The organism is Microlunatus speluncae, from assembly GCF_009299835.1.
GTDB classification, from domain to species: Bacteria; Actinomycetota; Actinomycetes; order Propionibacteriales; family Propionibacteriaceae; genus Microlunatus; species Microlunatus speluncae.
On record NZ_VKCZ01000019.1, the window covers coordinates 168,935 to 226,486 of the forward strand.

The following is a 57,552-nucleotide window of genomic DNA, read 5'->3' on the forward strand; positions in this document are numbered from 1 at the left end:
GGCGGCCGACCTCGCCGAGGCCGAGGTCGATCGAGGTGAGGGGCGGGCGGGCACCTTCGGCGATGTATTCCCAGTTGTCGGTGCCGATCAGGGCGACGTCGTCGGGGATCCGGCGGCCGGCGTCACGGAGGGCGTCGGCGGCGCCGCGTGCGAGAAGATCACTGCCGCAGTAGATCGCGTCAAGATCAGGATTGGAGCGGAGCAGGATCTGGGTGGCCTGCCGGCCCCAGGCCTCGGTCCAGCCGCCGTACCAGGGCTTGTCCAGCAGGGGGTGCCCGGCGGCATCCAGCACCTCGGCCAGCCCGGCGGCCCGGCGCCGCGCGGCGTCGAACCACTCCGGACCGGTGATGTGACCGACCGCTGTCCGGCCGAGCCGGATCAGATGATCACCGGCCAGCCGGCCGGCCGCCTCGTCGTCCACCACCACCGAACAGTCGGCCGGGTCGGCCGACGGGGTGAGCGCGTAGACCACCGGCACGTCGCGGTCCACGTGCAGCGGCGGTCGTTCGTTGGAGGTCCGGCCGGTCACAATGAAGCCGTCGACCCGGCGGCCGAGCAGCACCTCGACGTAGTGCCGCTCCCGGATCGGATCGTCCCGACTGTCGCAGAGGAAGACCGACATCTGACCGGCGCCGAGCGCGTCCTCGGCGCCGAGCATGACCGGGACGCTGAACCGCTCGAAGCTGTCGGTGGTGATCAAGCCGACCGTGTAACTGCGCCGCTCGAAGACACTGCGAGCCAGGGCGTTGGGCCGGAAGTCGATCTCCTCGGCGGCGGCCACGATCCGGGCCCGGGTGGTCGGGCTGATCTGCCCGGTGCCGTTGAGGGCCTTGGACACGGTGCCCGGCGAGACGCCGGCGCGGGCGGCGACATCGCGGACGGTGGCCCGAGTCGGCCCCGGTCGCTCCTTGTTCACCGTACCTCCTGTTTCAGAACGTTTCCGGAAACCTACCACGACGGATTGCCCGGTTGGTGAGGAGGTGAACTGAAAGCCTTGACCGCAAGGCCTTCGGGTTCCTAGGCTGTAGTGCAACATGTTTCCGTCATTTCCTGATCAGGGAATGGCTCGAATCTCAGGACGGTGAAGGGTCGTGTCGATGACGGTCGAGGTGCCGAGGTTCCGCGGTAACGGGGTGATCGAGTTCGCGCCCCATGATTACCGGGATCCGGGGCCGGGCGAGGTGCTGATCCGGATCGGGGCCAACGCGATCTGCGGCACCGACCGGAACGAGTACTTCAACGGCAGTCCGATCGTCCCCGGGCATGAGGCGGCCGGCGTGGTCGAAGCCACCGGCTCCGGGGTGGACGTGGGCACCGGCACTCCCGGCGTGATCTACCTGATGGACTTCTGCGGCGACTGCCGCAGCTGCCGGGTCGGGGCCACCAACCAGTGCTTCGCCAAGCGCGCCGACGTCGGGCAGAGCACCGACGGCGGTTACGGCCGGTATGCCCTGGTGCACGAGTCCAACTTCTTCCCGGTCGGCCCGGCCCTGCCGCTGGCAACCGCGACCATGCTGCTCGACGTGATGGGCACCAGCGGGCACGCGCTGGGCCGGGCGGAACGGATCCGGGACGACATCGAGAGCCTCTACGTCGCCGGCGCCGGTCCGATCGGGCTCGGCCTGGTGGCGATGGCGGTGATCAGGTACGGCAGCGGATTCCCCATCTACGTCAGCGATCTGAGCCCGTGGCGGGCCGAGTTCGCGGCGTCCTTCGGTGCCACCGTGGTCGACTCCGGCGACGAGGCGGCGCTCCGTGATCTTGCTCCGGACCTGGCATTCGACTCGACCGGCAAGACGGCCGCCCGCCGCACCGCGCTGGCCGCCGTGAGCAAACGCGGCGCGCTGATCTGCGTCGGTCACGGCGAGGGCCTCGAGCTCGACGTCTCCCGCGACCTGATCGCGCCCGAGCGGGCGGTGATCGGCAGCGAATACTTCCGCTACGACGAGCTGGCCGGCAACCTGCGTCTGCTCGAGGACAACCAGGAGCTGATCGAGCGGGTGATCACCCACCGGTTCGACGTGTCCCGGATCGGCGAGGCGTTCGAACTGTTCTGGTCCGGGCAGACCGGCAAGGTCGTGATCACCCAGGAGCTGGACGGATGACCGCGGCGCTGAAGGTGGCGGTGGTCGGCGCCGGCGGTTGGGGCACCCAACACGCCCGGATCTTCGCCGGCCGCGCCGACACCGACCTGGTCGGCGTGCTCGGGCGCAACCCCGAGCGCACCGCCGCCCGGGCCGCGGCGTTCGGCACCCGGCCGTACACGGACCTGGCGATCATGCTCGAGCGGGAGCGGCCGGACCTGGTGTCGGTCTGCCTGCCCAACGAAGATCACTACGAGGTGACCCTGCGACTGATCGAGGCCGGAATCGCCCTGCTGGTGGAGAAACCGCTCGTGTTCGAGCTGAACCAGGCCGATTCCTTGATCGACAGCGCCGAACGGGCCGGGATCTTCTTCGCGATCAATTTCAACCACCGCTACGCCGAGCCGGTGGTCCGGGCCAAGGCAGCGATCGACGCCGGGGAGCTGGGCGAGCTCAACTTCCTCACCTGGCGCTTCGGCGGCGAGCCGAACCTCGGCGCGTCGGCCCACGGCAATCTGATCGAGACCCAGTGTCACGGCTTCGACCTGCTGGAGCACCTGGCCGGGCCGATCACCTCGTTGACCGCCCAGTTCGGGCCGCTGGTCGACGGCTCGCACCGCGATCTCGCGCTCACGCTGGGCTTTGCGAGCGGGGCGGTCGGCACCATGCTCGGCAGCTACGGCTCGTCGTACGCCTATCCGGGATCGCAGCTGGTCGAGCTCAACGGCACCCTCGGCCGGGCCACGATCGAGGACACGGTCCGGCGGTTGACGATCTCCAAGTCCGGCGACGACGTGGCCCGGGTCTGGCAGGCCGGCTACTTCGACGACGAGGCGCGCTCGTTCCACGGCACGTTCGACCGGCATGTCGAGGCGGTGATCACCGCGCTGCGGGCCGGGGCGCCGCCGCCGGTCCACGCCACGGCCGGTCGGCGGGCGCTGCAGCTGGCACAGGCGGCGATCACGTCGAACGAGACCGGACGACGGATCGAAACTCCGATGGACTGAGCCGGCGTTCTTGTTTCGTTCCCTGAGCCTGTCGAAGGGCACCGGTCAGTGGCTTGCCCAACGACCAAGCTCAGGGAACGAAGAACAAGATCATCGGCTAAGGAAACGAACGAACCAAGCTCAAAGGAGAGTGTCATGGCCACACCCTGGCGACCGAGTCGCCGCAGTCTGCTCCGGGCCGGCGCGGTGACCGCCGCCGGCCTCGCGACCGGCGGTCTCGCCGGCTGCGGCGGCAGTTCGCTGGACTCCCGCGGTGGAGGCGGCAACGACGACAGCGGCGGATCCGGCGGCGGGCCGGCGAACATGCAGTTCATGTTCTGGGGCTCGACCGAGGAGCGCAAGGCGATCTCGGAGATGCTGGCGACGTTCAAGCAGGAGAAGCCGGACGTCACGATCAAGCCGCTGTTCACGCCGGCCGACTACGACACCAAGCTGAACGCGCTGGTGGCCAGCAACCGGGCGCCCGACCTGTGCTACATGAACGCCGGGATGGGCTATCGGCTGGCCGAACAGGGCAAGCTGGTCGACCTGTTCCCGTACTTCGACAAGTATCCGGACCTCGCCAATCGCTTGCCGGGAACGTATTTCTGGTGGGACGAGAACAAGACCTACGGCACTCAGAGTGCCAACGAGTCGATGCAGCTGTTCTACAGCAAGGCCGCGTTCGACGAGGCCGGGGTCGGCTATCCGCCGGCGGTCGCCGATCAGGCCTGGTCCTGGGACGACTTCGTCCAGAACGCCTACCGGCTGACTCTTGATCAAGAAGGCCGGCGGCCGGACGAGAGCGGCTTCGACCCGAAGAAGATCAGGCAGTACGGCGTCTCCACCGGCTGGTGGCACGGCAGCTGGTATCCGCTGCTGCTCAGCCGCGGGGTGGACCTGACCGACGAGGCCGGCACCCGGACCATGATCGACTCGGCCGAGGCGGTCGGCGTGTTCCAGGATCTCGCCGACCTGATGTACGTGCACCGGGTGGCCCCGACGCCGACCCAGCTGGGCAACAACGCGCCGAGCACGACGGTGCAGCTGAAGACCCGGCGGGTGGCGATGGCGGTCGACGGCCAGTGGACGCTGCTCGACCTGGCCCGCGGCGACCTGCAGTTCGGCATCGGCGTGCTGCCCAGCCACGGCACCCCGATGACCACGACGATGGGCGGCGCGACGGCGATCTTCGCCTCGACCAAGCACCAAGAGGAGGCGGTCGAGTTCTACCTCTTCCACGACAATCCGGAGAAGGTGAACCTGTTCGCCAACGGCCTCTGGATGCCGCTGGAGACCAAGTACTACCAGGATCAGGCCGCGATCGACCTGTGGACCAAGAACGACGTGCACCCGCCGGAATACCGGACCGCGGTGATCGACTACACGCTGAACAACTCCAAGGTCACCTGTTACCAACGACTGAAGGACATCGACGCGATCGACAAGGTGCTCACCCCGGCGCTGCAGGTGGTGCAACAGGGGAAGCAGCCGGCCGCCGAGGTGCTGAAGCCGCTGGCGCAGAAGCTCAACGGCGGCCTGCTCAAGGGTCGCTATCCGTCAGGGCCGGCGTGACCGCCACGGCCCTCTGCCACGGCACCCGCCGCGGTCGCTCCGGCCTGATCCGGACCGAGCGGCGCTGGGGGATCGTGCTGGCGCTACCGGCGGTGCTGGGCTTCGTGATCTTCACCATCGGCCCGATGATCGCGTCGTTCTTCTTCAGCCTGACCGAGTGGGTGATCGGCGCGCCGCCGGCGTTCGTCGGGATCGGCAACTATCAAAGCTGGCCCGGGACGACCTGTTCTGGCAGTCGCTCGGCGTCACCAGCTACTACACCCTGGCCGCGGTCCCGTTGGTGATCATCGTCGGCTTCGTGGTGGCGCTGCTGGTCAACCACGGCTTCCGCGGCCGGTCGTTCTGGCGGACGGTCTACTACCTGCCGACCCTGGTGCCGGCCGTGGCCAGCGCGGTGCTCTGGATCTGGATCTTCAACCCCGAGTTCGGCCTGTTCAACACCGTGCTGTCGGGCGCCGGACTGCCCACGTCGAACTGGATCTACAGCGAGGAGTCGGCCGTCCCGTCGCTGGTGATCATGAACACCTGGGGCTTCGGCAATGCGATGGTGATCTTCCTGGCCGGGCTGCAGGGGGTGCCGCGGCAGCTGTACGAGGCGGTGTCGATCGACGGCGGGGGAGCGTGGGCGCGGTTCCGGCACGTCACGCTCCCCTTCATGACGCCGACGATCTTCTACAACCTGGTCACCGGCATCATCGGCACCTTCCAGGTCTTCAACCAGGCCTACGTGATGACTCAGGGCGGGCCGAACAACGCCACTCTGTTCTACATCTATTACCTGTATCGGACCGCCTTCACCGAGAGCAACATGGGTTACGCCAGCGCGCTGGCCTGGGTGCTGTTCCTGATCGTGCTGGTGATCACGGTGCTGCTGTTTCGCAACGCCCGCCGCTGGGTCTACTACGAGAGCGCCGGAGGTCGATGATGAGCGGGCTCCTGGAACGCACGCCGATCACCCGGGCCCGGGTCGCGCCGATGCCGCGTCGCCGGCGGAGCACGACGGCGAGCAAGATCGGCACCGCTCTGCTCTGGCTGGTGCTGATCATCGGCGCCGCGGCGATGCTGGTGCCGTTCGTCTGGCTGGTCCGCAGCGCACTGATGAACGACAGCCAGATCTTCGTCTCGCCGCCGGAGTGGATCCCGAATCCCTTCGCCTGGTCCAATTTCACCGAGGCGCTGACCGCCCAGCCGTTCCTGCGCTACTTCCTCAACACCATGATCATCGAGGTCTTCGTGGTGGTCGGCACGGTGCTCACCTGTTCGGTGGCCGCGTTCAGTTTCGCCCGGCTGCGCTGGCGCGGCCGCAACGTCGTCTTCGGGCTGCTGCTGACCGGCGTGATGCTGCCGTACGCGGTGACGTTGATCCCGACCTTCGTCATGTGGGGCACGCTCGGCATGCTGGACACGTTTGTGCCGTTGATCGTGCCGTCCTGGTTCGGCGGTGGGATCTTCAACATCTTCCTGATGCGGCAGTTCTTCCTGACCATCCCGTTCGAGCTGGACGAGGCCGCCTACATCGACGGGGCCAGCCCGTGGCGGGTGTTCTGGACGATCATCATGCCGAACTCGAAGCCGGTGATCGTGGTCGTCGTGATCTTCACCTTCATCGGTGTCTGGAACGACTTCCTCGGCCCGCTGCTCTACCTGAGCGACGAGTCGTCGTTCACCCTGGCGCTCGGCCTGGCCACCTTCCAGAGCACGTACACCGCACAATGGGGCTACCTGATGGCCGCCTCACTGGTGGTGATCCTGCCGATCATCGTGTTGTTCTTCGTGCTCCAGCGCTATTTCGTCGAGGGTGTGACGCTGACCGGCGTCAAGGGCTGACCGATCGGTCGTCGCGGCTGCGGTACGTGAGCAGCCCGTCGACCCCGCGCAGAAAGGTCTCGCAGATCGGCTTCGGGTCGGTCAGGCAGCCGGCCGCCATCGCGCCGTCGCGCAGCATCACGAAGTGCCGGGCGGCTGGCTCCGGATCGGGTTTGCCGGTCGCGATCATGAGCTCGGTGATCAGTTCCAGGAACCACTGGCGGTGCCGGAGGACCGCCTGGTGGACCGGATGGGCCGGGTCCGGAAACTCGGCGGCGGCGTTGAGGAACGCACAGCCACGGAACCCGGGGCTCCGGATGTCGTCGGCGATGGCCCGGCCGACGGTCCGGATGGTGTCCTCGGGGGAGAGGTCCTGGGCCCGCGCGTCGCGTGCTCGGGCTCGCAACGCCTCGTCGGCCTGGGTCAGGTAGGCGACGACCAGATCGTCCTTGCCGGGGAAGTGCCGATAGAGCGTGGCCCGGGTGACCCCCGCGGTGGCGACGACGCGATCGACGCCGACGGAGTGGAGCCCCTCGGCGTAGAACAGTTCGCTCGCCGTACGAAGTAGTCGCGCTCGCGCTTCCGACATTCCTGACTCCTCCCCGGGTTCGGGTCACGAGGCTAGCAGACAGAACGTTCGGTCTTGACAGGTCGGGCATCGAGGGATCAATCTAGTGACGAGACCGATCGTTCTTTCTCTTTCGATCTCAATCCATCGCCCGATCATCGAAAAGAGGCACCGATGTCCACTTCCGTCGCCAACGCCCCGGCCGCCGCCGAATCGGCCCGCGGCACCAAGGCTCTGCGCACCCTGTATTACGTCCGGTTCGGGTTCGCCGTCGTCTGGGCCGGCCTGCTCCTGCTCACCGCCTCGGCGCTCGGCCCGGTCAGCATCGCCCTGCTGGTGCTCTATCCCTTGTTCGACGTTGCCGCGGCGGTGATCGACTTCCGCTCCTCGGGTGCCACCCGCCCGCGAGCGCCGCTGTACGTCAACATGGCACTGAGCCTGATCACCGCCGTCGGTCTCGCCGTCGCCGCGACGTCCGGCATCCCCGCCGTGCTGCGGGTGTGGGGCCTCTGGGCGATCACCGCCGGGATCGTGCAGTTGATCATCGCGATCCAGCGCTACCGGCTCGGCGGCCAGTGGGCGATGATCCTCAGCGGCGGGATCTCCGTCCTGGCCGGCACCACCTTCATCCTGCAGGCCGGCGGCGCCAACGCCTCACTCACCACCCTCGCCGGTTACGCGACCCTCGGCGGCGTGTTCTTCCTGATCTCCGCGATCCGACTGCACCGCCGCGCGAGCTGAGCCGCTGGGGGCGCTAGCGTCCTGCATCATGCCGGACCACCACTCGACGACGCCGCAGCGCCCGCCGGAGGCGAGACCACTGGGCCCGGACGCCGAGGGTCAATGGGTCCGCCGCTGGCGGTCGGCGGAGTGGGACCGGGCCGTCGACGCCTGGGTCGGCGAGCGATTGGCCGCGCGGGGCCGCCGGATCACCGGTGGTCCGGTCACCTTCCGGGCTCGCTTCTGGTCCGTGACCCGCTGCTATCCGTCGGCCGAGGGCCTGGTCTGGTTCAAGGAGAACAATCCCGGTCACCGGTTCGAGCCCGGTCTGGTCGCCGCGATGGCACGACTGGCGCCGGATGACGTGATCAATCCGCTCGCCGTTGATCGCGACCGCGGCCGGCTGCTTGCCGATGATCAAGGAACGACCCCCTCGGCCATCCCGACGTCGCCAATCAGCCGACCCGGTGCACGGTCGTCCGCGCGCTGGCTCGGCTCCAGTGCACCCTGTTCGGTCGGCTGACGATCGCGGAGCACCCTGGGCTGATCATGCTCGCGCCGACCGCCGCCGGTGAGCGGGTGCGCGAGATCGTGGGGGCGTGGGCTGCCATGCCGGCCGGGCATCCGCTCCGGCCCGAGCCGGACCTGCTGGCCCGGGTCGAGCGAGCTGCCGTCGCGCTTGATCACCGTACGGCCTCGCTCAGTGACACCGTCCCGCTCGACCTGGAGCTCAACGATGTGTATGGGGCCAACATCTTCGCCGACCGCTCGACCGGCATGCTCCGGCCGCGGTTCTTCGACTTCGGCAACGCGCTCTGGGCTCATCCCTTCGTCTCGCTGCACGGCTTCCTCGAGTCGGTGGAGGAATGGACCCGTGCCCCGTTGTCGCGACCAGAGCGGGATGACCTGTACGACGTGTACCTGACCGTCTGGAGTGATCACCTCGACGCCGATCCTCGGGTACTCCGAGCCGATCTGATCATCACCGAGACCTTGGTCTGGGTGCACCGACTCGTCTCCTGGACCCGCCTGATCCCGTACGCCGACCCGATCGAGCTCCGCACCCGTGCGGAGGTCCCGCGGCTCTATCTGACCCGTATCGCCGCCCTGGCCAGGTAGTCATCCGGCCGCCCCTTCGACAGGCTCAGGGAGCGTTGGCGCCGTGGCTCGCAAGGGGATGGGGAGGTTTGGGGTTTCGTTCCCTGAGACCCGGATCCACCGATGATCTTGGATTCGTGGTGTCGCGATGCCCGGTCGAGGGGACCGATGTCTCGAATCGACCCGACGTCGTCGAAATCCTGCTGAGGTCGGCCGGATCCGGTGACGTCGGGTCGATTCCGGTCACCCGCCCGAACCAGCACGGCCCCATCCGACACCATCGCCGCGCACCCACCTCGGCCCGGCCGCGAACCTCGCCGAGCACGCCAATCCGCCCGTCCCGGACGCGTTCATTCCGGCCGCAGGCCGAAAGAGCGAGGGGGCTCCAACCGGCCTGCCCCTTCGACAGGCTCAGGACATGCTTCGACAGGCTCAGCCTGGATCGGGCTGAGCGGCCGGGCCGGCGGGTTCGACCGTCGGTGCGAGGGTGTTCGTTCCCTGGGTCTGTTGAAGGGCAGGCCAGCTGGCTGCTCCCTTCGGTTTCGGCCTGGCGGCCGGAAAGACGCGCCAAGGACGGGCGGGTCATGGCGGCCCGTTGAGACTTGCGGCCGGGCGCCGGTGATACGCGGAAAGTCGTTGGGTGGGCATCGACTGTGACGTTTCCCGGCCGTTTCGTGCCGGTTGAGCCGGGAAACCTCACAGTCGATGATCCCAACCGCAGCACAACCGGTGCCCGGCCGGAACTTCCCAGGAACGCCCTAACCCGCCCGTCCTTGGCGCGTCTTTTTCCCTAGGCGTGCACCGAGCGGACTTGCCCGGCCGACCCCGAGCGACCGAGGTCTGCCGTCCGGCCCGCTCGAAGAGCTTTCGCGACACCCCGACCAAGATCATCGGTGGATCCAGGCTGAGCCTGTCGAAGGGCCCTGGTGATCATCAAGGCGGCCCTACGACAGGTTCAGAGCGCGCGGTCGAGTTCGGCCAGGACGACGTCCTCGATCGAGGGGTCGAACCGACCGGGCATGCCGAAGTAGTACGGGGACTCGGCGGGCTCGTAGCCGCCCTGGGCGACCTGCTCGGCGGTGATCAGATAGCCGGTCATCCCGTTGGTGTAGCCGAGGGTGATTGCCGCGCCGCCGGAGCGCTCCTTGGTGTAGCGGCCGAAGCGGGTCACCAGCTCGGCCGAGAGCCCGATGAATCGGGTCGACTCGGTCAGGGTGAGCCGGGTCAGCCGGACGGTCACCGGCCCGGCGTGGCGATCGGGGTCGGCCAGCATGAGCCGGGCCCACTCGCCGCGCGCGTCGTCCCGATCGGCCAGCCCTCGCAACTCCTCGATCGGGATCCGATCCGGCACCGGCACTTCGAACGGGTGCTCGCTGACCGTCACCGCCGGGGCCTCGGCCCGCCAATCCCCGTGGGACAACAGGCCACCGACCGCCGCGGCCAGCCGGCCGCCGAACTCCTCGATCGCCGGCTGGTCCGCGCCGAGGAACTCCACTCCGCGGTAGTGATCGGGATTGACGTCACCGCAACAGCCCTGCAGATAGAGCGCGACCCCGGCGCCGTCGTCCTCCAGCGCCGACATGGCCGCGCCCGAGAAGTCGGAAGTGATCGCGTTGTCGTGATGCAGCACTGGATGACAGGCGTGCTGCACCAGCAGGGCGGCGCAGTCACCGGCCTCGGTGCGGAATCTGATCACCGTCGCCTCATGATCGATTTCTGTCAGCGGGTGGGCGCCGCCGGTGCGCGCGTGCCGCCGGTCGACGCCGAGCGGAACCATGATCGACGATCGCTCGATCGTCACCCGGTCCTGCCCGGCCAGCGCGCGCTTGGCCGAGGCCAGCGTGGTGTCGATCAACAGATCGAGGAACCGATCGTCCGGTTCGCCCAGCGCGGGGAGGAACCGCCGGCCGGCCTGCGGACCGGAGTGGGTGTGGGTCGCGTGCAGGATCAGGTGATCACGACCGATCCCGAACTCGGCCTCGAACTGGTCCTTGATCAGATCGGCGACATCGTCGCCCCAGAAGAGCAGGTCGGCCGAGACCAGGACCACCGGTTGATCATGGTCGGTGCCCAGCGCCAGCGTGCGCAGCCGAAGCGGCGCCAGCACCCGGTCGGTCGGCCCGTCCGCGGCCCGGGCCGCGAATCCGGCCAGCCGGATCGGCAGCGGCAGCGGCAGGTCGGTCCGGTCGGCGCCGATGGTCAGCGGTGCAGTCACGAATGCGTACTTCCTCGGGAACGTGCGCTGGGCAGCGTGCTTTCACTGGGTGAGGGGCAACCTCCCACCGGCCAAGACGGTCCGGTGATCACGTGGACCCGCAACCCGTCCCGGCTAGTGTCGGGACACCGGGAGTTAGCCTATGGCTCGGTCCAGCAGCCCGAGGAATGGGGATGATCATGTCGGATTCCGCACTGCGGCTGGCCGTCGTCGGCGGCCGCCGCGGTCGTCATTTCGGCCGCGCGCTGAGCCGGCTCGAGGACCGGATCCGGCTGGCCGCGGTCTGCGACCTGTCCGGCGCGGTGCTGGACTCCTGGCAGGGCGAGTTCCCCGCGGCGAGGACGTACCGACGCTTCGAGGAGTTGCTCGCCGACGACGGGGTGGACGCCGTCTTCCTGGCCACCCCGTTGCCGTTGCACGCCCGGCAGGCGATCGCCGCGCTGGAGGCGGGCAAGCACGTGCTCAGCGAGGTGACCGCGGCCAACACGCTGGCGGACGGTCAGGCTCTGATCGAGGCGGTCGAGCGGACCGGCCGGACGTACATGCTGGCCGAGAACTACTGCTTCATGCGGCCGAACCTGATGGTGGAGAAGCTGGCGGCGCGGGGCGAGTTCGGCGCCGTCACCTATCTCGAGGGCGGCTATCTGCACGATTGTCGGCACCTGATGCACGAGGCCGACGGCTCGCTGACCTGGCGCGGCCAGCTGCGGGTCGACGCGAACTCGGTCTACTACCCGACCCATTCGCTCGGGCCGGTCGCGCGCTGGCTGCGGGCGGCCAACGGCGACGACGACCGGCTGACCTCGGTCGCGGCCTTCACCACCCGGACGGCAGCCGTTTCCGATCACTTCGCCGAGCGATTCGGCGGCGATCATCCCGGGGCCGCCCCGGATCACTGGCTGCAGGGCGATTCCGGCACGGCGATGATCACCACCACATCCGGGGCGCTGATCTCGCTCCGGGTCGACGCCTCTTCGCCGCGGCCGCACAACATGACCCACTACGCCGTGCAGGGCACCCGCGGCGCCTATCAGTCGGCGCGGCGGGACGGCGAGGATCCGCTGATCTGGCTGGCCCGGGATGCCGCTCCGGCCGCGAACGGCGCCGAGCCCGAGCGGGACTGGTCGTCGCTGTGGGACTACGCCGGCGAGTTCGAGTCGGACCAGTGGCGGGACCGGGTCGAGATCGCCGCCGAGTCCGGGCACGGCGGCGGCGACTTCTTCGTGCTGGAAGAGTTTGCGACCGCCATCGCCGAGGGGCGGGCGCCGACCATCGACGTCCACGACGCGGTGCTCTGGAGTGCGGTGGTGCCGCTCAGCGTCGAGTCGATCCGGCGCGGTGGCGCGCCGGTCGAGTTCCCGGAGTGGCTGCGGCCGACCTCGGCGCCGGAGCCAAGCCTCACGAAGCAATGAGCTCCAGGTCGGGGCCGCGGTGCAGGGCGCGGTAGACCCGGTCACGGAGCTGGTTGGCCTCGGCGTCGGTCAGGGTCCGGTCCAGCGCCTGCCAGGTCAGCCGGAGCAGCAGGTTGTGCTGGTCCGGCCGGATCCGCAGCCGGGTCGCGGCGCCGGCGGGGAGCTGGCCGGCCGGAGTGTCGGCCAGCACGGACAGCTCGGCCAGCAGGTCGGCCTCCGCGTCGAGCGCGGTCCGGGCCAGGTCGCCGAGGAGTTCCGCGTCGGCCGCTTCGTCTGCGACGATCGAGATGTCGCGCCGGATCGCCGGCATCACCGACACCGGCCGCCACGGCTCGAGATCGAGCAATTGCCGTACCGCCTCCGGGTGGGTTGACCGCAACAGCCGGATGTCGCCGATGCCCTTGCGGATCATCAGCGCCCGGTCCAGGCCGAGCCCGAGGGCCAGCCCGGACCACTCCCGTGGATCAAGATCACAATGGCGCAGCACGGTGTGGCCGACCAGCCCGCACTCGGCGAGCTCGAGCCACTCGCCGTCGATGCTGACCTCGACCTGGAGACCGTGCGAGGTGTACGGATGCACGGCCGGGATCACCCGCCAGCGGGCGCCCGGCAGCACCGTCGTAACCACCGTCCGGGCCAACTGGTGCAGGTCGTCCACGCCGAGCCGGCGGCCGTGGGCGAGGCGCCACAGGTCCAGCTGGTGCGGGGTGCCGACGTGGGTCCGGTCGATGCTGTCCCGGCGATAGACCAGCCCGGGCAGCGCCACGAGTTGATCATGATCGACGGGGGCGTCGCGGAGACCGTCGAGGATCCCCGGGATCCCCGCCGTGGTGTGACTTCGGAGCATCACCGACGGGCTGACGTGGCGGGAATAGCGGGCGTCCCGGGTGATGTCGTCCGGCGCGTAGCCGAGCCGGTCGTAGTTGTCGGCGGTCGCGACCAGGGCCGATGCGCGGTGCTCGGTCACCGGCACCCCGGCGTCACGCCCGACGGCGGCGACGAGCTGGCTCAAGATCAACTGGAGCGCGTGCCGGCCCTGGTCCGGGTCGGTCAGGTCGCGGATGGCGAGGGCGGCGGTGAGTTCGGTGGCCGGGAGATAGCGAGTGGAAGCAAGGTGAGACATGAGGAGTGGTCCTGTTCGGTCGAATCGGAAGGGGAGAAGTACCCCTCGACCACTCCGGACCGAATCAGTGCAGCGTCGTCAACGCGCCCCGGCCGGAACGTGGCCGAGGGCGCGGAAATCGCCGATCACCGATCATGCCCACCAGGCTAGCAAATCTCCCGCTTGTTCGTTCCCTGAGAGCTCAGGGAACGAACAAGCTTCAGTCGGCTCGGGTACCGGCGAAGTCGCGGACCAGGGTGTCGGCCGATCGGCGCAGCTCGGCGGCCACGGCCGGGATCTGGTCGGCCGCAAACCGGCTGGCCGGGGCGGAGAGGCTGATCGAGGCGGGCAGCCCGATGCCGACCAGCGGGACCGCGACGCAGCGGCCCTCCTCCTCGTTCTCCTGATCATCGATGGCGTACCCGAGCTCGCGGATCCGGTCCAGCTCGTTGAGGTACGCGCGGACCGAAGTGATCGTCGTCTTGGTCCGCCGCGGCATGCCCTCGGCGGCGAGGATGGCCCGGACCCGTTCCGGATCGAGGGTCGAGGCGATCGCCTTGCCCAGGGCGGTGCAGTGGATCGGGTCCCGATCACCCGGCCGGGCCGCGAGCCGGACGCTCTTCGGGCTCTCCACGATCTCGATGTAGGAGACCCGGTTGCGGTCCAGGATGCCGAGGTTGATCGTTTCCGAGAACTGATCGCGGAGCCGGTTCAGCTGCGGCCGGGCCCGATCGGCGAGCACGCTGAGCTGCTGCGACTGCAGCGGCAGGAACGCCGCGCCGATCCGGAACAGGCCGGTCGGCTCGTCCCGGCGGACGTACCGGCGCTCCTCCAGGGTGGCCAGGTAGCGGAACGCGGAGCTCTTCGGGAAGGCCGCCCGCTCCGCGACCTGGGTCAACGTGAAGCCCTCGGGATTCTCCTGGATCAGGTCGAGGATGTCGCAAACCCGCTGCACGGCGCGGATCGAGTACGCGTTCGTCGAAGCCTGATCCATTCGTTGGCACTCCCGTTCCATGGGCGAGCCAACAAACTACCCCGAGTTGTCAGACTCTCACCACGCCCTGACGTGGTGAGAGTCTGACAACTCGGGGGTCGTGGGTCAGGTGGACCAGGGGAGGGGGGTGTTGTTGGATTCGGCGCTTTGTTGGGCGAGGAGGGCTACGCGGGTGGCAAGGAGGCTGGCTTCGGTGCTGACGTCGGGCTCGGTGCCGGCGATGATCGCGTCGAAGAAGAACTGCATCGGGCGGCGCGGCTGGTCCAGCGGCTCGGTCCAGGTCGGGCGGTCGTGGGTGGCGACGGTCAGCGTCTCGTAGCCCCAGTCGATCTCGGCGGTGCCCTCGGAGCCGGTCAGCCGCATCCGGTAGTGGCCGTGCAGCTCGGCCGCCTCGGGGGAGAGCCAGTTGGCTTCGATCGTGGCGATCACCGAGCCGGCCCGGAGCAGCAGCGCGACATGATCATCGAAGTCCGGGTGATCGGCGCTGCGGACGTTGCCGGTGGCGGCCGAGATCGTACCGCTGGTGGCGCCGGTGAAGAACAGAGCAAGATCGACATCGTGGACGGGCAGGTCGCCGGCGGCGCCGCCGTAGAGGTCGGAGTCGAAGAACCACGCCGGCCGGTTGGCCTGGGTGAGCTTGTGCGGGCCGGTGCTCGCGATCAACGCCAGCTCGCCCAGCACGCCCGCGTCCACCAGTCGCTTGGCGGCGACGGTCGCCGCGGAGAATCGCTTGGTGAACATCAGCCCGAGGTGCCGGTCGCTGCCACGTGCCGCGGCCGCGATCTGATCAAGCTGATCGAAGGTCGTGCACAGCGGCTTGTCGGCGAAGACGTGCGCGCCGGCAGCGAACGCGGCCAGGATTGCGTCGCTGCGCTGGGCGTAGATGCCGGAGACGACCGCGACATCGACCCGGTGCCGGTCCAGCAGCTCGGCGTGATCGGCATAGGCCGGGGCCGAAACCCCGCCGAGGAAGCGATCCCGCATGGCCGCGTCGGGCTCGCTGGCGGCGACCAGGGTGACGTCGTCGCGGCCGGCGATCTCCGCCAGGGCCTCGCCGATGTGCGGGTGGGCGGCGCCGAGGACGGCGATGTTGATCATGTACGGATTCCTCCGGGTCAGGAGAGATGGTCGGGATCGACGGTCCGGCCCGACTCCGCGGCGGCATAGATCGCGCACAGCAGCCGTACGGTAGCGACGGCGTCGTCGAGGTCCGGTTGATCATGGGGATCGGAGTCGAGCGCGGCGAGCAGTTGCCGCCATTGGGTGACGTGACCGGCGATGCCGATGTTGGCCGGGTCGGCGGCACCACTGGCGACCGCCGCCGCCGCCGGCGGCGGATCGGCCGGCACGTCCCAGCGGATCACCTCGCCCTGGCCCAACTCGATCCCACCGGCGGCGAACTGCAGGGTCACCGTCGACGGCGTGCCCGGCGGGGTGGCGGTCGACGTGCTGATCATGCCCAGCGCGCCGGACCGGAAGCGCAGCGTCGCCACGGCGGTGTCCTCGGCGTCGATGGCGTGGCCCAGGGTGGCGTACTGGGCGGTGACCGCGGCGACCGGGCCGGCGAGCCAGCGCAGCAGGTCGATGTTGTGCACGCCCTGGTTCATCACCGAGCCGCCGCCGGCGGACATCGAGGCGCGCCAGTCGACGGCTCGGTAGTAGGCGTCGTCGCGCCACCAGTGCACCTGGGTCGCGGCCAGCCGCAGGTCACCCAGCCGACCGCTGTCGATCAGTTGCTTGGTGTGCGCGTACTCGGTCTCGTAGTGCCGCTGGGCGACCATCCGGACGATCCGGCCGCGCTCCCGGGCCAGCGTGCGGATCGCTTCCGCCTCGGTCACCGAGAGCGTGAGCGGCTTCTCCACCAGCACGTGCTTGCCGGCCTCGAGCGCGGCCAGGGTGAGCGCCCCGTGGTGGTGGGTCGGCGCGGCGATCGCGACCACGTCCACCTCGGGATGCGTGATCACGGCAGCGGGCTCGAGCTGCTCGGCGTCCGGCCAACCGGCCTCGCTGGCGGCGTCAGGTCGGCCGCCGCTGAAGGCCCGCAGGGTGACTCCGGCGGACTCGTCGAGCGCGGCGAGAGCCCGGGCGTGGGTGACACCGATGCTGCCCAGCCCGACGATGCCGACACCCAGGCGCGCGGAGATCATCAAGGTCGCCTTCCTGTCCGAGGTGAGCCCAACCTACGGGTTGGCGAAATCAAGTGCAACCGATTGCAGATTTTCGTTGTCGCGTCGTCGCCCGGCTGCTAGGGTTCCCAGAATCAGCGTCTCGCCGCCCGCACTCCAGAGGAATCCCTCGATGACACGGAGTCCGCAGACTCAGCCCGTCGCCGCTCAGTCCCCGGTGAGTTGGGCCACCCGCCTCGATCAGATCATGCCGTTCGGCTCGAGTACGTCCTCGAAGCGGGCCCGGCTCACCCCGGAGGAACCCGCGGTGATCGTCCGCGGGGACGGTTGCCGGGTCTGGGACGATCAAGATCGGGAACTGATCGACTTCCGCAACTCGCTCGGCCCGATCACTCTGGGCTATCGCTATCCGGCGGTCGACGACGCGATCCGGGCCCAGCTCAACCAGGGCATCGTGTTCGGTCATCCGCATCCGCTCGAGGCCGAGGTGGCGGAGCGGTTCTGTGATCTTGTGCCGGGGATGGAGCAGGCGCGGTTCCTGAAGACCGGCGGCGAGGCGATCGCCGCCGCGATCCGGATCGCGCGGACCCACACCGGCCGGGACCGGATCATCCAGATCGGCTACAACGGCTGGCTGAACAGCCTCGGTGGCGGCGGCGTGGTGCTGCCCGGCCAGGCCGGCGAAGTTCCGGGGGTCCCGGCGGCGCTGAGCGCGCTGCACCACGCGGCCGGCTGGAACGACGTCGACGCGGTGGGCCGGATACTGGCCGAGCATCCGGGCCAGGTCGCCGCGGTCGTGATCGCCGCCGACTACGCCCGGATGGAGCAGGGCCGGGAGTTCTATCCGCAGTTGCGCCGACTGGTCGACGAACACGGCACCTTGTTGATCTTCGATGAGATCGTCACCGGCTTCCGGATCGCCATCGGCGGCGTGACCGAATACTTCGGCGTCCGGCCCGATCTGGCCGTCTTCGGCAAGGGCATCGCCAACGGCATGCCGCTCTCGGTCTATGCCGGCCGGCGCGAGGTGATGGCGGCCTGCGGCCCCGGCCGCGCGGTGGTGTCGTCGACCTTCGGCGGCGAGACCTTGTCCCTGGCCGCGGCCCGGGCGGCGATGGAGGTCTACGCAGGAGGCGACGTGGTCGGCCACCTGTGGCGCCAGGGCGAGCGGCTCTGGTCGGCGGTCGGCGGACTGTTTGCCGAGCACGGGCTGCCGATTGCGATTCGCGGGTTCGCTCCCTGCCCGACCTTCGTGGCCGAGCCGGGCGCGCCGGCCGACACCATTGATCACTTCTTCCGCGGCGCCTTCCGGCAGGGGGTCTCGCTCTACAACGTCTCCTACGTCAACTACAGCCACACCGACGCCGACCTGGACGAGACCTTGAGCCGACTCGGCCGCGCCTGCCGTGATGCTGCCGCCGACGGACCCGGGCCGGAGGCCACCGGATCATGATCATCGACGCCCACACCCACCTGACCGCCGGGGACTCGACGCTGACCGCGACCGCGGTCGCCGAGTGCGAACGGCTCGGGGTGGACCGGATCGTCTGCTCCGCGATCGCCGGCTACCGGCACTATCCGACCTTCGAGCAGGTGCAGCGTTCCAACGACGACCTGCACGGCGTGATCCGGGCGCACCCGGACCTGGTCAAGGGCTACTGCTACGTCAATCCGCGGCACGGCAAGCCCGCGCTGGATGATCTTCGCCGCCGGTTCGAGGACCAGAGCATGATCGGGATCAAGCTCTGGGTGGCGACCCGGGCCGACGATCCGCTGGTCGACCCGGTGGTCGAGCAGGCGATCGCCTACCGGGCGCCGATCCTGGTGCACGCGTGGCGGAAGACGATCGGGCAGCTGTCGTACGAGTCGACCGCGCAGGACGTGGCGCGGCTGGGCGAACGTTATCCGGAGGCGACGATCATCATGGCCCACCTCGGCGGCCAGACCGAGAGCGCGGTCAACGCCATCGCGCCGTATCCCAATGTCCGCACCGATACCTCCGGCTCGCTGATCGGTGGTGCCGAGGTCGCCATCGCGGTCGACCGACTCGGCGCCGAGCGGGTGATCTTCGGCTCCGATCTGCACGGCGGTGACCTGGCCGTCAACATCGGCAAGATCATCGCCGCCGAGTTGCCGGCGGCCGAGCAGGAGCTGGTGCTCGGCGGCAACATGGACGCTCTACTGGCGGCGGTGATCAAGTGAGCGCCACCCGACACGACCCGCTGGCGATCTTCGCGGCCCAGCGGGCAATCGACCTGACCGCGTTCGTCGGCACCTGGCCGTGGCGGCTGCAGGCCGCCGCCGACGCGGCCCGGCTGGGCGAGCTGGCCGACCGGCTCGGTCTGCGGGGCCTCTGCGTCAGCCATCTGGCATCGATCTTCGGCTACGACACCCGCAGCGGGAACGACGCGCTGTGGCGGGAGGTCGAGGGCGACGAACGGCTCTGGCCGTTCGTGATCATCAACCCGACCGAGCCCGGCTGGATGGACGAGCTGGCCCGGGCCGAGCGCAACGCGGCCCGCGGCGTCCGGCTGGTGCCGGCCTATCAAGGCTTTCGGCTGGACTCGCCGGCGGTCGCGGACCTGTTCGAGGCCACCGACGCGGCCGGCCTGCCGGTCCAGGTCTGTCTCAACCTCGACGACGAACGGGTGCGGCATCGCCGCTACGCCGTCGATTCGATCAGCGACGCCGAGATCGCCGAGCTGTTACGCACCCGGGCCGGCCGGCCGATCGGACTGAGCGGCGTCAAGTTCAGCGACTGGCCTGCGATCGCCGCCCATCTCGATCATGGTCATGATCTGTCCCGGGTGATCGTCGACCTGTGGTTCACCAACGGCCCGGTCGGCGCGATCGGTGAGCTGTGCGGCGACGGTCTCGACTCCCTGTTCGGCTACGGCAGCTGTCAGCCGGTGCAGGAGGCGCTGGCCACCGCCTATCAGCTCGGGGCGGCCGGGGTGGCCGAAGATCAACTCCGCCGGCTCTGCGCGGGGAACGCCGAACGCTGGCTTTCATGACGGCCACTTCGTTCCCTGAGCCTGTCGAAGGGCAGGCCAGATCAATGCGAGCTCCCTTCGAAGCTGGATCGGGCGTAGCCCCCTTCGACAGGCTCAGGACGGCGCTTCGACAGGCTCAGGGAACGAACACCCTCTCTCCGACTCGATCCTTGGGAAGTCGGTGATCGGATGATCATGACTCAGGCGGGGTTCCAGGCCGGCCGCGGTGTCGTGGTGTCCGAGGCCGAGCTGGGATCGCCGGGGCCGAACGAGGTGTTGATTGCTCCCGAGTTCAGCTATCTCAGCGCCGGCACCGAGCTGGTGTCGCTCCGCGGGATCCGGGCGGCGGCCGAGAACGGGCGGCCGCCGCTGCGGCCGGGTTACAGCCAGGCTGGGACCGTGCTCGCCGTCGGCGATCGGGTCGTCGGAATGGCGGCAGGCGACCGGGTGGTAGCGGTCGGCGCCGGGGCCTACCACGCATCCCGGACCGTGGTGGCGCGCAATCTGGTGGTTCCGGTGCCGGACGGCATCGACACCGCCGAGGCGGCGACGATGGCGATGTGCTGCTTCGCCCTGGAGGCGGTGCACAAGTCGGCCGTCCGGATCGGGCAGTCGGTGATCGTCTTCGGGGCCGGGATGATGGGTCAGGTCGCGGCCCGGCTGTATCGGATCGCCGGCGCCCGGGTGGCGATCATGGACGGCGAACCGTACCGGCGGTCACTGGTGCCGGACGGCATCGCGACCTTCGGCCTCGATGATCACGGCTGGGCCGGACTGGCCGACTGGGCCGGCCGGTACGGCGTCGAACATGCCTGCGTCTGCTTCGGCGGCGACGCCACCGAGACGGTCGAGCGGCTCAAGCCGATCATGGCGACGGCTCCGGACGGCGTGCCGCACGGCCGGCTGGTGTTTCCCGGCGGCGCTCGGCTGTCGCTCTTCATGGCCTCCAACCTGGGCAACCTGGAGTTCCTCAGTTCGGCCAAGGCCGGGCCGGGCTACCGCGATCCCGACTACGAGAACGGCGCCGACTATCCGGCCGTCTACGTCGGCTCCACGGTCCGCCGCAACGTCGAGACCCTGCTCGAGCTGATGGCACTGCCGCCGGCGGACCCGCGGCGGCTCGACCTGTCCGGGCTGATCACCCACCGGTTCCCGATCACCGAGGCGGCGGAGGCCTACCGGCTGGCCGAGGAGGCACCGGATCGGGTCATGGCGGTGCTGTTCAGCTATCCGCGTTAGTTCAGGAGGCGGCATGTCCAGGTTCGACGGTCGAGTGGTGATCATCACCGGTGCGGGCTCCGGCATCGGCAAGACGTTGGCCGAGGCGTTCACCGCCGAGGGCGCCGCGGTGACCGTCCTGGACACCAACGCCGCGGCGGTCGAGGAGACGGTCGGCGGCCTGCCCGGCGCGACCGGCCGGACCGTCGACGTCACCGACCGCGAGGCCGTCCGGGCGGCCGTGACCACAACCGAGGCTCGCCACGGCCGGGTCGACGTCCTGATCAACAACGCCGCGGTCTGCCAGGACACGCCGTTCCTCGAGCTGACCGAGCAGCAGTGGGACGCCGAGGTCGACGTCAGCCTCAAGGGCGCCTTCCTCTGCAGCCAGGCGGTGCTCCCGGGCATGATCGACCGCGGCGGCGGCAGCATCGTCAACATCGGCTCGGTCAACGGTGCCCAGTTCCTCGGCAACGAGGCCTACAGCGCGGCCAAGGCCGGCCTGCTCAGCCTGACCCGGAGCATCGCCGTCCAGTACGGATCGTCCGGGATCCGTTGCAACACGGTCGTTCCCGGCACGATCCACACGCCGATCTGGGACGCCCGGCTGGCCGTCGAACCGGATCGCCTGCACAAGCTGGCCGCGTGGTATCCGCTGGGCCGGGTCGGCCGGCCGGAGGACATCGCCCACGCGGTGCTCTTCCTGGCCTCGGATCAGGCGGGCTGGATCACCGGGGTGGCCCTGCCGGTCGACGGCGGCCTGCTGGCCGGCAACCTGGCGATGACCCGTGAGGTCGTCTCGGAATGATCAGCACCCAGGACAGCTGGGATCATGATCAGCTCCGCGCCGAGGTCGAGCGCCGCGGCGCCACCGCGTTGGCGGCCACCGAGCTGCCGGTCGACTACTACCGGATCGGCTACCGCCTGACCTGGCCGTTGCCGGTGGCCGCGCGGCCGGATCGGTTCCCGGCCCCGATCCCGGGAATTCCGCAGTACCCGTGGCTGGTCTGGCTCGGCTGGCAGCTGGAAGAGCGTTGGGCCGACCTGATCAACGCCGGCCACCATGATCGGCTGCTGGCCGAGTTGATCTTGCTGGACGGCTGGTCGAGCTTCGTGGCCGACGACGGTCGGGCCGGTCTGGTCACAGCCTGCCTCGCCCGCTGGCTCAGCCGAGGCCGCGGCCTTGCCGCCGGAGCCGATGATCACGCGGTAGCCGCGCGGCTGACCAAGATCGCGGACCGGCTGATCACCGACTCGCTGCTGCCGCGCTACCGGGCCGAACGGGACGACCCGCCCGCGGACGAACTCCGTGCTCTGCAGAACATCCGGCTGATCCCGCTGTTCAGCGCCGGTCGGCTGGCCGCCGAGCTCGATCATCCCGGCCTGGCTGAGATCCGCGAGCAGGCCGACGGCGCGGTTCGGCTGTGGCTGGACGCCCGGCGGACCGGTTACACCGAGGGCGTCGGTTACGACGGCTACCTGATCGACCACCTGCTGGAGTGGCTCGCCGCCGCCCCCGACCCGGCCGCGTCAGCGGAGATCCACCGGGCGGCGCGGAGCTGGGTCGCGACCACGGTCCCCGGCCGGCCGGGGATCCAGGCACCGATCGGCGACATCGAGCCCGAGATGACCCAGTGGCTGACGGTGATCGCGCGGATCGCCGGCGCCACCCAAGATCACGACCTGGCCGCCTGGTGTCGTACCGTGCCGTTGACCGAGCTGCCGGCGGCGGCGCTGACCGCGATCGGGTCCTGGCCCGAGTCCTGCTGGGCAACGCCTCCCGAGCCCGGCCCGGGAACCTCGCCCGGACTCATGATCGGCTGCGTGCGGCAGCAGTCCGTCCTGGCGCTGCGGTCCCGGCTCGGTGATCAGCCGGGCGATGATCAACTCCTGGTCGCGGTCTCGACGCCCAGAGTCGAGGTCGGTCATCTGCACCACGACGCCGGCCATGTCGTGATCGGTTGGCGCGGCACCTGCTGGCTCACCGATCCCGGCTATCAGCAGTATCGGGCCGGCGAGGAGCGGACGTTCACCCTGGACGAGCGGGCGCACAACGTGCCGGTGATCGATTCGGTGGCTCAGCATCGCCGTCGGGCCGACGTGCGGCGATCGACGGACACGGCGGCGGTGATCGAGCTGTCGGCCTGCTATCCGGACGAGCCGGCCGTCCGGCGTACGGTCCGGATCGACGCGTTGATGATCATGGTGCGGGACGAGATCGAGCCGGCCGCCGGCGTTGACGTACGCACGCATTGGCTGGTGCCGCGGCAGGTGGCCTGGCAGTTCGTCGACGGCTGGGCCCGGCTCTCCGACGGGGCCGGATCCGTTGTTTGGTTCGGCTGCGGCACCGTGGCGATCAGCCCTGATCAGCTGATCAGGCAGGCCGGCAGCCGGGGTCAACTGACCCTGACCGTGCCGACGACCACCGGTCGGACCGACTGGTTCATCGCGCTCGATCCGGCAGCCGGCTGGCAGCCGCCGGAGCGGAGCGCGTTCGCGAATTCGATCATGAAGGAGGAACAGTGATGGGCAAGACCGTGAATCGACGTGGATTCCTGGCCGCCGGAGCCTCCCTGGCCGCGGTCGCGACCGGTGTCTCCGTGACGGGGTGCGCCCCCTCGGCCGGCACTCCCGGTAGCGGTGGCAACAGTGCCGAGGCGGTGCCGCCGCCGAACCGGATTCCCTTCGCCGGCGTGAAACCGGACCTGCCCGAAGTGGAGGGCGGGATCCCGGCCGGCTACTTCGCCTATCCGGCCGAGCCGGTCAAGCGGGACGGCTTCCCGCTGTCGCTGTCGGCGCCGGTGACCACGCTGCTGCAGTCGGACCAGGTGATCCTGCCCCGGGACCGCAACTCCTGGTGGCAGGCGATCGAGAAACAGTCCGGCGTCACCGTGGAGATCAACACGGTGACCTCGACGGACTACACCGCCAAGTTCCAGACCACGATCGCCGGCGGTCAGGTGCCCGACCTGTGCCAGCTGACCAACGTGCCGGGCATGCCGGGCATGCTGCAGAAGTATTTCGCCGACCTTTCCGATCATCTCTCCGGCGACAAGATCAAGGACTATCCGGGGCTGGCGTCCATCCCGACGCTGGCCTGGCAGGTGCCGATGCAGGGCGGCCGGATCTGGGGCATCCCGCAACCCCGCCCGCACGGCGGCCAGGTCGCCAGTTATCGGTCCGACCTGCTCGAGTCGTTCGGGATCACCGAACCGCCGGAACTGTCCAGCGGCGAGGACTTCCTGGCCCTGTGCCGGCAGCTGACCGATCCGAAGCGTTCGAAGTACGCCATGGGCGCGCATCCGGCCGACTGGATGCTGCAGTCGATGCTGGAGATGATGGGCGGGCCCAACAACTGGTCGGAGGAGGGCGGCGCCTTCCTGCACGAGTACGAGTCGCCGATCATGAAGGACGCGCTGTCGGAGACCGGCAAGATGTATCAGGAGGGGCTGATCCATCCGGACGGCGTCGCCAACCCGTCGCAGAACTGGCCCTGGTGGATGGGCGGCACGACCTCGATCTATCTGCAGGACTTCTCCCAGTGGATGCGTTACGGCCGGCTCTATCCGGAGTGGCGGATCAACGTCTTGACGCTGCCGAAGTGGGGCGGTGGGGGAGCGGCGCAGAAGCATCTCGGCAACCCGGCGTACGGGGCGTGGTGCGGCGTCCGGGCGGGGTCCGAGGACCGGGTCAAGGAGTTGCTCCGGTTCGTCGACTACATCGCCTCGCCGTTCGGCACCGCGGAATACCTGACGGTCAACTTCGGCGCCGAGGGCACCGATCACACGCTGAAGGGCACCGATCCGATGCTGACCGAGACCGCGGCCACCAACTCGCCGCAGGGCCTGCACTACTGCGGTTCGCAGCAGTACGGCTCGTTCTACATGCCCGGCGACGCGGACTCGGTCAAGGCCATGCACGCGTACGCCAGCCAGGTGCTGCGCGATGGCGTACTGAATGCCGCCCTCGGCCTGTATTCGGAGCAGAGCGTGACCAAGGGAGCCGCCGCCACCGCCCGGATGCGCGACGCCCAGACGGAGATCATCGTCGGCCGCAAACCCGTGTCCTCCTGGGACGACGCGGTCAAGCAGTGGAAGAGCGAGACCGGCGACGCCCAACGCCAGGAATACGAAGCCGCCCACCAGACCCGCTGAGCTCCGCTCGACGCGACTGTTGTGGGTCGACGCGATCGTTGTGGTGGTCGCGGGGGCCGATAGCGGTCGCGGCGGTGGGTGGGGATCTTCAGGCGGCAGCAAAGGGGCGGGGTTGGGCGGCGGTGGTGTCTGGTCGGGCCGGTTCGGTCGTGTCGTGGTCGGCAGTCTGCCGGCGGCTGCCTTAGCCGCGACTGCTTTCGGCGGCCGCGACCGTTGCCTGACCGCGTTCCGCTCGACGCGACTGTTGTCGGTGGACGCGATCGTTGTGGTGGTCGCGGGGGCCGATAGCGGTCGCGGGGGCGATTCCCGTGGGGCGAGTTGGCCTGGCCAGGCCACTTAGCCGACCGGGAGGTCGCGGTGGCGGAGGGCACGGAGGCCGACCATGATCAAGATCAGGGTGGCCAGGATCATGATCAGCAACGGAAGCGGGTGGACCGGTCCGCCGGGGAGTTGGGGCACGTAGTGGAACAGGGACAGGCCCTCGATCCAGTGTCCGGGGGCGAGTTCGCCGGTGATCCAGCCGAAGAACATGCTCACCGCGGCGAGGGCGAAGGTGAGCACGGCCAGGCGCGGCCGCCAGCCGAACAGGGCGAAGGCGATGGCGGTGTAGAGCCAGGTGACGGGGAGGTAGACCAGCGCGCCGGGCAGCACCCGGGCCAGGTCGGCGCCGAGGTCGCCGGTCATCAGGCCGAGTCCGAGGCCGTGGAAGATCCCGGTCGCGAGCAGGCCGAGCGTCGCGTTCAGCAGCGCGAAGCCGAGATGCCCGGCGGCCCAGCGCACCCGGTCGACCGGCGCGGCGAGCAGCAGCTCGGCCCGGCCGTCGCGCTCCTCGACCCGGAGCCGCAGCACCGCGTTGACGGCGCTGCAGGCCGCCACCACCCCGGCCAGCATCATCATCCCGACGACGTACTGGTCGACGACGCCGCCGGGTCCGCCGATCCGGGCGACGGCCGCGCGACCGGCGTCGGTCCGGTCGAGCAGCTCGGCGATGCTCAGCGCAATCGCTCCGGTCAGCAGGCCGAGCAGGGCGAAGCCCGCGGTCCAGCTGATCAGCCCGCCGCGGTGCAGCCGCCAGGCCAGCGCCAGCGGTGATCGCAGGGTCTCGGCCGCCTCGGCCGGGCCCGGTCGCGGCGCGATCACGCCGCTGCCGAGATCCCGGCGGCCCGACACCAGGATCGCGGCGGCAGCGATGATCGCGATGATCACGGCGACGATGGGCAGCACCCACCACCGCTCGCCGCCGTACGGCCGGAGCTGGCTCGCCCAGGAAATGGGAGAGAGCCAGGACAGCCAGCCCAACCCGCCGCCGGTCTGCGCGCTGACGTCGCCGAAGCCGCGGATCACGAATGCCGCGGCGATGATCAGCGTGCCGATCACCCGGGCGGCACCGGCCTCGGTCGTCAACTGGGCGACCAGCGCGCCGATGGCCGCGAAGGTGAGGCCGACCAGGAACAGGCCGATGCCGAACGCAATCGATCCAGCCGCCGGCAGCCCGCTTGCGAGCAGCGCAAGAGTCGAGGCGGCGCCGATCAGCAGGCTGACCGCGGCGTATTCGATCATGGCTCCGGCCAGGGCGGCATGACGGCCCACGCCGGTGGCGGCCACCAGTTCGCGTCGGCCGGCGGCCTCCTCCGACCGGGTGTGGCGCAAGATCAACAGCAGCACCAGGATGGCCACGATGACCGGGATGAAGCCCGACCGCCAGGTCACCAGTTCGCCGAGGCTGGAGCCGTGCAGCGCCCGTAGGTGACGGTGAACGCGGCATTGTGCACGCTGGTCTCGGCGTACGCGATGCGCGCCTCCTCGGTCGGCGCGGTCGCGGTGAACGCGGCGACGAAGACCAGCTGGACCAGGGCCGGGAAGCTGATCACGACCGGCAGGAACCACCGGTCGCGGCGCAGGAACAGCCGCAGCATCGCTCCGGCGCCGGCGAACAACCCGCGGCTGATCATCGCGCGGACCCTCCCGCCGGCACCGGATCGGCCGCCTTCGCCGCGGACTGGTAGTGCCGCAGGAACAGCTGTTCCAGGGTGGGCGGCTGGCTGACCAGCCCGCGCACGCCGGCTCGGACCAGCCGGGCCAGGGCGGCGTCCAGATCCTGCGGGTCGACGTCGAAGCGGACCCGGTGGTCGTCCAGTTGAAGATCATGAATGCCGGTCAGCTCGGTCAGGCCGGTGACGCGTTCGGCGGTGTCGGCCTGGATCGTGGTCCGGGTCAGATGCCGTAATTGCTCCAGTGTGCCGGACTCGACGGTCCGGCCGTCCCGGATGATCGTCACCCGGTCGCAGAGCGCCTCGACCTCGGACAAGATGTGGCTGGACAGCAGCACGGTCGTGCCGGCGCGCTGATGCTCCTCGCTGACGACATCGCGGAAGACCGCCTCCATCAGCGGGTCCAGCCCGGATGTCGGCTCGTCCAAGATCAACAACTCGGCGTCTGCGGACAGGGCCGCGATCAGGGCGACCTTCTGTCGGTTGCCCTTGGAGTAGGTCCGGCTGCGCTTGCGCGGATCGAGCTCGAACCGGTCGATCAGCTCGTCCCGGCGATGCTTGTCCTGACCGCCACGGAGCCGGGCGAGCAGGTCGATGACCTCGCCGCCGGTCAGATTCGGCCACAGCGTCACGTCACCGGGGACGTAGCTCAAGCGCCGGTGCAGCTCGGTCGCGTCGGCCCAGGGATCGCCGCCGAGCAGCGCCACCGCGCCGCTATCGGCCCGCATCATGCCGAGCAGGATCCGGATGGTGGTGGTCTTGCCGGCCCCGTTCGGGCCGAGGAAACCATGGATCTCGCCGGCCCGGACGGTGAGCTCGAAGCGGTCCAGGGCCCGGTTGGCGCCGAAGTTCTTGATCAACCCGGACACCGCGATGGCGTCGGTCATCGACTTCTCCTTGAGGTGGTGGTCTTGCCTGGGCCGGCCGCACGGCCGGCCTGTTGTTCGTCGAGCGCGGCCTGGATCCGGGTCGCCTCGGCGGTGCTGAGCATCGGGCGGGAGTAGAGGTCGACCAGCGACAGCAGCAGCAGCTCCTCGCCCTCGGGGGTGGACAGGTCGGCCCCGATGCCGCGGGACACGTGGGGCCGCAGCACTCCGACCGCCAGGCTCATCGCGGTCAGGATCGCCGCCCTGGCCCGGGCCGGGGAGCGCGGCGGGTTCGGGTCGGCGCGGTCGAGGTCCTCCAGCCACCGGGTGGACAGCTCGACCATGTCGTCGAAGATCGGGCTGGTCGCGCCGTCGGTCAGCGTCCGGACCAGATAGGCCTGGTACGGCCGCATTTCCGTGGCGGGGTTGACGATCCCGACGTTGGGGAACGCGTGGGCCTGATCGTCCAACCGTCGGATGATCTTGGTCAGCTGCTCGTCGCAAGCCTCGCGAAGGGCCTGCTTCGACCCGAAGTGATGCCGGACCAAACCTGAGGAGACCCCGGCGGCGGCGGCGATGCCGCGAATGGTCGCCCGTTCGAAGCCGAGCTCACCGAACTGGGCGATGGCGGCATCCCTGATCCGCGCTCGCGCAGTCAGATCATCCGGATCGGGATTCGTTGACATCGACGACCTCCTCACGTACTGCACGCATGAAGAGAATACTACACAGCTGTGTAGTAACGGATCCGTGACGTCGATCACGAGACCCGGTGGTCGCTGCCCTGACCCGGGTTATCGTCGAGAACACTCCGGGCGCGGGAGGAGGCGGTGATGAACTGGAATCTTTATCGGGATGGCCGATCGGAGGCGGTTCCCGACGAGTCGGATCGGTCGGCGATGGAGCTGGCCGGCCGGCTGCCGCGACGTCGCCCCGCTTCGATGGTGTTGATCGGGTGGACGATCGGCGTCGGAGCCGTCGGTGCGGCGGGCCTCTTGTTCCTGCCGTTGGCAGGAGAACCCGACCACGGGGCCCGACTCCTGGTCGACCTCGTGGTCGCGGCGGTCTGGATCGCGATTCGGACCCTGGCCCGGATCCGCTCTGGCCCGGGCGTTGGGGAGTACTCGATCGATGCGCTGGGAACGGTACGTGCGCTCGGGCCGCTGACCAGAGCGGAGCGAGCGGCCGGCCGATCGGCGTCACGGCGGCGACCGTCGCGGCGGACGATCGTGGCGATCAGCGTCGCGGTGGTCGCCGCCGTCGCGGCGCTGGCGGTCCTGGGTCCCGGAGCGGGCCGCTGGGCTCTGGACCGTGACCCGGGGCTGATCGACACAGCCTTTCTGCTTCCGTTCTGGGCGGTGCTGGCGATCTTCGCGATGATCATCCTCGACGGGACTCAGCTGTTCGTCCGGGACAACGTGGGGGCCCGCCGGGCTGCCCTGGCCGGCCTGCTGGACGACGCCGTCGCCGCCGAGTTGGTCGCCGACTACCTGCGGCGCGGCGGTGACCCGGAACGCTTGCGTACCGGCCTGCCGATCACCGAATTGGCCTCGGCCGAGTTCGCGGCGGCGCACCGGCCGTACGGCCGCCGACGGGCGGACTCCCCTCCGCGCTGACCAGCGGCGATCCGCAGAGCGGGTCGGTCGTTGACTTGATCACCGGTCCGGGATGGGATGGTCGGCAAGACGTCTTGATCACGAATGCCGCGGTGGTCCGCTGTGTCCGAAGGTCCCATGGATCGACCGTGGGGAAGGGATCGAGATGCCTGTACGAGTTTTCGACTATCGCACCGACTCCGGCAACGTGATCGTCACCCCCAACCTGCGCCGGCTGGCCGAGCGGACGAACGCGGCGGTCGCGATCGCCGAGCAGCGGATCGGCGAACTCGCCGCGACGCGGGACAACCCGGCCCGGACCAAGCAGTTGGTCGACGACGTCTGGGCCGGCCTGCGCGAGGTCATCTGGCAGACCACCGCGACCGCCCGGGACTGGAACGAGCTGGCCCCGCGCAGCCAATCGACGCCCGACGGGAGCCGGCGATGAGCGGGCCCATCGGGTACGCCGTGATCGGCGCGGGCCTGGTCGGCCCGAAGCACGCCGAGTTCGTCGAGCTGATCGACGGCGCGGAGGTCAGGGCGATCTGTGATCTTCGGGAGGACCGGGGCCGGGCGCTGGCCGAGCGGCACGGCGCAACCTGGCTGGCCGACTACCGCGAGCTGGCCGAGCGGGACGACATCCAGGCGGTCAGCATCTGCCTGCCGACCTCGCTGCACCTGGAGGTCGCCGAAACCCTGGCGGCAGCGGGCAAGCACCTGCTGGTGGAGAAGCCGCTGGAGACCGATCCCGCTCGGGCCCGGCGGCTGATCGAGACCTGCCGGAGTAACGGCGTGAAACTGGCGACGATCTTCAACCGCCGGTTCGTACACGGGACGAAGACGCTGCAGCGGGCCGTCGCCGCCGGCCGGCTCGGCCGGATCCTGGTCGCCGACATGATCTTCAAGTCGTGGCGGCCGGCGGAGTACTACAGCGACTCCGGCTGGCGCGGCACCTGGGCTCAGGAGGGTGGCGGCGCCTTGATCAACCAGGGCATCCACGGGGTCGATCTGATGACCTGGATCGCCGGCCCGATCGTCCGGGTGCAGGCGGTGTCGCGGCATCTGCGTCATGATCACATCGAGGCCGACGACACCACGATCGCCGTCTGCGAGTACGCCTCCGGCGCCGTCGGCGTGATCCAGGGGACCACCTCGATCTACCCGCGCCAACTGGACCGGATCGAGGTGCACGGCGAGCACGGCAGCGTGTTCCTCGAGGACTACAAGATCAGCAAGTGGCAGCTGGAGGGGAGCGAGCCGGACCCGCCGGATCAGCAGCTCGAGCACCTGCCCGGCGGCCGGGACGGCACCTCGGTCGGCCACTACCTTCAACTGGCGGACCTGATCGCCGCAATCCGCGAGGATCGCGACCCGGTGATCACCGGCGAGGCCGCCCTGCCCTCCCTCGCCGTCGTCCAGGCCATCTACACCTCAGCCCGCGACCGCCGCCCCGTCGACGTCCCCGCACCCCACTGAAGCCGACTTGTCAGAACTGAGTTGTGCCAGGGCACAACTCAGTTCTGACAACTCGGCGGAAGGTGCGTGTCTACGCGAGCCAGGAGTCCAGGTGCTCGGCGACGAAGGTGTCGTCGCGGAGCTGGGGGTACGCGTCCCAGATCCGGTCGATCTCCGCCAGCTGACCGGGGCTCAGCAGCTCGCCCGGGTCGAGGCACCACAGGCCCTGCAGCAGGCCCTGCCGGCGGAGGATCTCGTGAATGCCGGGCAGGCAGCCGTGGAACTGGTTCGCGGCGTCGAAGATCGCCGCGTTGGCGTCGGTCAACGGACCGTCCGCGGCCATCAACCGGTTCAGTGCTTCGGCGTCGCCGGCTTTGGCCCGGCGGCTGTCCTCCAGCATCCGTACCGCCTCGAGGGTCCACAGCGACCATTGGCCGAGCAGACCGCCGACGAACTCCAGCCGGCGCCCACCGGGCAGCGGGAAGTTCATCAGCAGGTCGCCGACGATGTGGTCGTCATTGCCCGTGTACAAGGCGATGTCGAGGGCACGGTCGGATTCGGCGATACCGGTCAGCACGTCCAGCGTCGCGTACCGGTCGAACGGCGCGATCTTGATCCCGACCAGGTTCTCGATCTCCGCCATCCCGGTCCAGAACCGGCGCGGCAACGGCCGCCCACCGACGCTCGGCTGCAGGTAGAAGCCGATCAACGGCAGCACCTCCGACACCGCGCGGGCCCGGTCCAGCAGCTGATCCAGATCAAGATCACGTGCGCCGTACGGAGCCAGCAGCACCGCGTCGTAGCCGAGCTCGGCGGCCAGTTGGCTCTCGGCCACCGCCTGCGCCGTCGGGCCACAGGCGCCGGCGACCAGCACCGTGCTCTCGTCGCCGGACTCGCGAACGACATCGGCGGCGATCGACAGCACCGGCTTGAGCAGATGGTTGTGCTCGAAGTGGATGCCGAACTGGGTGCTGTGCACGCCGACCGCCACGCCGCCGGCACCGGCCGCGAGGTAGTAGCGGGAGAGGGCGCGCTGCCGCCGCTCGTCCAGCTGCAGGGTCTCGGTCAGGGCCAGCGGCTGGGCCGGGATGACCGTACCGGCGGCGAACCGTTGCAGGGCCGCCGAAGGATTGAGCGCTGCGGTCATCAGAAGTTCCCGTCCCGGGTCTCGAAGTGGGTCGGCTTGCCCAGCAGGGCGCCGTCGGCGGCCACCCAGTCAGCGGACCAGTCGATCAGTTGATCAAGCGGCACGCTGGGGTAGCCGAACAGGCGGTGGCACAGGCTGGCATCGGACAGCAGCGCGGTGTCGGCCTCGGCGCCGGTGAAGGACACCTCGAGACCCATCCGCTGGGCCAGCTTGGTCGCCGTCCGCCGGATCGACAGCGTCTCCGGACCGGTCAGGTTGAGGATGAACGGGGGAGTGTCGGCATGGTGCAGCGAGCGCAGGATCACCTCGTTGCAGTAGCCCTGCCAGACCACGTTGGCGAAGCCGGTGGTCAGGTCGACCGGCTGGCCGTTCTTGATCTTGGTGGCCAGATCGATCAGCACGCCGTACTGCATCTCCACGGCGTAGTTGAGTCGGACCAGGGCCAGCTTGGTCTGGTTGGTCTTGGAGAAGTGGGTCAGGATCCGCTCGCGGCCGAGGCACGACATCGCGTAGTCCCCGACCGGCCCGACCGGGTCGTCCTCGGTGCTGCCGCCCGAGGTGACGGGTGAGAGCGGATAGACATTGCCGGTGGACAGGGCGACGATCTTGGCCGCCGAGTACCGTTCGGCCACCCGGCCGGGCAGGTAGGTGTTGGTCGCCCAGGTGCCGGATTCGTTGCCCTGGGTGCCGAACTTGGAGCCGACGAGGAAGATCACGTTCTCCGCGTCGGGCAGGTCGGCCAGTGCCTGATCATCGGTGATGTCGGCCTTGATCACGTTCGCACCGGCCTGCTTCAGCCGGTCGGCGAGCTCGCCCCGGCTGAACCGGGAGACCGCATGCACGGTCGAGCCGGTGCCCGCCGCCGCGATGCCGCGGCAGGCAAGCTCGATCAGGCTCGGTCCGAGTTTTCCGGCTGCGCCGAGGACGACGATGTCACCCCGCAGACGGCTGAGATCGGCGACGAGGTCGTCGCCGGGTTCGCTCAGCGCGTGGTCGAGATCGGCAAGAGTCTTCACTCGAGCTCCCTTTCAGTTCGCGGATTTCAACGCATCGCCGGCGCTGACGACCTTGGTGATGGCGTCGGCGACGGCGTTGGTCTGCTCGGGGGTGCCGAGCAGGACCGTTTGCGGGAACCAGATCGTGTCGGTGCAGACCAGGTCGGAGACCGGGCAGTCGGCCTTCGGGTACGGCTGCCCGAGCCGGTCCGCCAGCGCGGTCGACTCGGCGATCAGGGCCTCGTTGCGATGCAGCGGCACGTACCCGCTGGAGGCGCCGATCACACCCTCGGCGCCGAGCGCCTTGGCGGCGGCGTCGCGCAGCCCGGCGGCACCGAGCTCCGGCACCCGGACCATGAACAGGTGCCGGCCATGGGCCGTCATCTCCGCCGGCTCGCGGTCGACCACGACCCCCTCGACGCCGGCCAGCCGCTCGGTCAGCAGCTTGGCGTTGTCGTCGCGCACCTGCTGCTGCTCGGGCAGCCGGGTCAGCTGGCCGCGGAGCAACGCGCCCTGGAACTCGGTCAGCCGCAGGTTGTAGCCGACCGAGGCGTGCTCGTACCAGCCGCCGCCGCGGACCCGGCCGACGTTGACCAGGGAGTAGACGGCGGAGGCCAGTCGATCATCGTCGGTGACGACGATGCCGCCCTCACCGGCCGTGATGTTCTTGCTGGACTGGAAACTGAAGGTGCCGAGGTGGCCGATGGCACCGACCGGCCGGCCGCGCCAGGCGGCGCCCGCGGCCTGCGCCGCGTCCTCGATCAAGGTCAGGCCGTGGGTCTCGGCGAGCTTGTTGAGCGCGTCCAGGTTGGCGACGGAGCCGGCCAGGTGGACGGCGATGATCGCCTTGGTCCGGTCGGTGATCGCGCGCTCGACGGAGGCCGGATCGATCAGATGGGTGTCCGGCTCGACGTCGGCGAACGTCGGCACCGCACCGACGAACAGAGCTGCCGAGGCGGTCGCGATGAAGGTGTACGGCGGGCAGATCACCTCGTCGCCGACGCCGACCCCGGCGGCGCGCAGCGCGGCGGCCAGGGCGAGGGTGCCGTTGCTCAGGGCGATGCCGTGCCGGGCACCGTGCGCGGCGGCGAATTCCGTCTCGAACTGAGAGACGACCTCACCGTGCGTGCTGCCCCACTTGCCCGACTCGAGCACGTCGAGCAGGGCCCGGGCATCGGCCGCGGAGTGCTGCGGCCAGGACGGGAAGGGCGGCAGGCCATCCAGGGCCGGACGGCCACCCTCGATGGCGAGGGCTGTCGTGGTCTTCACTCGTGTCACCTCTCTGCGACGTCACCGCGTCTCGACTCTCGATCCGAACCGCCACCCAGAGTTTCGGCGCGCAGTATTTTGCATTAGATTAGCGCCTAAATTACCAAGCGTCGAGGTAGGGGACCAGCGATGACCACTACAGAACCGTCCAGCCCGATCCGTACGGCTCCGCTGCCCTCGGTCGGGGATCCGTCCGGCCGGCGGTTCGGGCCCGAGGAGATCGAGGCCGTCACCCGGGTGATCACCAGCGGCCAACTGAACAGTACGGTCGGCGGTGAGACCCGCGCCTGGGAGCAGGAGTTCGGTGCCTACTACGGCGTGCCGGACGTGGTCGCGTGTTCCTCCGGCACGGCCGCCCTGCACCTCGCCGTCGCGGCCGTCGATCCCGGACCCGGTGACGAGATCATCACCACCGGCCTGTCCGACGCCGGCACCGTGCTGCCGATCGTGATGCAGAACGCGATCCCGGTCTTCGCCGACGTCGATCCGCAGACCGGGATCCTCGATCCCGCGTCGGTCGAGGCGGCGATCACCAGCCGGACCAAGGCGATCATCGTGGTGCACCTGTTCGGGGTCGCGGCCCCGGTGGAGGAGTTGCGCGAGATCGCCGACCGGCACGACGTGATCTTGATCGAGGACTGTGCCCAGGCCTATGCCACCCGGACCGCATCCGGCGCGCTGGCCGGCACCATCGGTCACCTCGGCTGCTTCAGCCTGCAGCAGTCCAAGCACATCACCGCCGGCGACGGCGGCATGGTGATCAGCAAGAACCATCCCGAGCTGGCCCGGCGGGCCCGGCTGTTCGCCGACAAGGCGTGGCCGCGGGACACCAACGAGCGAACCCATCTGTTCCTCAGCCTGAACTACCGGATGACCGAACTGCAGGCCGCGGTCGCCCGGGCTCAGTTGCCCAAGCTGGACGGGATCGTCGGCGACCGACGCGCCCGGGCGGCTCAGCTGGCCGCGGCGATCGCCGACCTGCCGGGTCTCCGGCCGGCGCCGGATGCGGGCACCAGCTACTGGCAGTTCCCGATCTTCGTCGATCCCGAGCAGGCCGGTGGCGACGGGCATCCGTACGCCAAGGTGCTCGGCGCGGAAGGGATCGGGGCGTCGGCCGGTTACATCCAGCGGCCGCTCTACCTCACCCCGGTGCTGGCCGAGGCGAAGACGTACGGCGACTCGGGCTTCCCGCTGAGCGAGGCCCGTTCGCGCTACGTCCGGGGTCTGTGCCCGGTCACCGAGTCCTTGATCGACGGCCGGCTGTTGGTGATCAGCTGGAACGAGAACTACACCGAGGCCGACGTCGACGACATCGCCGCCGCGCTGCGCAAGGCCAGCGAGCAGACGCTCGGCTGAGTTGATCATGAGCAGCTCTGCCGAGTATCGGGTCGGCATCGCCACCGCCGACATCACGCCGCCGGTCGGTGGCCCGTTGGCCGGCTTCGCCGCGCGCGGTCCCCACACCAGCACCGGAGTCGATCATCCGCTCCGGGCGGTGACGACCGTGATCGGCGACGGCCGGACCGACCTGCTGTTGGTCAGTGTGGAGTGGCTCGGCTGCTACGACCAGACGTCCCGGCTGCGCCGGGTGCTGGGCGAGCGGACCGGCATCCCGGAGCGGCAGATCCTGCTCAGCGCTTCGCACACCCACTGCGGCCCGGCGATCCGGCACGCCGACTACGCCGAGCACGGCTGGATCGACGAGGACTACCTCGAGGCGGCCATCGGCAAGATCGCCCGGGCGGCCGGGATCGCCGCCCGGCATCGGTTCCCGGCCGTGCTGCGGCAGGGGACGGGGGGCTGCTCCGTCGCGATGAGCCGGCGGCTGCCGGATCCCGATCATCCCGGCCGGGTCTTCGACTCGATGCTGCCCAACCCGGACGGAGTCACCGACCATCAGGTCGGGGTGATCACCGTGGAGTCGGCCGACGACGGGGTGGTCCGCGGCATCATGATCAACTACGCCTGTCACCCGACCTCCCGGGGTGGGCTGAAGGTGAGCGGCGATTTCGTCGGCTTCGCCTACGACCACCTGGACGAGGCGTTCCCGTACGCGCAGCCGAGCTTCCTCCAGGGCTGCGGCGGTGATCAGAAGCCGCGGCCGGTCGAGCCCGGCGCGGCCGCGTTCGGCACCCGGACCCTGGATCAGGTGCGCGACCTCGGGTCTGACCTGGGGCGTGCGGTCCAGGCCGCGATCTCGGCCGGGTTGGCACCGGTGACCGGGCCGATCACGATCGGGTCGGCGATCGAGGTGCTGCGCACCGAGCCGGTCTCCCGGGAGACCCTGGAGGCGGAGCGGGACCGGCCGTCGGCCTCGTACCGGAAGCGGTGGGCGGAGGTGCTGCTGGATCGGCTGGACCGCGGCGTGCCCGACCTCGACCGGGTCGAGTTCGAGCTGCAGACGATCACCTTCGGCACCTCGCTGGCCCTGGTCGCGATGGCGGGGGAGATGACCGTCGAGCACGGCCTGCGGCTGAAACGTGATCATGGAACCCGGTTCGACCAGGTGCTGCCACTGGGCTACGCCAACGGCATGGTCGGCTACGTGCCGGTGGCCCGGCAGTTCGCCGAGTACGGCTACGAGGTGCTGGACTCCAACCAGCGCTTCTTCCGCACCGGCCGCTACCTCCCGGAGACCGAGGACCAACTGCACGCCCGGATCGCCACAATGCTCCCCCCAACCCCGCCGACCCGTCAGTAACGCACCGGTTTTCGCGGCGTGTCGGTGCACAAGTGACGTCTCGACGAGCCGGCGGGAGGAAGTCGGGTCCGTCGGCCCCGGCCTTCCACGATCTCCGGGCGTGAGCCGGTCGCCAGGATCGATCAGCGGAATTCGCTGCGGATCGGGCCGGCGTCTGCTTCACTCCCGTCCGTGGGCATCAGCAGTCGCACAGTGTGTGGACCGACCGACTCGCTGGTCCGGGTCTGGGCCGCCGAGTGTGACCGCGCGACCGACTTCAGCTCGCTGGCGACGTTTACGACCGGGATCGGGTTCGCGCGGATCGGCGGCTTCACGGCGGTGCATCTGCGCGGCCCGGCGACGAAGGCGACTCCGGCCGTCTGCTCGGCCGACTCGGAGTTCTTCGGCGTCGACTTCCGGCTCGGGACCTATCTGCCGATGTTTCCGCCGGCCGGGCTGGCCGACTTCCAGGACGCGGTGCTGCCGATCCTGCCGAGCGGCCGGATCCTGCTGGACGGCCGGGCCTGGGAGATGCCGACCCCGGACAACCTCGACGTCTTCGTCGACCGCCTGTTCCGGTCCGGGTTGTTGATCTTCGATCCGTTGATCGAGGAGTTGCGGCACGGCAGCAAGCTGCCGGAGCGGACCGCGCAGAGCCGGTTCCTCCGGGCGGCGGGTCTGTCCCGGCGCAAGCTGCGGCTGGTCGAACGGGCCCGCGACGCGGCCCGGCTGCTGCGGGCCGGGGTGCCGGTCGGCGACGTCGTGTTCCGGGCCGGCTATCACGATCAGCCACACCTGATCCGGTCGCTGCGAACGGTGATCGGCCACACCCCCGGCGAGATCGCGCGGGGCAAGGTCTTCCTCGACCTGTGATCGGCGGTTCGGTACAAGACCGACGCCGGGTCCGGTCGTTACAGTCCTCGCGGCTCGTCCCCCGAGCAGGAGGGGACGGCCCCGAGAACAGGTGGAGAGAGACGCATGCGCAAGATCATCAATTCGACCTACATCACCCTCGACGGTGTGATCCAGGAGCCGCAGCACTGGCCGTCGCTCGGCAGTTTCAGCGACGACGGCGGCCAGGCCCAGTGGGAGGTGCTGGAGCACTGCGACGCTGTGCTGATGGGCCGCCACACCTACGACATCTTCGTCCCGGTGTGGACCACGTTGTCCGGCGATCCGCTGAGCGACCGGATGAATTCGGCTACGAAGTACGTCGTCTCCACGACGCTCACCGATCCGGAGTGGAACAACACCACCGTGATCAACAGCGACCCGATCGAGGCGATCCGTGAGCTCAAGCAGCAGCCCGGCGCCGACATCGCCCAATACGGCTTCGGCCCGATCGCGCACGGCCTGATGGCCGAGGGCCTGCTCGACGAGTTGCGCCTCTGGGTGCACCCGTTCTTCCTCGGCAAGGGCAGCGCGGACGACCTGATCTATCGCCCGGGCTCGACCGGCCGGTTCGAATTGGCCGACACGTTGACGCTGAAGAGCGGCATCGTCATCCTCACCTACCGCCTCGGGCCGAACTGACCTGAACTGACCGAAAGATCGTGGTCAGTTCGGCCCCGTCACAGCGCCGAACTGACCACGATCCTGCTGATCCTGCCCGGGATCCAGCCGGACCGGCTCGGCCGAGAAACGGGCCTCGCGCGGATCCCGTTCGTCGCCGAACCGCCGGGTGAGGATGTCGTACAGCTCGGGTCGGCGGCCCTTCAGCCAGCGCCGCCCGCTGGACAGCGGCAACAGGTCGAGATCGAGGTCGGCGGCGACCATCGCGTCCGCTGCGGCCCAGGTCTCGGTCAGGATCCGGCCGTACGGGTCCAAGATCATCGCGTTGCCGGTGCGCACCTCGTCGTCGTCCCGGCCGACGCCGTTGCTGAAGATCAGGAACAGGCCGTTGTCGTGGGCCCGCGACGGCAACCAGCGCAGCAGCCACTCCCGACCGTTCGGCCCACGGAACTCGGCCTCGATCCGGGCCGGGTCGCGATCCCTGGCCTCCCACAGGGCGAGCGGGATCGGCGTGGTGCCGTGCGGGCTGCGGGACCGGGTGCCACCGGTCTGATGCGGCGCGATCAACACCGATGCGCCGAGCAGGGTGGTCGCCCGGACGTTCTCGATCAGGTTGTTGTCCCAACAGATCAGAATGCCGGCCCGGACCCCCCACGGCGTATCGAACACCGTGTAACCGTCGCCGCTGGAGATCCCCTCGTGTTCGAACGCGTGCAGCTTGCGGTGCCGGTGCACCAGCCCGTCCGGCAGACACACGGCGTAGGAGTTGAAGAGTTGATCACCGTCGGCCTCCAGGAAGCCGATGCCGATGCCGATCCCGCGGGCGACGGCAAGATCACGAACAGCCGTGACGGACGGGCCGTCGAGCGGCTCGGCCAGCTCGCGCAGCCGCCCGACGGTCTGCCGCCGCAGGTGCCAGTAGCCGAGCAGTCCCATTTCCGGGAAGGCGATCAACTGCACGCCGTCCGTGACGGCCCGATCGGTGAAGGCCGTCATCCGGGCCAGGTTGGCCGCCTTGTCGTCGGGGCGGGGTTCGAATTGCACCGAGGCGGCGCGGAGTCCAGTCACTCACCCAGCAGACCCCGCGCCCATGGCTACTGTCCAATGAATCTCAGTGCGGATTGCATAACCTTCAGGAATGGATGTCAGGCTGCTCCGGTCGTTCCTCGCGGTCGTCGAGGACGGCACGGTCGGTGGTGCCGCCGGTCGGCTCTCGCTCAGCCAACCGGCGCTGACCAAACAGCTGCAGGCGCTGGAACGACAGCTCGGCGGCACCTTGTTTCGTCGGGGCCGGCACGGTGCCGTGTTGACCGACTTCGGATCGGCGCTGCTACCCGACGCGCGGGACCTGGTGGCACGAACCGATGCCCTGAGCCGGCGCGCCGGCCGGGCCGCACGGGGTGAACTGGGCCGGATCAGAGTCGGCTTCGGGCTCTCCAGCATCGAGTACGCCCCGCACGCCGTCGCCGCCTTCCGGCGCCGCCACCCGGACGTGCAGGTCAGCCTGGAGGACCTGCCGTCGCGCGTCCAGCTGGACCGGATCCGGTCCGGTGATCTGCACGTCGGCTTCGTCCGCCTGCCCGAGCGGCCGGAGCTGCCGTACCGGTTCCTCGGGGTCGACCGGCTGGCCGTCGCGGTCGGCCCGGACGCCGATCCGCCGGACCGGGCCGGATGGCCCGCTTGGCTGGCCGGGCAACCGGTGGTCCGGCTGGTGCCGACCCGCGGCCCGGGGTTGGCGGCGCAGATCGAACGGCTCCGCGCGGCCTGGGCGATCGGGCTGAACGTGATCCAGGAGACGGCGGACCTGCAGACCGTGCTCGCCCTCGTCGCCGCCGGCGTCGGCACGGCCCTGGTCCCGGCCAGCGGCCGCGGCATCGCTCCGGCCGGCGTCCGGCTGATCACGCTCGACGACCCGATGGCTGCTTGGCGGGTGGGCGCCGTCTGGCGCGCCGAGGAACCGGTCGCGCACCGCTTCGTCGAGCTGCTGGAAGCCGATCACCCGGAGCACACAGGCCCGATGAGTTGATCATGGTGCGGTGCCGCTAGGGACGCTGGGATGTTCGTTCCCTGAGCTTGTCGAAGGGCGAGGCCCGATCACCTGGCCCTTCGACAGGCTCAGGGAACGAACAAGCAGCCTCTCCCGTACGCCCGCACCGGCGTCGAGACGTCACTTGTGCTCCGACACGCCGCAAAAACCGGTGCATTACTGACGGGTCGGCGGATTTTAGGGGCAGGTGGGGAGGGGGTTGAGTAGGAGGAGGTGGGTCTGGTTGGCCACGGTCCAGTGTTGGGTCGGGTTCTGGGTGGTGGCGCGGTAGACGATTTCGGCTTCGGCGCCGCGGAGTTCGCCGCAGCGGAGGCCGCGGAAGGAGCGGCGGCCGGTCAGGAAGGTGTCGAGAGCGGGGCCGGGCCAGGGGCGGGTTTCGGGATCCTCGTCGCGCACCTTCTGTTCGTAGACGAAGATCCGGTCCGGGACGTACGGCGAGCGCGGGGCGTCGCCGACCAGGGCATAGCCGGCCTCGATCAGCGACCGCAGCCGGGCTCGACGATCGCGATGGGACTGGCCGAGCTTCTGGTCGATCGCCGGGCTGAACGCGTAGGCCCGGTGCCTGACCGGGGCGCCGGTGCCGTGAACCTGGACGAACGTCGAGCCGGCGTCGAAGACCTTCGGGCTGCCCAGGTCGAGCTGTTCGGCCAGGCCGGCCGCCCCGGCTCGCTCGGCCAGGCCGGCCACGAGCTCGGGATCGACCCTGGCCAGCTGGTAGCTGCGCCGCAGATCAGATCCGGAGATCCGGTCCAGCAGCAGGACCCGACCGTCGCCGTAGATCACCAGCGACGGCGACGTCACCGCGTAGAGCGCCGGCGGTGCCAGGCCGCCCGGGTCGCCGGTCACCTCGAGCACGACCTGGCCGGGCGGTAGCGGCGTCGCCCGTGCGGGCTCCTCGGGCAGGCCGGTGCCGCGCGGATCGAACGGACCGAACGGTGGCACGGTGCAGCCGGACACCAGCAGGACGGCGATCATGATCATGATCCAGCCGGCCCGTAGCCGATCGCTGACCTCGACCATGCCTGACTCCCTTCCGCGGACCATCATCGTGGTCCCGCGACGGGTCATCCGGCAGGAGGTGCTTGTTCCGTTCCCTGAGCCTGTCGAAGGGCAAGTACGGTCGGTCCCTGATCCCGGCAAGGCACGACGGCCGAATCGGGCCTTGCCCTTCGACAGGCTCAGGGAGCGAAAGGATTCGGACAGGCTCAGGGCACGCCCTGCTGGCTCAGGAACGTATCGCTGGGGCTCAGCGGGTGAGGCGGTAGCTGCTGGTGCCGGCCGGAAGGTCGACGGTCAGCTCGTAGAAGGGCCGGCCGTGCCGGGTCACCGCGGCGACGCTCGCACCATCGGCCGAGGCCGGGGCCTGATCGACACCGGGCAGTTGCAGCACCAGGCCGGCGTTGGAGATCGGCTGCTCCGAGGTCACCTCGACCAGCCAGCCGTCCTCGTCGGTGGTGATCGACAGCTCGACGCCGCGCCGGCCGCGTTCCCAGTCGTTGAGCTGGCGGGCGGTCCACCATTCCATGCCGCGCTCGCGGGCCAGCCGGGCCACCTCCGGGCAGGATTGCCGGGTCGGCGGCCGGAGTCGCAGGTGCGGGCCGTGGAACAGGAAGTGGGCCACGCCGTGCACCTCTTCGGCGCCGTCCAAGATCACGTCCCGGCAGGCCAGGTGGCCGGCCCAGGCCAGGTCCTGGGTGTGCAACGGCAGATTGATCACGTCCATCGGCCGGTTGTGCACCGAGAGATCACCGATCGGGAAGGACAGGTGCGCGGTGCCGAACGGGAAGCCGACGGTGCCCTGCTTGCTCGGGCCGCGGGACTCGTCGATCTTGATCCCGACCCGCTCGCACCAGCCGTAGAACTCGGTCCAACCCTCCCAGCGGGTGTAGTGGTTCTTGTTCGACACGATGTCGTCGGTGCCGGACACCGCCTGCGCCCAGGCGTACTGCGCCCGGAACTGCGGCCATCCCCACGTGGACAGGTCGGCGTCGCCCATGGCGTTGTAGTGCAGCGCATGCTCGTGCCCGGCCGCGCCGATCGCGGCGTAGAGCTCGGGGGAGTAGCCACCGGGGAAGACCTGGCACCAGGTCACCGACACCCCGGCCTCGGCGAACGCGTCCAGCGCGGCCTGGCCGTCGTCCTCGATGTTGCCGTCCGCGTCGTGCGACATGTGGGCCATCGCCGGCACCCCGGCCGGCCAGTAGTGCAACCAGGCCGACGCCTGCTGCCGATGATCATGGGCCGCCCACAGCTGCTGCAGCAGGGTGACCCACCACAGGTCGGCTTGGGCTTGATCGAACAACGGCACCGCGGCCGGCGGCGGATAGGTGTGGGTGTAGTCCGCCGGCACCTCGGGGGCGCCCGGCGGCAGCGCGCGGTCGGCGTAGTCCAACGCCATCCCGTCCTCGCACTTGAGGATGCTGTCGTCGATCGGCGCGGTGCCGTCCGGCGCGGGCTTGCCGTCGCCGGCCACCGGATAGCCCTGCTGGATGGTGACCACGGTCCGCCACAGGTCGACGCCGTAGTTGATCACCGTCCCGTCGCCCTGCCTGCGGCGGGAGATCGCGGCGCCCCCGTCGGCCCAGGCGGCGAGCACCTCGGTCCCGTCGGCGGGCTCCAGCGCGCGACCGGCGATGGCTCGCAGCGGCCGCGACGGCGAGGTCGTCCAGGACGCGTCGTCGGCCAGGGCCACGGTCGCGTCGGCGTGCGCCGCCCCGGTCGTCGTCCCGGCCAGCGCGTCGAGCTCGGGCACCACCGCGGTGATGATCAAGGTCCCGCCGGCGGTCAGCCAGCCGTCCAGGGCTCGGACCGACTCGGCCGGCACCCGTTGCGGCGAGGCGATGATCAACACGTCGTAGTCGGCCAGGTCGCCGGGCACGGCCGGAAGCCGGCGATAGCCGAGCCGGGCATGATCAAGGACCTCGTAGGCGTACAGCCACCAGGCGTCGTCACCGGCGGCATGGGCCGCGCGGGTCGCCTGCTCGTCGATCACGATCCCGAGCCGGGCGTGGTCAGCCACCGGGGAACCTCCTGCATCGGCGTTCGGCCGGCAGCCGCCGGCCCAGGCTCTAACTCTGCCTCAACCCGCCTTTAGGGGCAAGCAGTAACTACGATTTGGACTCGCCGTTATCTCCATTATTGGACGACTCCAGTCGCTCGCCGAGCAGCTGATATTGCATCGGCGGCCGGCCGACCTTGCGTGATCGCGACGGCGGCATCGGCCACGCCAACCCGGCCCGGACCAGCCCCTGCAGGGTCCGGCGGGCGGTCCGGAGGGTGACCTGCAGCAACTGGGCGACCCGCTCGGCGTCGATCACCAGCGTCTCGGCCTCCTCCTCGCCGAGCTTGTCCACCAGGGTGCGCAACAGGGCCTGGTCCTTCGACTCGGCCGGGCGCGGTGGCGCGGTCTCGGCGCTGCCGTCGGGGCTGGCCGGCAGCCGGAGGGTCAACTCGTCCGGCCCGATCAGGTACGCCTGCCGGGCGCCCTCGGCCGAGGCCTTGCTGACCGCCCGGTACGCGTTGTTCTCGGCCTCGACGGTGGACCGGCCGAGCCCGATCCCGACCTCGAGATCGACGTTCAGCGACGCACTGGCCCGGGCCAGGAACGGCGCCACCGCAAGATCATCGGTGACCGGCCGGAGCATGCCCAGGGTGGTGATCACCATGTAGCTGCGCTGATCATGAGGCAGCACGATCGCATCCATCCGGCGGGCATCGTGCAGCAGTTCGCGATGCAGCGTCAGCCGCAGATCCTGATACCAGTACTGGGCCGGGCTGGTCCGCGGCGGCAGCGCCGAATCGGCCAGTTGCACCAGCACGATGGCGATCCGGGACTCGGAGAACTTCGCCCCGCTGGCCGTCAGCACCGCCGTGTTCAGCGCCTGCCGCAGGGTCAGCGGCGACGGCGACATCTTCAGCGCCGGTACGTTCTCGGCGGCCAACCCGGCCATCACGGTCGGGATGGTGGAGATCGCGCCGCTGGTCTTGCCGGCCCGGAACAGGTCGAGGTGGAACTTCAGATACCCCTCGGGAGTGATCGACTCGTCGTAGCGGACGTAGTGCACGCCGCTCGGATCGACCTCGATCTCGGCGTAGCTGTCCATCACGTCGCGCTCGGTCATCGAGTCGATGCTCACCCGCAGCGGATCGATCACGCCGGACCTCAGGCCGCGGACCAGGGTGCTGTGCAACGCCGGACCACCGGTCGGCACGAAGGTCGTCGGCACCGTCAGGTCACCCGCCTTCATGGCGACGTCGTACGGCAGCGGCCCGGCGAACAGGATCGCGTCGACCCGGTCGGTGATCTTGTGCGCCGCCTCGGCCGCCTGGTCCTCGCGGCGATAGACGGCAGGCACCAGCCGGAGTCCCGGGTAGTTGCTGCCGCGGGCGAGCTCGGCGGTCTTCTGGACGAATTCGTCCGCGCCAACCAGCCCGATGGTCACTTCCTCGCGAGTCGCGTCGGAATTATGGACAGCCATGAGCGGCACTCTATCGCCGAAATTAGGAAAAGTGCCGAAACTCGACCAAATCGGACGGAGAAAAGTGTGATTTGAGTCTTGTCGTTAATACAGAACTTGTGCGAAGGTCAGTGGCATAGATCGCCGCCAGACAGAGGGGTAGGCATGGCTGATCGCGAATCTCACACACCTTTCGGACCGCGCGAGACCAACTCGGCCTTCGAGTTGCCGCCGCGCACCCGGCGCCAGTTCCTGCAGGCCGCGGGACTGGTCGGACTGATCGGCGTCGGCGCCGCCGCCGGTGGCACGCTCGGGGCGACCCCGGCGGCCGCGGAGCCGGTGGCGACGCTGGCCGATGCGCCGGCCAAGACCCGGGCCACCTATTACACGCCGGAGAAGATCGCGGCCGCGCGGGCCAACATCGAGCAGTACGACTGGGCCCGGAAGCTCGCCGACAACGTCCGGCCGCTGGCCGACCGCGTGGCCGCGCTCGCCGATGATCAGCTCTGGGGCGCGGTGTCGACCCAGGGGGTGCCGCGCAGCTATGCGGTGAACCAGGATCTCGGTTCGCCGATCACCGGTCGGGACATCTACGAGTTCGGTGCCTATCCGTGGCGGGCGGATCCGATCGCGCGGCCGTGGAAGATCGTCGATCCGTCCAGCGACTACGTGTTCCCGACCAACGACTTCGCGTCCTACTACGCCAGCGGGCTCGATGATCATGGTGATTTCCATCGGGAGGACGCGGATCCGCAGTTCCTGGTGAACGAGTTGTATCCGGAACGCGGCCCGGACTGGGGCGTCGACGACGGCTTCGGCTGGATCGACGACAACGGGGACAAGTGGACCCTGATCGCCTACTACAACCACTGGTTCTGCTGGTACGGCGCGCAGGTCGACTACTCGATCCTGTACCAGGGTCTGAATGCGCTCCGCGACAGCTACCTCTACACCGGCGAGGCCAAGTACGCGCACGCCGGGCTGATCTTGCTCGACCGGATCGCCGACGCCTATCCGGCGATGGACACCGCGCCGTACAAACGGGCCGACGGCTACTTCCACTCCGACGGGCTACGTGGCACCGGCAAGGTGATCGGCGGCATCTGGGAAACCGGGCTGGCCCGCGGCCTGGTGCAGGCCTATGACGCGTTCTACCCGGCGATCGCCGACGAGGATCAGGCCGGGGTGATCGACTTCTTGAAGGCGAAGTCGGCCCAGTACGGGCTGAACCCGAAGGCGACCACGGCCGACATCCGGCTGAACATCGAGAACGGCGTGCTGCGACAGATCTACCCGGCGGTCAAGACGACCAAGATCTTCGGCAACTTCGGCATGCACCAGAGCACCCTGTCGATGGCCGCCGTGGTGTTGGACGAGCCGGCCGCGGCCAAGGAATGGCTCGACTTCGTCTTCGCCGCCGGTGGCATCCTGAGCAACCCGTATCGCTGCACCGGCGGCAACGTCGGCCCGCAGTTGATCAACGTGTTGGACCGGGACGGTTGGCTGAACGAGGGGGCGATCGGCTACAACCGGCTCGGCATCGCTCACATCAAGACCATCGCCGACATCCTCGACGGCTACGACACCTACCCGGCGGCCGACATCTACGCCAACCCGAAGTACGAAGCGATGGTCACCACCCGCGGCACGATGACCATGATCAACGCCTACACGCCCTGTTACGGCGACAGCGGGACCACCGGTCAGCCGGGCCTGATCGGCTCGGCCGCCGAATACACCGCGGCCTTCGCCAAGTACGGCCGGACGGTCGATGCCCAGCTGGCGTACCGGCAGAACGGGGGCTCGGCCGACAACCTCTACACCGACATCTTCGGCACCGACCTCGAGGGCCTGCAGGAGTCGATCCGGGCGGCCGTCGCCGAGCACGGCGAGCTGAACCTGCCGAGTGATCATCAGACCGGCCACGGCTTCGCCGCCCTGCGCACCGGCACCGGTGATCAGCAGCGGGGCGCCTGGCTGTATCACGGCATCTCCTACGGCCACGGGCACCCCAACACGCTGGCCATCGACCTGTACGCGTTCGGGCTGGATCTCGCCTCGCCGCTGGGCTACCCGTCCTATGCCGACGGCAAGGCGCTGCGCCGGGAGTGGGAGTCGACGACCGTCGCCGAGAACACGGTGCTGGTCGACGCGGCGCCGCAGAAGACGCACCTGGTCGGCCGGCCGCTGGACTTCGGTGACGAGGGCGGCGTCCGCCATGTCGACGTGGAGGCGCCGAAGCCGTATCCGCAGACCTCGCGCTACCGGCGCAGCGTGATCATGGTCGACCTCGACGACGACGACTCCTATCTGGTCGACGTGTTCCGGATCCGCGGCGGCTCCGATCACCTGTTCTCCTTCCACGCCGTGGCCCCGGCGGTGACCACGACCGGGCTTGAGCTGGTGGCCCAGGGACGCGGCAACTATGCCGGCCCGGACGTGCCGGCGCCGGATCCGCTGGGCAACCCGCGGCCGGGCGCGAACGGTTTCGACTATCTGGTCAACGTCGAACGCGACGCCCAGGTGGCCGGGCCGTTCACGGTGGACTGGGCGGTGCCGGACACCTGGAACGTGCATGATCAGGATCCGGACAGCCACCTGCGGCTGACCATGCTGACCAAGGTCGACGAGGTCGCGTTCGCCGACGGCATCCCGCCGCAGAACAAGCCGGGCAACCCCGAATCGCTGCGTTACCTGCTGGCCCGGCGGCGCTCCAGCAAGGCCCTGAACACCCAGTTCGTCTCGGTGATCGAGCCCTATGTCGGGCAGAGCAAGATCACCAAGTCGGAGGCGGTCCGGGTCACCGGACTCGCCGCCGGGTTGGCCGAGGACGACGTCGCCGCGGTCAAACTCACGCTGGGCGGCGGTCGGGTCGACTACGTGGTGCACAACGCGAAGCCGGAGATCCCGGTGCTGGTCGACGGCCGGATCGAGGTCAGCGGCCGGCTGGCCGTGATCAGGTTCGCCGGCGATCGGGTGATCAGCGCGGTCGGCTCCGACCTGACCAAGCTGGCGACCCGTGGCCGCGGCGCCACCACCATCGAGGTCGACAGCGTGCCGATCATCGGCACCATCGCCGACTTCACCCGGGAGCTGGTCAACGAGAACGTGCTGACGATCACGCTGGACCGGCCGTGGGCCGAGGTCGACACCGATCCGGCGGATCTGGTCGGGCGTTACGTCTACGCGGCCGACGACGGCGAACGGAACGCGGCCTACGCGATCACCGCCGCCGAGGCATCGGGCAGCACGCTCAAGATCACCACCGACACCACGTTCGTCCGGGGCTACGTCACCGACACCGACCCGGATGCCGGATTCCGCTACGACGTGGCGGCCGGCCGAGCCGTCCGGATCCCGCAACTGCGGACCTGGCGGGCCTAGGTCCAGGGAACGATACCCCCAGCTGGTCCGCCTGAATCAAGGAGCTCAGTCGATGAAGACCCGCCCCCTCCTGGCCGTCCTGTTCGCGCTGATCATGGTCGCCTTCGGCGGCACGGCTCCGGCGGCCGCGGCGCCGGCCGAGGGCACGTTCACCGATCTCGGCCCGGCCGTCACGTCGCTGACGGTGATGGAGGGAACCTACGGCCGGTGCCCCGGCGGCTCGGACTGCGTCTACGCCGTCGTCGCCGGGGACAACACCTTGCTCAACATCATCGAGGTCCGGACCCGCGAGTTGATCAAGACCGTGGCGCTGCCTGGAGCGTCCGGCGGCTGGGGCGCCACCACGGCCAGCGACGGCAGCATCTACATCGGCAGCTACAACAACGGTCGGCTGTACCGCTACGAACCGCAGGCGGACCGGATGACCGACCTGGGCCAGCCGATCCCGGGTGAAGGGCTGCTCTATCACCTGGTGCCCGGCCCGGACGGCGTGATCTACGGTGGCACGTACCCGAACGCCCATCTGTTCTCGTACTCGCCGACGGCCGGGGTGGTCGACTTCGGCCGGATGGACCCGGAGCAGAACTATGTCAGGTCGGTCGCCTACGACCATGATCACGGCTACCTGTTCGCCGGGATCGGCGCGAAGGCCGCCCTGGTCCGGGTCGACCTGGCCACCGGCGAGCGGAAGAACGTCCTGCCCGAGAGCCTGAGCGGCTACGCCTTCGTCTATGACCTGGATTATGTCGGCGGCCGGCTGCTGGTCAAGGTGCACAACGGCCCGGACATCAAGCTCGCCGTGCTGGACCCGGTCTCCGGCGAGCAGCTTCCGATCATCGACGAGTCGACCGGGCAGACGGTCGACCGGGTGCCGATCGTGTCCCGTGGCACGGCCCCGCTGGCGCCCGACGGGCGGTCCGTCTACTACACCGCCGCGTCCGGCGGACTCTGGGTCTACGACGTCGAGACCAGCCACACCCGGCCGATCATGATCGGCGGCGCCCCGGCGGTGGTCGACGGCGCCGGCATCGGGTTCGGATGGCTGCCGGCGGCCGATGACCCGTCCCGCCAGGTGCTGTACGGCCTGGCCGGAAACTACGGCGGCCGCGCGTTCACCTTCGATCCGCAGGGCCCGGCGCTGGAGAAGTACGCGCTGCCGTTCGAGCCCGTCCCGGTCGACCTGTCCCAGGTGTATGCCGGGGCCGACGGCGACGGCAAGGTGTACGCCAGCGCGTACATCAACGGTGATCTTGGTGTCTACGATCCCGGCACCGAGTCGCTGACCCAGTTCCCGCGGCTGGGTCAGGTCGAGGGCTGGGCGTGGCACGAGGGCAAGCTCTACATCGGCACCTACCCGAACGGGAATCTGCTCGAATACGACCCGAAATCGCCGTGGGGCAACGGAAATCCGCGGCAACTGGCGAGCCTGGCCGCGGAGCACGAGCAGAACCGGCCGACCGCGATGGCGGCCGCCGCCGGCAAGCTCTACGCCGGTACGACGCCGGACTACGGCGAGCACGGCGGGGCCTTGACCGTAGTCGATCTGGCCAGCGGCGACTACGTTGTGCACCGGCACATCGTGCAGGACCAGACCGTGTCCTCGATCGCCCTGCTGGGCGGGGTGCTGTTCGGTGGCACCAGCATCGCCGGCGGTGGCGGGACGGACCCGATCGCGACCGAGGCCAAGATCTTCACCGCCGACCCGGCGACGGGCGAGAAGACGGGGGAGTTCGCCCCGGTGCCCGGCGCGTACAGCATCAATTCCTTGATCATCGGGCCCGACGGCAACCTGTGGGGTCTGGCCGACGGGACCCTGTTCGTGCTGGATCCCGAGTCGCACGAGGTGTTGTCGACGACCAAGATCTTCGACGGCAACGCCGGCGAGACCGACGGCGACCTGGTGATCGTCGGCGGCGAATACGTCTACGGACATTCGGCGTCCCGGCTGTTCCGGATCGACCCGATCTCCAAGCAGGCGACGATCATCCACCAGGGCGGCACCCGCCGGCTCACCGTCGACCCGCGCGGCGAGCTCTACCTGCTGCACGACGGCGACGGCACCAACATCAACCGGCTGCTGCGCTACCGGCCCGCCCCGGATTCCTGCCCCGGTTCGGATCTGCGGGCCTCGGTGTTCGCCGGCGCGGTCGACAGCCAGGTCGCGAACCGCTACACCGACGACGGCTGCACGCTCAACGATCTGATCAAGGACGACCAGGACTGGACCTCGCACGGCCGGTTCGTCGCTCACGTGACCAGCGTGACCCGGCGACTGGACCGGGCCGGCGTGATCACCTCGGCCGAAGCCGAGGCGCTGGTAGCGGCAGCCGGACGCTCGGAGATCGGTCGTTCCTGACCAGGTAGTTCGAGCAGCTGACATCAGAATTGCATGGTCCAGATAGGGAGTGGATATGGAACGACGACGCTTTCTCCTCTCCGCCCTGGCGGTGCCCCTAGTAGCCGGACTGGCCGGCGGGACCCGGCCGGCCTGGGCCGATGAACCCGGCACGCCAGGGGCGGCAGACCTGCCGGCGGGCGGGGTGGCGATCGCCACCGATCAGTGGACGATCGCCACTCGGGCCAAGTCCGCCCCGCAGATCGACGGCCGGCTGGACGATGCGGCCTGGGCCGACGCCGCCATGATCGGCGGCTTCGTCACGCCCTACTACGGCGACCCGATCGACGGCGTGGCCGAGGTCCGGATCTGCTTCGACAACGCCGCGCTGTTCCTCGCGGTGCGCTACACGGATCCGGACCGGGCCGCGTCGCTGACCGGGATCGAGGTCTTGATCAACAACGGCACGGACGACTTCCGGGTCCCGGTGCAGGTCCGCAAGCCCGCCGTGGCCTACCGCAACACCTGGGGACCCGGGCTGACCCTGGTCGAGGACGCGGAGATCGCCACCGGGACCGTCGACGGCGGGATCACCGCCGAGCTCGCCGTCCCGTTCGCCGATCTTGGCGGCGCCGGGGCGGACGGAGCGGAGTGGCGGATCAACGTCATCCTGCAGCACGAGATGATGACCCGTCCGCTGAGCTCCTGGACCCCGATCCGGACGTCGACCAACTCCTACAACGGTTCCGGCTCGGCCGCCGTGCAGGCCGAGGTGACCGGGCACGACCGACTGGGCGGTATGTATCTCGGCGCGCTGCCCGCGGCCGGCCGGCCTGCGGCCCCGGAGCCGTACCCGATCAAGAACGTTGCGCTCACGTACACGAGCTTCACCGAGAAGGTGATCACCTTCGGCCGGGACGGGATCGGCCCGGAGGACGTGATCACCCTGGCCTGGCAGGCGCCGGAGGGCGACTGGACCCCGGTCTCCGATCCGCGGCCGGAGCGCGGCTCCCGGCAGGTCCGGATCCGGTTCGGCCATCCCGGCCCGCTGCGCAAGGGTCTGTACCGGCTCAAGATCATCATCGAGCGGGCGAACCGGCGCGAGCCGGACGGCCTGGCCGTGATCACGTTCGACCGGGTCGACCTGATCCGCGCCGGCGACTCCTCGATCGAGCTGCCCGGCCCCGAGCCGTCGAAGTCGATCAAGGCCGCGCCGCCGTCGGCCGAGGTGCAGCGCCTGATCAGCTGGATCTCCGACCGCAACGGCTTCATCTTCACCGGCATCCCCGATCAACCGCAGCTGCACCCGAACAACCTGTACACCTTCGATCCGGATGATCCGGACGTGCTGCAGTCGGCCTACACCGACGAGCGCTATCCGAACCACCCGGACTATCCCGAGGACAAGCTGCTCACCGTCACCAACCGGCTGGGGCAGCGCCAGGAGTATCCGTACTACGAGGATCCCGGCACCGGCCGGCGCTTCTTCCTCACCGCCCAGCTGTGGTTCCGCCGCCGCGAGTACGTGCTCGGCCGGCTGCAGGAGCTGGCCGCCGCCGACCCGCTCGGCGCCGCCCGGGTGCTGTACAAGTTCGCCCAGGTCTATCCCGGCTGGGTGCCGACCAACGAATACCCGTGGTTCAACCGGCCGACGGATCCGGCCTCGACGCCGGTCAACTACTACTGGGGCGGCACCTGGAGTCGTTGGTCGGCCAGCGAACTGAGCGCGTTCCGCAACCTGCCCTACGCCTACGCGATCGTCGCCCGGAGCAACGCCTTCGACCTGCTCAGCGACGAGGTCGGCGAGGATGTCGCGGCCAAGATCAGCAACGAGATGCTGCTGCCGTCGATCGACTTCTACCGCAGCTACGTGATCTTGTACCACAACATGGACTACCACAACGCCATGGGCCTGATCGCCATGGGCAAGGCGTTCGGGGATCCGAGCTACATCCACGAAACCGTCGAGTGGGCCCGGGAGTACGGCCGGATCACGTACCTGTTCGACGGCTACTACAAGGAGAACACGCTCTCCTACCATGATCAGGCGACCGGTGGTCTGGTCCAAGTGATCGACCAGTTGGCCGGCTGGACCGATCCCGAGGGCTACGCCTCGCCGCGCTCCGGGGAGCGGTTCGCCGAGCTTGATCTCGGGGCCCAGGTGCCGGTGCTGGCCAACGCGATCGAGGTCTCGCAGCGCCTCGTCTATCCGGACGGCAAGCTGTTCCCGATGGAGGACACCTGGGCCTACTCGGTGTCCGGCAAGCCGCAGCACGACGCCGGGTCGTTCCTGATGCCGGCCGGCGGGGTGGCCCGGCTGGCCCGGGGTCGCACGGTCGATCCCGCGGCCTATTTCGGCATCGTCTTCGCCTTCCCCGAGCTGGAGATCACCGCCGAATCCGTACCGCACACGAATTTCCCGGCCAGCGGCACGGTGCAGCTGGAGGCGACCAGCGCCGGCCAGTCGATCACCTTCGCGTTCGAGCTGGACCGGGCCGAGGAGTTCGAGGTCGACCTGCGACCGTTCCGGGCCGGCAGCTACGGCCGCTACCGGGTCACGATCGACGACACCGCGCTGGGGGAGGTCGAGTTCTACGGAACGGGCGGGGTGAACCCGTTCGAGACGATCGGCACCCTGGCGCTGACCGCCGGACCGCACAAGATCACCTTCCTCGGCGTCGGGAAGCACGACGCGTCGTCCAACTTCAAGCTCGGCGTGGTCCAGTTCGCGTTGCTGGACGAGGCCGCGCAGGCCGACCGGGACAATGCCGGCGAGCCGACCGGCAACCCGGCGCAGGCCTACCTGGTGTATCCGCCGAAGTACGGCCACCACCACTACGACCCGCTCAGCCTCGCCGTCTACGCCGAGGGTCAGGAACTGCTGCCCGACATCGGCTACACCCACACCTTCTACCGGCAGTGGACCCTGTCCACGCTGGCCCACAACACCGTCGTCGTCGACAGCAGCAACATGGCGGCGACCGGAAAGTCCCAGCACGGCGGCAATCTCGAGATCTTCGAGCACACCGACGAGCAGCTCCAGGTGATGCGGGCCGCCGAACCGGACGCCTACCCGCAGACCTCGGAATACACCCGCGAGGTGTGGCAGATCGGCTTCGACGACAGCGAAAGCAACGGCGGCTACCTGCTTGATCTGTTCCGGGTCACCGGCGGTGATCGGCACGAGTACGCGCTGCACGGCGACGCCAATCGCGACGCGTCGTTCAGCACGGACCTCGAGCTCGCCGACTACGGGCCCTATCTGTTGCCCGACGGTGTCACGGTGACCGAGCCGACCACCGAGAACGACCCCGGCGACGCCGAGGGCCACTACTACGGCTACATCTACGTCCGGAAGGTGAAGCGGGGCGAGCCGGGCGACGGCGCGTACACGCTGCGGTTGGCGACCACCGCCGACGACGGCGCCGAACGGGCCGGCGCCAAGATCATCGGGCTGACCGGCGACGGTGGCAGCGAGCTGTTCCTCGGCGAATCGCCGTCGGTGCGAGCCACCCGGCTGCACGGCACCGGAAAGGACACCAACAACGAGGCGGTCAAGTACTGGCTGCCGACGGCCGTGCTGCGCAAGGACGGCACCGGCCTGCGGAGCCAGTTCGTGACCATGATCGAACCGCACGGTGCCGGCCAACCGGCCCGGGTGAACGGCCTCGAGCGGCTCACCCCGGACCAGGCCGCCGACGGCTCGATCGCGGTCAAGATCAGCTACGGCGATGTCACCGACCTGGTGCTCAGCTCCGCCGATCCCGAAGCGCCGATGATCGTCGGCGACGTCACCCTGACCGGCAAGCTCGGCTTTGTCCGGATCACGGGCGGCACCGTGACCAAGCTGGTGCTGATCGGCGGCACCACGCTGAGCAGCGGCGACACCGAGGTCACCGACGACGGGCCGGTCACCGGAACGATCACCGGCGTCCGGCGCCGGGCCGACGGCGACCCGACCGACGCGTTGATCACCAGCGTCGCCGTGCCCGAGACCATGGCCGGAAAGATCTTGGTCGTGACCCGGCCGGACGGCAAGACCCACGGCTACCCGATCAAGACGGTGAACGGGACCCAGGTCGAGATCGACGGGATCGATCCTGGCTTCCGGTTCAACGATGACGGCAGCACCGAGCTCCAGTTCCTGCCGTTCACCCGCTGGACCGGGGAGACCGTTTTCCGGATCGAGAATCAGGTCAGCCGGACCTGATCCCCGGCGTCGGCCCCGATCCGGGCTTGGCCGGACAATGTGGAGTTACCTCCATTGTCCGGACCTGCCGCCTCGACGAGGGTTGATCTTGCAGCATCGAGGGATGGTCGTCCGGGGGGATCGACAGCAGGTGTTGCGCGGTCGGAGCCGGCGACGGGGGAGTCGGGGGGCTTCAACACACGGCCTGGAGCCGGCTCCGACCCACACCCGGTGGGCACGGAGGAGCCGAACTTGTGAACCAGACGTCGCGCGCCGTCACTGTGCTGGTGGTCGCCGCGTGCGCCGTGCTGAGTGGTTGTTCCGCGGTCACCGGCAGCGTCGAGGCGCCGCCCCCGTCCAGTCCGGTCGGCCCGGCCGATCCCGGCTACGTCGCCGAGTTGCGGCCCGAGCTGGAGCAACTCGCCGCCGACCTGCTGGTCACCGGAGCGGTGGTCATGATCAGGTCCGCCGAGCTGGGCGACTGGACGACGACGATCGGCACCCGCAGCTACCGTGGCAGTGATCCGGTCCAGCCGTCCGACCATCTGCGGATCGGCAGCGTGACCAAGACCTGGACCGGCACCGTGATCCTGCAACTCGTCGAAGAGGGCAAGATCACCTTGGCCGATGCCGTGTCGCGGTATCGGCCCGAGGTGCCGAACGGGGACAAGATCACCATCGAACACCTGCTCACCATGCGCAGCGGGTTGTCCAACTACACCCTCGGTCTGGAGCTGAACCAGGCGATGGACAGCACACCGGACCGGGCCTGGCAGCCGGCCGAGCTGGTCCGGCTGGGAGTCGCCGAGCCGGCGAGCTTCGCTCCCGGGGCGCGTTGGGAGTATTCCAACACCAACACCGTGCTGCTCGGCATGATCATCGAGCAGGTGACCGGCGAGCCGCTGACCGAGGTGTTTCGGGAGCGGATCTTCGACCGGGTCGGGATGGCGGACTCCTCGTTCCCGGCGGCCGACGACGCCCGGCTGCCCGATGATCATGCCCGCGGCTACACGTACGGGACGAACGTGCAGACCATGGATTCGCTGGTGCTGCCGAAGGAGATCCAGGAGGCGGCGCGAGCCGGCACCCTGGCGCCGATGGATGTCACGAATGTGAACCCCTCCTGGGGTTGGAGCGCCGGCGCCGGCATCTCCACCGCCCCGGATCTGGTGGCGTACGCGAAGGCGTTGACCGACGGGAGCCTGCTCGGGCCGGAGCTGCAGCAACAACGCCTGGACAGCATCCGGCCGACCGATCCGGCCACCCCCGACGGCCCCGGCTACGGGCTCGGGCTGGCCCGGTTCGGCGCGCTCTACGGGCACACCGGTGAGCTGCCCGGCTTCAACACGTTCGTCGGACGCGACCCCGAACGCGACCTGACCGTCGTCGTCTGGACGTCGCTGGGGCCCGCGCCGGACGGCCGGGCCCCGGCGACGACGCTGGCTCGTGCCGTGATCGAGACCCTCTACGCGGGCTGATCGGAAGCGCGAGGTGCCTGTCCCGGGCCGGTCGAGCCAAGATCGACCGGCACCATCCGCTATCGGGGGTAAGCGATTTCTTGACTGGCCCGGTGAGCCGCGCCGATGATGGACCAGAGATGGCAGCGGACCGGGATTCTCGAGGGCGGGCGGCGGCGCGGTCGGGCGCGTCGGTCCGGGCGACGACGCGGCCCCGGCACCGGGGTGAGCCGGTGATGATCATGATCGCCGCGATGGCGATCGCCCTGTTGCTGGTCCAGGTTTCTTTCCTGGTCGCCGTACCGGAGCCGGCACCGTTCTCGATCTCCCTCGAGGTCAGCACCACCGCGCTGTTCCTCGCCGCCGGGTTGATCGCCTGGCGACGCCGGCCGCACAATCGGATCGGGCCGCTGATGCTGCTGACCGGTCTCTCGATCTGGCTCACCAGCCTGACGATCGCTCCGGTGCCGCTGCTCGCCGCGATCGGCACGATCGCCGTGACCCTGCCGCTGGCGATGACCCTGCACCTCGTCCTGGCCTTTCCGTCGGGCCGCGTCCACGGCCGGGCAGCGGTCGCGTTGGTGGTGATCGGCTATCTGGTATCGCTGGTGCTGCAGGCGCCGCTCTACCTGATCGGTTCCGGGCCGCTGGCGCTGACCGATTCGGTCGCGGCCCAGGCCTGGCTGCCGATGATCATGGTGCTGCAGAGCGGGCTCGGCGTTTCGGCGCTGGTGGTGGCGGCGGTGGTGATCGCCCACCGCGCCCGGGGCGCCGACCCGGTCGAGCGCCGGGTGCTCGGCCCGGTGGTCTGGTATCGGATCGCCGTGCTGCTGATCGTCGGCGCGGCCGCGCTGATCGGCCGCTTCTCGGGCGGGTCCGAGGCCGCCTTGATCGCCTCCCACCTGCAGGTCGCGGCGATCATGGGAATCCCGTTGGTGTTCCTGATCGGGCTGCTGTTCGGATCGTTCGGCCGGGCCGGTGAGGTGGACGAGTTGGTGGCGCAGATCGGGGCGGCCACGCCCAGCACGGAGCAGCTGACCGCCGCGGTGGCCGACGCCCTCGGCGATCCGGGAGCCGTCGTCGTCTTCGCCCGGTCCGGTCAGCCGGGCTTCGTCGACGCCG

At 69.5% G+C, this 57,552-nt stretch carries 48 protein-coding genes (2 of these 48 only partly in view); 30 read left to right on the forward strand and 18 right to left on the reverse strand.

Features of this window, described 5'->3' with window-relative positions; all coding sequences use genetic code 11:
• On the reverse strand, positions 1-916 hold the 5' portion of the coding sequence (locus FNH24_RS23135; protein WP_246187030.1) for a LacI family DNA-binding transcriptional regulator. Its footprint begins 113 nt before the window's first position; the window shows 916 of its 1,029 coding nt (coding positions 1-916); the start codon lies at positions 914-916; its stop codon lies beyond the left edge, outside the window.
• A 181-nt stretch (positions 917-1,097) separates the two neighbouring features.
• Here FNH24_RS23135 and FNH24_RS23140 point away from each other — a divergent pair, with 181 nt between their 5' ends.
• The 6 genes from FNH24_RS23140 to FNH24_RS23160 all read left to right on the forward strand — a co-directional run bounded on the left by FNH24_RS23140 (position 1,098) and on the right by FNH24_RS23160 (position 6,472).
• Positions 1,098-2,105: an alcohol dehydrogenase catalytic domain-containing protein gene (locus FNH24_RS23140; RefSeq protein ID WP_152364608.1), complete on the forward strand. Its 1,008-nt coding sequence runs from the start codon at positions 1,098-1,100 to the stop codon at positions 2,103-2,105.
• Positions 2,102-3,091, forward strand: coding sequence for a Gfo/Idh/MocA family protein (locus FNH24_RS23145; RefSeq protein ID WP_152364609.1), 990 nt, complete (start codon positions 2,102-2,104; stop codon positions 3,089-3,091). The genes FNH24_RS23140 and FNH24_RS23145 overlap by 4 nt, the downstream gene beginning before the upstream one ends.
• Before the next feature lie 135 nt (positions 3,092-3,226).
• The gene (locus FNH24_RS23150; protein WP_152364610.1) at positions 3,227-4,645 is read left to right on the forward strand and encodes an ABC transporter substrate-binding protein; all 1,419 of its coding nucleotides are present in this window, start codon (positions 3,227-3,229) and stop codon (positions 4,643-4,645) included.
• Positions 4,642-4,929 carry a hypothetical protein gene (locus FNH24_RS32315; RefSeq protein WP_246187031.1) on the forward strand — a complete coding sequence of 96 codons (288 nt, stop codon included), beginning with the start codon at positions 4,642-4,644 and terminating at the stop codon, positions 4,927-4,929. Before FNH24_RS23150 ends, FNH24_RS32315 begins: the two co-directional genes overlap by 4 nt.
• Before the next feature lie 17 nt (positions 4,930-4,946).
• The gene (locus FNH24_RS23155; protein WP_246187059.1) at positions 4,947-5,570 is read left to right on the forward strand and encodes a carbohydrate ABC transporter permease; all 624 of its coding nucleotides are present in this window, start codon (positions 4,947-4,949) and stop codon (positions 5,568-5,570) included.
• Positions 5,567-6,472, forward strand: a complete 906-nt coding sequence (locus tag FNH24_RS23160) for a carbohydrate ABC transporter permease (RefSeq protein ID WP_152364611.1) — start codon at positions 5,567-5,569, stop codon at positions 6,470-6,472. The genes FNH24_RS23155 and FNH24_RS23160 overlap by 4 nt, the downstream gene beginning before the upstream one ends.
• Here FNH24_RS23160 and FNH24_RS23165 read toward each other — a convergent pair.
• On the reverse strand, positions 6,462-7,040 hold the full coding sequence (locus FNH24_RS23165) for a TetR/AcrR family transcriptional regulator (RefSeq protein ID WP_152364612.1): 579 nt from the start codon (positions 7,038-7,040) through the stop codon (positions 6,462-6,464). The two genes, FNH24_RS23160 and FNH24_RS23165, sit on opposite strands and share 11 nt — an antisense overlap.
• 153 nt (positions 7,041-7,193) lie before the next feature.
• Here FNH24_RS23165 and FNH24_RS23170 point away from each other — a divergent pair, with 153 nt between their 5' ends.
• The 3 genes from FNH24_RS23170 to FNH24_RS23180 are packed head-to-tail and all read left to right on the forward strand — an operon-like array spanning position 7,194 to position 8,858.
• Complete coding sequence (locus FNH24_RS23170) at positions 7,194-7,760, forward strand: hypothetical protein (RefSeq protein ID WP_152364613.1); 567 nt, start codon at positions 7,194-7,196, stop codon at positions 7,758-7,760.
• Between the two features lie 28 nt (positions 7,761-7,788).
• Positions 7,789-8,262 carry a hypothetical protein gene (locus FNH24_RS23175; RefSeq protein WP_152364614.1) on the forward strand — a complete coding sequence of 158 codons (474 nt, stop codon included), beginning with the start codon at positions 7,789-7,791 and terminating at the stop codon, positions 8,260-8,262.
• Between the two features lie 26 nt (positions 8,263-8,288).
• On the forward strand, positions 8,289-8,858 hold the full coding sequence (locus FNH24_RS23180; protein WP_152364615.1) for a hypothetical protein: 570 nt from the start codon (positions 8,289-8,291) through the stop codon (positions 8,856-8,858).
• A gap of 934 nt (positions 8,859-9,792) precedes the next feature.
• On the opposite strand, the gene FNH24_RS23185 is transcribed toward FNH24_RS23180, so the two are convergent.
• The gene (locus tag FNH24_RS23185) at positions 9,793-11,052 is read right to left on the reverse strand and encodes a hypothetical protein (protein ID WP_152364616.1); all 1,260 of its coding nucleotides are present in this window, start codon (positions 11,050-11,052) and stop codon (positions 9,793-9,795) included.
• Positions 11,053-11,225: 173 nt separating this feature from the next.
• Between FNH24_RS23185 and FNH24_RS23190 the strand changes: the two genes are divergently transcribed.
• A complete protein-coding gene (locus FNH24_RS23190; RefSeq protein WP_161606276.1) occupies positions 11,226-12,464 on the forward strand; it encodes a Gfo/Idh/MocA family protein in 1,239 nt (412 codons plus the stop codon).
• Here the strand turns inward: FNH24_RS23190 and srmL are convergent.
• From srmL to FNH24_RS23210, 4 genes are all read right to left on the reverse strand, one after another.
• On the reverse strand, positions 12,451-13,587 hold the full coding sequence (gene srmL / locus FNH24_RS23195; protein WP_152364618.1) for a PheS-related mystery ligase SrmL: 1,137 nt from the start codon (positions 13,585-13,587) through the stop codon (positions 12,451-12,453). The two genes, FNH24_RS23190 and srmL, sit on opposite strands and share 14 nt — an antisense overlap.
• A 199-nt stretch (positions 13,588-13,786) precedes the next feature.
• A complete protein-coding gene (locus FNH24_RS23200) occupies positions 13,787-14,560 on the reverse strand; it encodes an IclR family transcriptional regulator (RefSeq protein ID WP_161606277.1) in 774 nt (257 codons plus the stop codon).
• A gap of 105 nt (positions 14,561-14,665) precedes the next feature.
• Positions 14,666-15,658: a Gfo/Idh/MocA family protein gene (locus tag FNH24_RS23205; protein ID WP_152364620.1), complete on the reverse strand. Its 993-nt coding sequence runs from the start codon at positions 15,656-15,658 to the stop codon at positions 14,666-14,668.
• Between the two features lie 17 nt (positions 15,659-15,675).
• The gene (locus tag FNH24_RS23210) at positions 15,676-16,707 is read right to left on the reverse strand and encodes a Gfo/Idh/MocA family protein (protein WP_152364621.1); all 1,032 of its coding nucleotides are present in this window, start codon (positions 16,705-16,707) and stop codon (positions 15,676-15,678) included.
• Positions 16,708-16,858: 151 nt separating this feature from the next.
• On the opposite strand from FNH24_RS23210, the gene FNH24_RS23215 reads away from it, so the two are divergent.
• The 7 genes from FNH24_RS23215 to FNH24_RS23245 all read left to right on the forward strand — a co-directional run bounded on the left by FNH24_RS23215 (position 16,859) and on the right by FNH24_RS23245 (position 25,051).
• Complete coding sequence (locus FNH24_RS23215) at positions 16,859-18,139, forward strand: aminotransferase class III-fold pyridoxal phosphate-dependent enzyme (RefSeq protein ID WP_161606278.1); 1,281 nt, start codon at positions 16,859-16,861, stop codon at positions 18,137-18,139.
• The gene (locus FNH24_RS23220; protein WP_152364623.1) at positions 18,136-18,888 is read left to right on the forward strand and encodes an amidohydrolase family protein; all 753 of its coding nucleotides are present in this window, start codon (positions 18,136-18,138) and stop codon (positions 18,886-18,888) included. Before FNH24_RS23215 ends, FNH24_RS23220 begins: the two co-directional genes overlap by 4 nt.
• The gene (locus tag FNH24_RS23225; RefSeq protein WP_152364624.1) at positions 18,885-19,700 is read left to right on the forward strand and encodes an amidohydrolase family protein; all 816 of its coding nucleotides are present in this window, start codon (positions 18,885-18,887) and stop codon (positions 19,698-19,700) included. The genes FNH24_RS23220 and FNH24_RS23225 overlap by 4 nt, the downstream gene beginning before the upstream one ends.
• A gap of 168 nt (positions 19,701-19,868) precedes the next feature.
• Positions 19,869-20,918 (forward strand): zinc-dependent alcohol dehydrogenase, encoded by a 1,050-nt coding sequence (locus FNH24_RS23230; RefSeq protein WP_152364625.1) that lies wholly within the window; start codon positions 19,869-19,871, stop codon positions 20,916-20,918.
• A gap of 13 nt (positions 20,919-20,931) precedes the next feature.
• Positions 20,932-21,705 (forward strand): SDR family NAD(P)-dependent oxidoreductase, encoded by a 774-nt coding sequence (locus FNH24_RS23235; protein ID WP_152364626.1) that lies wholly within the window; start codon positions 20,932-20,934, stop codon positions 21,703-21,705.
• On the forward strand, positions 21,702-23,423 hold the full coding sequence (locus tag FNH24_RS23240; protein WP_152364627.1) for a heparinase II/III domain-containing protein: 1,722 nt from the start codon (positions 21,702-21,704) through the stop codon (positions 23,421-23,423). The genes FNH24_RS23235 and FNH24_RS23240 overlap by 4 nt, the downstream gene beginning before the upstream one ends.
• Positions 23,423-25,051 carry an extracellular solute-binding protein gene (locus tag FNH24_RS23245; RefSeq protein WP_152364628.1) on the forward strand — a complete coding sequence of 543 codons (1,629 nt, stop codon included), beginning with the start codon at positions 23,423-23,425 and terminating at the stop codon, positions 25,049-25,051. The genes FNH24_RS23240 and FNH24_RS23245 overlap by 1 nt, the downstream gene beginning before the upstream one ends.
• Before the next feature lie 336 nt (positions 25,052-25,387).
• On the opposite strand, the gene FNH24_RS23250 is transcribed toward FNH24_RS23245, so the two are convergent.
• From FNH24_RS23250 to FNH24_RS23265, 4 genes are read right to left on the reverse strand one after another with little or no spacing between them, the layout of a single operon-like run.
• Positions 25,388-26,761: an ABC transporter permease gene (locus tag FNH24_RS23250; RefSeq protein WP_152364629.1), complete on the reverse strand. Its 1,374-nt coding sequence runs from the start codon at positions 26,759-26,761 to the stop codon at positions 25,388-25,390.
• Positions 26,758-27,003, reverse strand: coding sequence for a hypothetical protein (locus tag FNH24_RS23255; protein ID WP_152364630.1), 246 nt, complete (start codon positions 27,001-27,003; stop codon positions 26,758-26,760). The genes FNH24_RS23250 and FNH24_RS23255 overlap by 4 nt, the downstream gene beginning before the upstream one ends.
• Complete coding sequence (locus FNH24_RS23260) at positions 27,000-27,929, reverse strand: ABC transporter ATP-binding protein (protein ID WP_152364631.1); 930 nt, start codon at positions 27,927-27,929, stop codon at positions 27,000-27,002. The genes FNH24_RS23255 and FNH24_RS23260 overlap by 4 nt, the downstream gene beginning before the upstream one ends.
• Positions 27,926-28,594 carry a TetR/AcrR family transcriptional regulator gene (locus tag FNH24_RS23265; RefSeq protein WP_152364632.1) on the reverse strand — a complete coding sequence of 223 codons (669 nt, stop codon included), beginning with the start codon at positions 28,592-28,594 and terminating at the stop codon, positions 27,926-27,928. Before FNH24_RS23265 ends, FNH24_RS23260 begins: the two co-directional genes overlap by 4 nt.
• Before the next feature lie 147 nt (positions 28,595-28,741).
• On the opposite strand from FNH24_RS23265, the gene FNH24_RS31580 reads away from it, so the two are divergent.
• The 3 genes from FNH24_RS31580 (at position 28,742) to FNH24_RS23280 (ending at position 30,979) form a co-directional block, all read left to right on the forward strand.
• Complete coding sequence (locus tag FNH24_RS31580; RefSeq protein WP_161606279.1) at positions 28,742-29,524, forward strand: hypothetical protein; 783 nt, start codon at positions 28,742-28,744, stop codon at positions 29,522-29,524.
• Positions 29,525-29,669: 145 nt separating this feature from the next.
• Entirely contained in the window at positions 29,670-29,951 is a 282-nt protein-coding gene (locus FNH24_RS31585) for a hypothetical protein (protein WP_161606280.1), read from the forward strand.
• Positions 29,948-30,979, forward strand: coding sequence for a Gfo/Idh/MocA family protein (locus tag FNH24_RS23280; protein WP_161606281.1), 1,032 nt, complete (start codon positions 29,948-29,950; stop codon positions 30,977-30,979). Before FNH24_RS31585 ends, FNH24_RS23280 begins: the two co-directional genes overlap by 4 nt.
• Before the next feature lie 70 nt (positions 30,980-31,049).
• Here FNH24_RS23280 and FNH24_RS23285 read toward each other — a convergent pair whose 3' ends face one another.
• From FNH24_RS23285 to FNH24_RS23295, 3 genes are read right to left on the reverse strand one after another with little or no spacing between them, the layout of a single operon-like run.
• Positions 31,050-32,105: a dihydrodipicolinate synthase family protein gene (locus FNH24_RS23285; protein ID WP_152364636.1), complete on the reverse strand. Its 1,056-nt coding sequence runs from the start codon at positions 32,103-32,105 to the stop codon at positions 31,050-31,052.
• On the reverse strand, positions 32,105-33,121 hold the full coding sequence (locus FNH24_RS23290) for an NAD-dependent epimerase/dehydratase family protein (RefSeq protein WP_152364637.1): 1,017 nt from the start codon (positions 33,119-33,121) through the stop codon (positions 32,105-32,107). The genes FNH24_RS23285 and FNH24_RS23290 overlap by 1 nt, the downstream gene beginning before the upstream one ends.
• A gap of 12 nt (positions 33,122-33,133) precedes the next feature.
• Positions 33,134-34,369, reverse strand: a complete 1,236-nt coding sequence (locus tag FNH24_RS23295) for a DegT/DnrJ/EryC1/StrS family aminotransferase (RefSeq protein WP_152364638.1) — start codon at positions 34,367-34,369, stop codon at positions 33,134-33,136.
• Between the two features lie 129 nt (positions 34,370-34,498).
• On the opposite strand from FNH24_RS23295, the gene FNH24_RS23300 reads away from it, so the two are divergent.
• From FNH24_RS23300 to FNH24_RS23315, 4 genes are all read left to right on the forward strand, one after another.
• The gene (locus tag FNH24_RS23300) at positions 34,499-35,725 is read left to right on the forward strand and encodes a DegT/DnrJ/EryC1/StrS family aminotransferase (protein WP_152364639.1); all 1,227 of its coding nucleotides are present in this window, start codon (positions 34,499-34,501) and stop codon (positions 35,723-35,725) included.
• A 7-nt stretch (positions 35,726-35,732) separates the two neighbouring features.
• Positions 35,733-37,070, forward strand: a complete 1,338-nt coding sequence (locus tag FNH24_RS23305; protein WP_152364640.1) for a hypothetical protein — start codon at positions 35,733-35,735, stop codon at positions 37,068-37,070.
• A 171-nt stretch (positions 37,071-37,241) separates the two neighbouring features.
• Complete coding sequence (locus tag FNH24_RS23310) at positions 37,242-37,922, forward strand: AraC family transcriptional regulator (RefSeq protein ID WP_152364641.1); 681 nt, start codon at positions 37,242-37,244, stop codon at positions 37,920-37,922.
• 105 nt (positions 37,923-38,027) lie between these two features.
• Positions 38,028-38,582, forward strand: a complete 555-nt coding sequence (locus FNH24_RS23315; RefSeq protein WP_152364642.1) for a dihydrofolate reductase family protein — start codon at positions 38,028-38,030, stop codon at positions 38,580-38,582.
• A 24-nt stretch (positions 38,583-38,606) separates the two neighbouring features.
• Here FNH24_RS23315 and FNH24_RS23320 read toward each other — a convergent pair whose 3' ends face one another.
• On the reverse strand, positions 38,607-39,629 hold the full coding sequence (locus FNH24_RS23320; RefSeq protein WP_152364643.1) for a nitrilase-related carbon-nitrogen hydrolase: 1,023 nt from the start codon (positions 39,627-39,629) through the stop codon (positions 38,607-38,609).
• A gap of 70 nt (positions 39,630-39,699) precedes the next feature.
• Here FNH24_RS23320 and FNH24_RS23325 point away from each other — a divergent pair, with 70 nt between their 5' ends.
• Positions 39,700-40,587, forward strand: a complete 888-nt coding sequence (locus FNH24_RS23325; protein ID WP_152364644.1) for a LysR family transcriptional regulator — start codon at positions 39,700-39,702, stop codon at positions 40,585-40,587.
• A gap of 198 nt (positions 40,588-40,785) precedes the next feature.
• On the opposite strand, the gene FNH24_RS23330 is transcribed toward FNH24_RS23325, so the two are convergent.
• The 3 genes from FNH24_RS23330 to FNH24_RS23340 form a co-directional block, all read right to left on the reverse strand.
• Positions 40,786-41,628: a hypothetical protein gene (locus tag FNH24_RS23330; RefSeq protein WP_152364645.1), complete on the reverse strand. Its 843-nt coding sequence runs from the start codon at positions 41,626-41,628 to the stop codon at positions 40,786-40,788.
• 226 nt (positions 41,629-41,854) lie between these two features.
• On the reverse strand, positions 41,855-43,627 hold the full coding sequence (locus FNH24_RS23335; protein WP_152364646.1) for a hypothetical protein: 1,773 nt from the start codon (positions 43,625-43,627) through the stop codon (positions 41,855-41,857).
• Positions 43,628-43,715: 88 nt separating this feature from the next.
• The gene (locus FNH24_RS23340; protein WP_152364647.1) at positions 43,716-45,086 is read right to left on the reverse strand and encodes a hypothetical protein; all 1,371 of its coding nucleotides are present in this window, start codon (positions 45,084-45,086) and stop codon (positions 43,716-43,718) included.
• 144 nt (positions 45,087-45,230) lie between these two features.
• Between FNH24_RS23340 and FNH24_RS23345 the strand changes: the two genes are divergently transcribed.
• The 5 genes from FNH24_RS23345 to FNH24_RS23365 form a co-directional block, all read left to right on the forward strand.
• The gene (locus FNH24_RS23345) at positions 45,231-48,449 is read left to right on the forward strand and encodes a heparinase II/III domain-containing protein (protein WP_152364648.1); all 3,219 of its coding nucleotides are present in this window, start codon (positions 45,231-45,233) and stop codon (positions 48,447-48,449) included.
• Positions 48,450-48,501: 52 nt separating this feature from the next.
• Positions 48,502-50,805: a hypothetical protein gene (locus FNH24_RS23350; protein ID WP_152364649.1), complete on the forward strand. Its 2,304-nt coding sequence runs from the start codon at positions 48,502-48,504 to the stop codon at positions 50,803-50,805.
• Positions 50,806-50,860: 55 nt separating this feature from the next.
• Complete coding sequence (locus FNH24_RS23355) at positions 50,861-54,994, forward strand: heparinase II/III domain-containing protein (protein WP_152364650.1); 4,134 nt, start codon at positions 50,861-50,863, stop codon at positions 54,992-54,994.
• Between the two features lie 233 nt (positions 54,995-55,227).
• Positions 55,228-56,451, forward strand: coding sequence for a serine hydrolase domain-containing protein (locus FNH24_RS23360; RefSeq protein ID WP_217428445.1), 1,224 nt, complete (start codon positions 55,228-55,230; stop codon positions 56,449-56,451).
• Positions 56,452-56,570: 119 nt separating this feature from the next.
• Positions 56,571-57,552: the 5' portion of a sensor histidine kinase gene (locus FNH24_RS23365; protein ID WP_152364651.1), read on the forward strand. The gene runs 845 nt beyond the window's last position; only the first 982 of its 1,827 coding nucleotides appear in the window; it begins with the start codon at positions 56,571-56,573; the stop codon falls past the right edge of the window.

What these genes read in the sequence shown, in the direction of transcription:
- FNH24_RS23140 (WP_152364608.1), top strand. Translation starts at nt 1,098, where the DNA reads ATGACGGTCGAGGTGCCGAGGTTCCGCGGTAACGGGGTGATCGAGTTC.
- FNH24_RS23145 (WP_152364609.1), top strand. Translation starts at nt 2,102, where the DNA reads ATGACCGCGGCGCTGAAGGTGGCGGTGGTCGGCGCCGGCGGTTGGGGC.
- FNH24_RS23150 (WP_152364610.1), top strand. Translation starts at nt 3,227, where the DNA reads ATGGCCACACCCTGGCGACCGAGTCGCCGCAGTCTGCTCCGGGCCGGC.
- FNH24_RS23160 (WP_152364611.1), top strand. Translation starts at nt 5,567, where the DNA reads ATGATGAGCGGGCTCCTGGAACGCACGCCGATCACCCGGGCCCGGGTC.
- FNH24_RS23165 (WP_152364612.1), bottom strand. Translation starts at nt 7,040, where the DNA reads ATGTCGGAAGCGCGAGCGCGACTACTTCGTACGGCGAGCGAACTGTTC.
- FNH24_RS23170 (WP_152364613.1), top strand. Translation starts at nt 7,194, where the DNA reads ATGTCCACTTCCGTCGCCAACGCCCCGGCCGCCGCCGAATCGGCCCGC.
- FNH24_RS23175 (WP_152364614.1), top strand. Translation starts at nt 7,789, where the DNA reads ATGCCGGACCACCACTCGACGACGCCGCAGCGCCCGCCGGAGGCGAGA.
- FNH24_RS23180 (WP_152364615.1), top strand. Translation starts at nt 8,289, where the DNA reads ATGCTCGCGCCGACCGCCGCCGGTGAGCGGGTGCGCGAGATCGTGGGG.
- FNH24_RS23190 (WP_161606276.1), top strand. Translation starts at nt 11,226, where the DNA reads ATGATCATGTCGGATTCCGCACTGCGGCTGGCCGTCGTCGGCGGCCGC.
- srmL (WP_152364618.1), bottom strand. Translation starts at nt 13,587, where the DNA reads ATGTCTCACCTTGCTTCCACTCGCTATCTCCCGGCCACCGAACTCACC.
- FNH24_RS23200 (WP_161606277.1), bottom strand. Translation starts at nt 14,560, where the DNA reads ATGGATCAGGCTTCGACGAACGCGTACTCGATCCGCGCCGTGCAGCGG.
- FNH24_RS23205 (WP_152364620.1), bottom strand. Translation starts at nt 15,658, where the DNA reads ATGATCAACATCGCCGTCCTCGGCGCCGCCCACCCGCACATCGGCGAG.
- FNH24_RS23210 (WP_152364621.1), bottom strand. Translation starts at nt 16,707, where the DNA reads ATGATCTCCGCGCGCCTGGGTGTCGGCATCGTCGGGCTGGGCAGCATC.
- FNH24_RS23215 (WP_161606278.1), top strand. Translation starts at nt 16,859, where the DNA reads ATGACACGGAGTCCGCAGACTCAGCCCGTCGCCGCTCAGTCCCCGGTG.
- FNH24_RS23220 (WP_152364623.1), top strand. Translation starts at nt 18,136, where the DNA reads ATGATCATCGACGCCCACACCCACCTGACCGCCGGGGACTCGACGCTG.
- FNH24_RS23230 (WP_152364625.1), top strand. Translation starts at nt 19,869, where the DNA reads ATGATCATGACTCAGGCGGGGTTCCAGGCCGGCCGCGGTGTCGTGGTG.
- FNH24_RS23235 (WP_152364626.1), top strand. Translation starts at nt 20,932, where the DNA reads ATGTCCAGGTTCGACGGTCGAGTGGTGATCATCACCGGTGCGGGCTCC.
- FNH24_RS23240 (WP_152364627.1), top strand. Translation starts at nt 21,702, where the DNA reads ATGATCAGCACCCAGGACAGCTGGGATCATGATCAGCTCCGCGCCGAG.
- FNH24_RS23245 (WP_152364628.1), top strand. Translation starts at nt 23,423, where the DNA reads ATGGGCAAGACCGTGAATCGACGTGGATTCCTGGCCGCCGGAGCCTCC.
- FNH24_RS23255 (WP_152364630.1), bottom strand. Translation starts at nt 27,003, where the DNA reads ATGATCAGCCGCGGGTTGTTCGCCGGCGCCGGAGCGATGCTGCGGCTG.
- FNH24_RS23260 (WP_152364631.1), bottom strand. Translation starts at nt 27,929, where the DNA reads ATGACCGACGCCATCGCGGTGTCCGGGTTGATCAAGAACTTCGGCGCC.
- FNH24_RS23265 (WP_152364632.1), bottom strand. Translation starts at nt 28,594, where the DNA reads ATGTCAACGAATCCCGATCCGGATGATCTGACTGCGCGAGCGCGGATC.
- FNH24_RS31580 (WP_161606279.1), top strand. Translation starts at nt 28,742, where the DNA reads ATGAACTGGAATCTTTATCGGGATGGCCGATCGGAGGCGGTTCCCGAC.
- FNH24_RS31585 (WP_161606280.1), top strand. Translation starts at nt 29,670, where the DNA reads ATGCCTGTACGAGTTTTCGACTATCGCACCGACTCCGGCAACGTGATC.
- FNH24_RS23280 (WP_161606281.1), top strand. Translation starts at nt 29,948, where the DNA reads ATGAGCGGGCCCATCGGGTACGCCGTGATCGGCGCGGGCCTGGTCGGC.
- FNH24_RS23285 (WP_152364636.1), bottom strand. Translation starts at nt 32,105, where the DNA reads ATGACCGCAGCGCTCAATCCTTCGGCGGCCCTGCAACGGTTCGCCGCC.
- FNH24_RS23300 (WP_152364639.1), top strand. Translation starts at nt 34,499, where the DNA reads ATGACCACTACAGAACCGTCCAGCCCGATCCGTACGGCTCCGCTGCCC.
- FNH24_RS23305 (WP_152364640.1), top strand. Translation starts at nt 35,733, where the DNA reads ATGAGCAGCTCTGCCGAGTATCGGGTCGGCATCGCCACCGCCGACATC.
- FNH24_RS23315 (WP_152364642.1), top strand. Translation starts at nt 38,028, where the DNA reads ATGCGCAAGATCATCAATTCGACCTACATCACCCTCGACGGTGTGATC.
- FNH24_RS23325 (WP_152364644.1), top strand. Translation starts at nt 39,700, where the DNA reads ATGGATGTCAGGCTGCTCCGGTCGTTCCTCGCGGTCGTCGAGGACGGC.
- FNH24_RS23330 (WP_152364645.1), bottom strand. Translation starts at nt 41,628, where the DNA reads ATGGTCGAGGTCAGCGATCGGCTACGGGCCGGCTGGATCATGATCATG.
- FNH24_RS23340 (WP_152364647.1), bottom strand. Translation starts at nt 45,086, where the DNA reads ATGGCTGTCCATAATTCCGACGCGACTCGCGAGGAAGTGACCATCGGG.
- FNH24_RS23345 (WP_152364648.1), top strand. Translation starts at nt 45,231, where the DNA reads ATGGCTGATCGCGAATCTCACACACCTTTCGGACCGCGCGAGACCAAC.
- FNH24_RS23350 (WP_152364649.1), top strand. Translation starts at nt 48,502, where the DNA reads ATGAAGACCCGCCCCCTCCTGGCCGTCCTGTTCGCGCTGATCATGGTC.
- FNH24_RS23355 (WP_152364650.1), top strand. Translation starts at nt 50,861, where the DNA reads ATGGAACGACGACGCTTTCTCCTCTCCGCCCTGGCGGTGCCCCTAGTA.